The organism is Photobacterium frigidiphilum, from assembly GCF_003025615.1.
Taxonomy (GTDB): Bacteria; Pseudomonadota; Gammaproteobacteria; order Enterobacterales; family Vibrionaceae; genus Photobacterium; species Photobacterium frigidiphilum.
This window is the reverse complement of the sequence record NZ_PYMJ01000001.1, coordinates 346,028-403,698: the sequence shown is the minus strand read 5'-3', so window position 1 is coordinate 403,698 and position 57,671 is coordinate 346,028. Positions and strand designations below refer to the sequence as shown.

Below are 57,671 nucleotides of genomic sequence, written 5' to 3'. Positions count from 1 at the left end.
CTGATGGAGCATGAGTGGGCGGGTAATGTTCGTGAATTAGCCAATTTGGTTGAGCGTTTAATTATTCTTTATCCTGGTGAAATGGTTGATGTGAACCATTTACCGATGAAGTATCGCTATAGCCATATTCCCGATTTTCAACCGGAAGACAACTTCTTATCAACAGAAGAGCAAGAACAATCTGCATTGGCTGATATGTTTGCCTCTACGTATGTTGAAGAAGAGGATCCGGCGGGTTTGAATGACTTACCACCTGAAGGCTTAAATCTAAAAGAGATGTTAGCCGAGCTAGAAGTGGAAATGATTCGTCAAGCACTAGAAGCACAAGCGGGGGTGGTTTCTCGTGCCGCTGATATGCTGGGCATGCGTCGTACTACCTTGGTTGAAAAAATGCGGAAATACGGATTGAGTAAAGAAGACATTCGTTAATACCAACACCGCTTTTGATATATTACAAACAGCTCTTATTTGAAAAAATAAGGGCTGTTTGTGTATTATTATGACTTTCTCTTCGTACTTTTTGACTGTTCATTTTTATCACTGTCATTTTTTTGACCTTACACTTAATGCTTTATAGTTCATAACTGGCTGATATTATTTGTTATATTTTGGCACGAAAAATGCTTTATATGGTTTTTGTGCGCTATTATTCGGTGTAAAATGGACGAGATAGAATCCCCGCTGGGAACGCTGAGTCAACAAGTCAGTCGTTATAAACAAGTATTGGAAGTTATGCCTTCAGGTGTAATTTTGCTTGATCCTATGGGGTGTGTCTGTGAAGCCAATCCTGAAGCACACCGTTTACTTGGTGCACCGTTAGAAGGTGAGCGATGGTTTGCGGTTATTCAGCGTGCCTTTGCACCACAAGATGATGATGGTCATGAAGTATCATTACGCAGTGGGCGTAAAGTAAAGTTAGCTATTTCTGCTTCTGATGCTGGGCAATTGATTTTTATTACCGATATGACGGAAACCCGTCTTTTGCAATCACGTATCAGTGAAATGCAACGTTTATCATCGCTAGGAAAAATGGTTGCATCGTTAGCACATCAAGTCAGAACGCCATTATCGAGCGCCATGCTATATGCCGCTAACTTATCTAGCCCGAATTTACCCCCTCAAACACGCGATCGTTTTCAAACCAAGTTGGTTGATCGATTGCATGATTTGGAAAAACAAGTCAATGATATGCTGTTGTTCGCCAAAGGGGGCGATAACAAAGTCATAAGCCGCTTTAGCATCGAAAGTTTACTCAATGAATTAGAAAGCATGGTCGAAGCGCAAGTTCTGACAAACAAGGTTGATTTTAGCATTGATTGTGATGATGAAAGCGTGATGATCTTAGGCAACGAAAATGCACTGGCTAGTGCATTAAGTAATTTGATTACAAATGCGATTCAAATGTCAGAGTATGTTGAGACAAGCTGCAAAATTGCAATCACTTGTGAAGTACAAGGTGACAATATACGTTTATCTGTTTTCGATAATGGTCCCGGTATTGCGCCAGATATGCAGGCCAAAATTTTAGAACCCTTTTATACCACACGACAACAAGGTACAGGGCTTGGCCTCGCAGTTGTTCAAATGGTCGCGAATGCGCATGACGGTAAACTGTCATTGATATCAGAACTAGGGCAGGGCGCTTGCTTTAGTATCACGATGCCTTTAGCGCAAGAACAAATGCCTTTAGCACAAGATCAAATGCCGTTAGCGACAGAAGCGAGTACTGAAGCCGTAAAGCTAGCATCACAATGAATAATAAAAATAAGCGATAAGGGAATTTTGATGAATCAAAGCCGCGTATTAGTTGTCGAGGATGACAAAGGTCTTCGTGAAGCATTAGTTGATACATTAGCATTAGCGGGTTACCAATGGTTAGAAGCTGATAGTGCCGAGAAAGCGTTGCTTATCTTAAAATCTGAACCCGTTGATATTGTGGTTTCAGATGTACAAATGGCAGGCATGGACGGATTAGGCTTATTGCGTAATATTAAACAAAATTGGCCTAAAACACCGGTTTTGTTAATGACAGCTTACGCGAATATTGAAGATGCCGTCTCTGCCATGAAAGAAGGGGCTATTGATTACATGGCGAAGCCGTTTGCACCTGAAGTGTTACTTAATATGGTGAGCCGTTATGCTCCTACTCGCAGTGTCTCAAGCCAAGCTATTGTTGCTGATGAAAAAAGTCTAAAATTACTCGCTTTAGCCGAAAAAGTCGCCAAAACAGATGCCAATGTCATGGTGCTTGGGCCTAGTGGTTCAGGTAAAGAAGTCATGTCACGTTATATTCATGATCACTCTACCCGTAGTGATGGGCCTTTTGTTGCCATTAATTGTGCGGCAATTCCAGATAATATGCTGGAAGCAACATTATTTGGTTATGAAAAAGGGGCATTTACGGGGGCCATTCAAGCTTGTCCGGGTAAGTTTGAACAAGCACAAGGTGGGACAATTTTACTGGATGAAATCAGTGAAATGGATATGAGCTTACAAGCCAAATTATTACGCGTATTACAAGAACGGGAAGTTGAACGTTTAGGTAGCCGAAAAAGCATTAAGCTGAATGTTCGAGTACTTGCGACCAGTAATCGTGATCTCAAGCAATACGTTGCACAAGGGCATTTCCGAGAAGATCTGTATTACCGTTTAAATGTATTCCCATTAGTGTGGCCTGCATTGTCTGAGCGTACAGGTGACATAACCCCGTTAGCCCGCTTTTTTGTAGAACGCCATTGCATGAACCAAGGTTTACCAGTGCTGGTAATTAGCGCGAGTGCAGAAGCAAAACTACAGCAATATGATTGGCCAGGTAATGTAAGAGAGCTTGATAATGTTATTCAACGCGCACTGATTTTATGTGATAGCCGTAGCATTGAAAGTGAGCACATTTTGCTTGAAGGGTTAGATTGGCTCGATGCTGTTAGTTTACAAAATGCCGTTGAGTCAGAATTAAATACAGGTAGTAAACCTCTTATACCTGAAATTGAACCGTTACAAACTGTGTCTGCACGTGATGGACTAGGCAGTGAGCTACGCGAACAAGAATTTATTATTATTATCGAAACCATAAAAGCATGTGACGGCCGTCGAAAAGACGTTGCTGAACAGCTAGGAATCAGCCCGCGAACACTGCGCTATAAATTAGCCAAAATGCGCGATGCCGGAATAGAGATCCCACTCTGATTAATAAATAATTAGCTCTTAATACGATTATTGCTTAAAACAGGCGTTAAGCTTGCAGTTTTAGGGCTTAAGCGGTGATAATCGATACAAACGTCAATATGCTGACTTTGCGAGGAATAGAATGAACGTCAATGGACTACAAGCAGAGATGCAAGCGATGGGCTTGGAGGCTCAAAACACTTCTCGTCCAGCAACTGGGCAGCAAGTCAGTGCCGATTTTGGTGCTTTGTTTAACGATGCGGTTAAATCTGTGAATCAGTTACAAAGTCAATCGAGCGATTTAAGTACCCGTTTTGATCAAGGCGATCACAGTGTGTCGTTATCTGATGTCATGATTGCCCGTAATAAGTCGAGCGTGGCTTTTGAAGCGACGGTACAGGTACGCAACAAGATGGTTGAAGCGTACAAACAATTAATGAATATGCCCGTATAATGCAGGAAGTTAGTTAGTGTCGGAACAAAACCGCGAATTAGCTGTTGCAGGCAATGATGCATCAACTCAAATGGTCACAGACAATGATCTTGAATTGCAGAATCCTGATGCAGAAGAAAAAAGTGCCACACGCGTCGATAGTGTACTCGGAAACCTAGACTTATTACGTCAGGTTATTCTAGTGCTGTCTGTCTCTATTTGCGTAGCGTTAATCGTGATGATGGTGATGTGGATTAAAGAACCTGAGATGCGTCCTTTGGGTACTTATGATACGGCTGAACTTATTCCGATTCTTGACCATTTTGACCAAACAAAAGTTCAGTATGAATTAGATGGTAATACTATTCGCGTACCTGCAGATAATTTTTCTTCAATTCAATTAGGGCTCACCCGCGCAGGTTTGAACAACTCCGTTGCCGAAGGCGATGACATCTTATTGCAAGACATGGGTTTTGGTGTTTCTCAACGCCTAGAAGGCGAACGCCTAAAATTAAGTCGAGAGCGACAACTTGCGCGTGCAATTGAGCAAATTCGTCAAGTACGTAAAGCGCAGGTGCTATTGGCGCTGCCGAAGCAAAGTGTTTTTGTACGTCATAACCAAGAAGCGTCAGCCACGGTATTTTTAACGTTAGGTACCAATGGCTCTTTGAAGCAGCAAGAAGTTGATTCAATTGTTGATATGGTGGCCAGCGCAGTACCCAGTTTGAAACCCAACAGGGTAACAGTGACGGATCAACATGGTCGCTTACTTAGCTCTGGCACAGAAGACCCATCAGCGACTGCACAGCGAAAAGAATACGAATTAGAGCGTAAGCAAGAACAAGCGATGCGCGAAAAAATTGATATGATTTTAATCCCGATCCTTGGCTTTGGTAATTATACCTCGCAAGTTGATGTCACGATGGATTTCAGCGCCCAAGAAGAAACCCGCAAACGCTTTGACCCATCGACACCGTCAACCCGAAGTGAGTACACGGTTGAGAATTACAATAACGGTAATATTGTTGCCGGTATTCCGGGGGCTTTGAGCAATCAACCTCCTGCAGATGCATCTATCCCTCAAGACATTGCTGACATGCAATCGGGTCGAGGTTCTAGCGACGGTGCATCTCACCGTGAAGCAACCCGTAATTTTGAGCTTGATACTGTAATCAGTCATCGACGAGCTCAAACAGGTACGGTAAGCCGTCAAACGGTTTCAGTCGCGGTTGATTATAAAGCACTAACGAACCCTGAAACGGGTGAAGTAACACGAGTGCCAGTAAGCGAAGCTGAGTTGCTTAAAATTCGCCGTTTATTGATGGGTGGTGTCGGTTTTTCTGAAGCACGTGGCGATATGTTAGAAGTTATCGCAATGCCATTTGCTTTACCGGCACAAGAACTGATTGCTGAGTTACCTATTTGGGAAAACCCAAATTTCAATACATGGGTGCGTTGGTTAGCCGCGGCACTGGTTATTATCGTTATCGTGATTGTGTTGATTCGCCCTGCAATGAAAAAACTGTTATATCCGAATCAAGCCGCAGATGGTACACCATTAGATCAAAACGGTTTACCAATATTATCTGGTGATGAGATTGATCTTATTGGCTCTGAATTAGACAGTGTTGATGGCTTTGAATTAAGCAGCAGTAATTTAGATTTACCGAATTTGCATAAAGATGAAGATTTATTAAAAGCAGTCAGAGCTCTGGTTGCCAACGAGCCTGATTTAGCGGCTCAAGTTGTGAAAAATTGGGTGAATGAAGATGGCTAATGAAGTTGCTACAGCAGAAGAAAAAAAGTTTGATGCCAACTCGCTATCAGGTATTGAAAAAGCAGCCATTCTGTTATTAAGCCTAAGTGAACAAGATGCCGCGACTATAATTCGCCACCTAGAACCCAAGCAAGTGCAGCGGGTGGGTGGTTCGATGGCAAGCATGTCAGATTTAAGCCAAGATAAAGTGTCAGCAGTTCATCGACACTTTCTAGAAGATATTCAGAAGTACACCAGCATTGGTATGGGCAGCGAAGACTTTGTTCGTAATACATTAATTGCAGCGTTAGGTGAAGATAAAGCCAACAACTTGGTTGATCAAATCTTGATGGGCAGTGGCTCTCGTGGTCTAGATTCATTGAAATGGATGGATCCTCGTCAGGTTGCGAGCATCATTTTGAATGAACACCCGCAGATCCAAACCATTGTATTATCGTATTTAGAACCTGAGCAATCTGCTGAAATTTTGGCACAGTTTCCTGAGCGTGTACGACTCGACCTAATGATGCGTATTGCTAATTTAGAAGAAGTACAACCAGCCGCTCTACATGAATTGAATGACATCATGGAGAAACAGTTTGCTGGTCAAGCGGGTGCTCAAGCGGCGAAAATTGGCGGCATGAAGGCGGCGGCAGAAATCATGAACTACCTCGATAACAGTGTTGAAGGTATGCTGATGGATCAAATTCGTGAGAACGATGAAGATACCGCTACACAAATTCAAGATCTGATGTTCGTGTTCGAAAACCTTGCAGAAGTGGATGATCGTGGTATTCAGGTTATCTTACGTGATGTACCACAAGAGCTATTACAAAAAGCCCTTAAAGGTGCAGATGATATGCTGCGTGAGAAAATCTTACGTAATATGTCTAAACGTGCGGCTGAAATGCTACAAGATGATCTAGAAGCCATGGGACCAATCCGTGTTGCTGATGTCGAAATGGCACAAAAAGAAATTCTATCGGTAGCTCGTCGTTTAGCTGATGCTGGTGAAATTATGCTGACAGGTAACGGCGGTGCTGATGAGTTCTTATAATCCGTTTTTCGCAAATTTATAGCAGGGTGTTGTTATGAACGATGATCGTCGTCGTGGTTTCTTGCGTGTATCTGAGCATCAAGCAGAAGAGCTTGAGCGCTGGGCATACCCAGATTACAGCAAGACACAAGAAGCACCACGTGATAATGCCTTAAACTATGATCCTCTTTGGCAACCACAAGAGTTGGAAGAGGAAGAAGAACAGGGGCCACCGCCCCTTACGGCGGCCGATCTGGAAGATATTCGCCAGTCTGCGAGTGATGAAGGTTTTAATGAAGGCAAAGCCACAGGTCACACTGAAGGCTTCGATGTCGGTAAAATTGAAGGCCTTGAAGCAGGACATGCTGAAGGTATTGAACAGGGTTTAGCTCAAGGGTTAGAGCAGGGGCAGGCACAAATAACAGAGCATGTGTCGCACCTTACTCAATTAGTCGAGAAGTTAGCAAATCCACTGAAACAGCTTGATGCAGAAGTGGAAAGCCAAGTGCTACATTTAGTGACGAGCTTAACGCGTGAACTGATTCGAGTTGAAGTCCAAACCAACCCGCAAGTGATGTTGAACACCATACGTGAAGTGATTGCGACATTGCCTATTGCTGAACGCCAAACACGATTAAGTATTCATCCTGATGATCTTGAAAATGTTCGTCAAGCCTACGGTGATGAAAACCTTGTTGAACGTAAATGGACATTGATTGGCGAGCCATCGCTTAATCGCGGTGATCTACAAGTTCAATCAGGAGACTCAACTGTCGATTATTATATCGACGATCGTATTCGCCATTTGTTAGAACAATTTAGCGGTGTAAACAGTCAACGAGGCGAAGCGCTATAATGTCTTCCCCACTGGCTAACCGTCTTTCTCAATATCAAACTAAAGGCATTGCGTGCCGTCCTATTGCTTCTGGGCGACTTGTGCGTGTTGTTGGCCTTACGCTAGAAGCGATTGGCTGTCGTGCGCCTGTCGGTAGCCTATGCATCGTTGAAACCCTGAATGGTGATTTAGAAGCGGAAGTCGTTGGTTTTTCCGGTGAAATACTATACTTAATGCCCAGCGAACAATTGTTAGGTGTAATGCCTGGGGCTAAAGTGACCCCTGTATTGCATGATAATGGTTTACCTGTTGGCCCTGAATTACTCGGGCGTGTCATTGATGGTGTGGGCAATCCACTCGATGGGCTGGGTGAAATATTTACTGAAAAGCGTGCCTCATTTACATCACCCGCTATCAACCCTCTCTCACGTAAACCGATTAAAGAGCCGTTAGATGTCGGCATTAAAGCCATTAATGGTTTACTTTCTGTGGGTAAAGGGCAGCGAATTGGTTTATTTGCAGGTTCTGGTGTGGGTAAATCTGTCACGCTTGGCATGATGACCCGAGGAACAACAGCTCAGGTTGTCGTTGTTGGGCTGATCGGCGAGCGTGGTCGAGAAGTAAAAGAATTTATTGATGAAATTCTAGGGGAAGAAGGGCGTAAGCGTGCGGTGGTGATTGCAGCACCTGCGGATACATCACCGTTAATGCGTTTAAAAGGCTGTCAAACAGCATTGACTATAGCGGAGTATTTCCGTGATCAAGGCTTAGATGTGTTGTTACTCATGGATTCACTGACCCGTTTTGCCCAAGCACAGCGAGAGATCGCATTATCTGTTGGTGAACCACCTGCAACCAAGGGTTACCCACCATCTGTATTTGCAAAGCTTCCCGCTTTAGTTGAGCGTGCTGGTAACGGTTCTGGTGATCAAGGCTCTATTACCGCCTTTTTTACCGTATTAACCGAAGGGGATGATTTGCAAGATCCTATTGCTGATGCATCTCGCGCCATCCTTGATGGTCATATTGTGTTGTCTCGTGAAATGGCAGATGCGGGGCATTATCCTGCGATTGATGTTGAGCGTTCAGTCAGCCGTGTTATGCCTGCAATTGTTGACGATGAACATATGCTGATGTCGAAAGCAGTAAGGCAAATATTGTCTATTTGCCGTAAGAACCAAGACTTGGTATCAATTGGCGCTTACAAGCCGGGTACCGATCCTACTATCGATCAGGCATTTAGCTTTAAGCCGAAATTAGATGCGTACTTACAGCAAGAAATGAAAGAAGCTGTCCCGTATGCAATGTGTGTGAATATGCTGCGTTCGACCCTTGGTGGGTAAGCTCTATTGGTATGGTTAGTTGGATTGGTATAATGAGTTGGGATTATTATGTCAAATAACGCATTAAATTTGATTTTAGAGCACGCTAAAGAAGAGGAACATCAGGCTTCTCTTGCCTTAAATCAAGCACGTATTGAACGTCAGAATTACCTACAACAACTACAGCAAATTGAACAGTATCGATTAGATTATTGTAAACAACTATCGACCCGTGGTCAGGAAGGTTTAACGGCCAGTTCGTATGGGCATTTGCAAAAGTTTCTTACTCAGTTAGATGAAACGCTCGCGAAACAAAAAGAAGCCGGGCATCAGTTTGAATTTCAAATTGAACAATGCAGCGAGCACTGGAATGAAGTAAGAAAAAAGCGTCGTTCAATCGAATGGCTGCTTGAGAAAAAGCAAACAGAACGACAAAAAATGCTCGACCGACAAGAGCAGAAAATGATGGATGAGTTTTCAACCCTGCAATTTGCACGACGAAACTTATAAGTTTCATAATAAATATGGTACTTGGCGCAATTTTTGCATTTAATGGCTAACTGTTATTCTCATTATCTCGAGTGGCCATGAAATCGTCCAACTTATTGTCAGCAGATTTGGCATCACCTTCGAAGGTCGTTACCGCAGCGAGTTCTTCTAAAAGTGCTTCTGTAGCCAATAATACTGTTACTGAATCGTCATCAGTAGATAAATCGACTGATAAAAGCACTCAGGCAGATCGTTTTTCGAGTGAGTATAAAGCAGCAGTTAAGGGCGATAAAGAACCTTCAGCAGAGATGATGAAAAAGTCATCTAATGATGATTTAGTTGAAAAAAATCAAACGGTTGATCTTAAAAGTCAACCAGACGAAACACATACGTTAGAGGTTAAAGGTAGCAAAGACGTTTCTCTTGATAGCGAGAATACCGCCGCTTCCGATGTTGTTTCAGTTACGGATGTTTTAGTTACCGATGCTTCTGTTATTAATGGAACAGATCAAAAAGTAGCCGTTGATACAGAGTCAAAGCAGCAAGTAATGGCTGACGGGGAAGCGTTCCTTAACCAGTTATCGGTATCAAATAAGCAGTTATCAACGCCAAGTGAGCAAGATGGCAAGTTATTGCCACCGAAAACCTCTAATCTTGACGGTCAAAAAAATGGCAGTAATGTTGAGGGGGAGTTACCTGCTTCGGGTTTGCTAACTCAAAACACGATACTTCAGCAAAAAAACAATCCTAGTACAACCAAAGAACAGCTAACAGAAACACAGGAATCAGGCGGGTTAAGTGAGGGTGAGTTAGCAAAAGTGTTTGCATCATCCAGCGTTAATATTGACAGCCAAAAAAATGACGGCCCTGTTTTGTCATCACAAAATATGCTCGATAAACCAGATGTGGCGGATGATGCTAATATCGGTGTGGATGTATCGTCACCAGATAGTGGTCAACTTGTTATGGCAGGGGCATTGGTGATGCCAAGTAATGAGCAAGCAGTATCGGCAGTAAAAAAGGCTTCACCATCTGTACAAGCAGATATAACATCATCAATTCCTTGGTCGACATCTGCATCAATACTATCCTCAGCAGCAACAGTGTCAACTGGGGCGGCAGCATCACCGCTTGTCGCTAGTCCAACAGAGGCTGTAGCGAGTCATTCAATGATGGGCGTTGGTATTGGCATCGCAGGTGCAGCAGCGTTGATAACGAATAGCGACAATACTGATGGCACTCAAACGAAAGAGATAAATAGTGCTGTTGCCAATGCAGGGTTAGCAACAGGTATGGACAGTGCGTTAAATAATACGACGCCAAATACAGATAATAAAGCGAGTGATTTTTCTCAGCAACTCAGTAGCCTGAGCGGGCAGCAAAGTGGTTTGAATATGCAGGCAAAAAGTGAAGCATTAGCTCAAGCACAATCACCGCTACAATTATCTAAAGAACAAGCTGGTGATCAGGTCTCTGAACGTATCAATATGATGATGTCGAAAAACTTAAAGCATGTTGATATTCGGCTTGATCCACCTGAACTTGGAAAATTACAAATTAGATTGTCACTTAACCAAGATCAGGCATCTGTTCAGTTTACCGTTGGTAACCAGCAAACTCGCGATTTAGTTGAGCATTCAATGCCAAGGTTGCGAGAAATGCTGCATCAACAAGGCTTGCAGCTAGCACAAAGCTCTGTGCAGCAGGATACATCTCGTCAGGCATTTTCAGGGCAGTCTGGCCAACAAAATCAGAATGATTCGGGTGCACAGCAATCTGGCAATCATTCAGGTAATGGCTCTCATGCTGGTGGTAATAATCACGACGATAACGTTATGTCGGGAGGCGAAACTGTCGATATGTATGTGAAACCTGCTGATGATCGTGTCGACTATTATGCTTAATGCGTTAGAATCGCAGCCTAGATAATAAATTGGATATTGAGTGCAGTTAAAACTGAATTTTTGTATTAGATATAAAACAATGAATTAAAGCGGATTACAAAGAAAGGATAGTAAAACGAATGGCTGATGGTGTTGAAAATACGGGAAGTAAAAAAAAGCTTTTTATTCTGATTGCATTGGCTGTAACGCTTTTGATTGGCGCAGGGGTCGCTGCATGGCTTTTAATGGGTGATGAAACATCAGAACCCGAGATGGCGACAACATCAGCAAATCAACAAGTTTCGACAGTCGTAGAGCCTGCGTACTATGTCATCATGCCGCAACCCTTTATTTTTAATGTCGTGGGTGATAAGCGTGATCGTGTCGTGCAAGTAAAAGTTCAGCTAATGGTGCGTGGTAACAATAATGAAGCTCTCGCACAGCAACATATTCCGTTGATTGAAAGTACATTATTGCAATCATTTGGTGCCGCAACTGTAGAACAGTTACGCACACCAAGTGGGCGTGTTGATTTACGTAAGCAGGCATTATTTGCTATTCAATCTTCGATGGAAAAAATCTCTGGCCAGCAAGTAGTCGATCGTGTGCTATTTACTGGCTTCGTAATGCAGTAGGTTAAATGTGAGTGACTTATTAACTCAAGATGAAATCGACGCCCTTTTACATGGTGTCGACGACGTAGAAGATGAAGATGAACAGTCCTTAAGTGAGACGGGGATATCATCGTTCGACTTTTCATCACAGGACCGTATTGTCCGTGGTCGAATGCCTACGCTGGAATTGATCAATGAACGTTTTGCTCGCCACATGCGGATCAGCTTGTTTAACATGCTGCGTAAAACCGCAGAGGTGTCGATTAACGGCGTGCAAATGATTAAGTTTGGTGAATACCAAAATACATTGTATGTACCTACCAGTTTAAACATGGTGCGATTCCGCCCTTTAAAAGGCACGGCTTTGATAACCATGGAAGCACGTTTAGTCTTTATTTTAGTCGAAAACTTTTTTGGCGGGGACGGTCGCTTTCACGCCAAGATTGAAGGCCGTGAATTTACGCCAACAGAACGTCGAATTGTACAAATGCTATTGAAATTAGTGTTTGAAGATTACCGTGAAGCGTGGTCTCCCGTTATGGGCGTTGAATTTGAATATCTAGATTCAGAAGTTAACCCGACCATGGCAAACATCGTTAGCCCAACAGAAGTCATTGTTGTGAGTTCTTTCCATATTGAAGTGGATGGTGGTGGTGGTGATTTCCATGTTGTTATGCCGTATTCAATGGTAGAGCCGATCCGCGAGCTACTAGATGCTGGTGTTCAAAGTGACAAAATGGACAAAGATGTCCGTTGGAGTATGGCGCTGCGTGAGGAGATCATGGATGTACCTGTGAATCTTCGTGCTAAATTATTGGATGTCGATTTATCGTTACGCGATTTAATGGAATTACAAGCTGGCGACATTATCCCTATTGATGTACCAGAGTCGGCAACAGTATTTGTTGAAGATCTGCCGACTTATCGCGCCAAAATGGGTAAATCGGGTGATAACATCGCCTTAAAGATTACGCAAAAACTCAAGCGACCAGATATGGTAAAAACGGATTTAGCGTTTCTAGACCGTGATGAACTCGGCGCTGCATTACTCAATATTAATGAATCAGACAATTAACAATCATAGGTAATATTATGTCTCAGAATGATCAACAAATGGCTGACGATTGGGCTGCGGCACTTGCTGAGCAAACTGTCGATGGTGCACAACCCGCACCTTTAGAAGAGCTTGTTGATGAAAGTACGCCGATTTCGGATGATGAGCGTCGTAAACTTGATACGATCATGGATATTCCGGTCACTATTTCAATGGAAGTAGGGCGAACTCAAATTAGTATTCGTAACCTGCTGCAATTGAACCAAGGTTCCGTTGTTGAACTTGACCGCATTGCTGGTGAGCCATTGGATGTTATGGTGAACGGCACATTGATAGCGCATGGTGAAGTTGTTGTCGTGAATGATAAGTTCGGTATTCGTCTTACCGACGTAATTAGCCAGACAGAGCGCATTAAGAAATTACGTTAAGGTTTGTTATGAGATCCCCTTTTTTAGCATTGATTAGCTTTTGCTTGGTCGTTTTTACTACGCCTGCATTGGCTGCCTCTCTGGCTCCCGAGATGAATATAGCCACGACATTAGCCTCATTAGTGTTAGTGGTTATTTTTATTATTTTTTTAGCTTGGTTACTAAAACGCATGAAGTTGCCTGGAATTCAAGGGGCTGATGGGGCACTTAAAGTCCTGAAGCAGTTACCTATAGGACAACGTGAACGTATTGTTTTATTACAAGTTGGTGAGGAGCAATTATTGGTTGGTGTTACTCAGCACAATATTTCTTTGTTGACGAAGTTAGAACAGCCTTTGGCTATGGATGCACAGCCGAGTGGTGATTTTGCGAACCACTTAAGTAAATTATTAAAGACCAATGATAAAAAATAACCTTATTGCTGTTGTTCTAGCGGCTTTTGCTTTCTTTGTCAGTTTACCTGTAATGGCAGAAATTGATGCAATGGTACTGCCTGCGACGTCAGCCAGTGAAAGCGTAACCGTGAGTAGCATGCAAAACGACCAAGGCGCAGCGAGCTTTATTCAATCTGCAAGTCGTGGTGGTATTCCTGCTTTTTCTGTCACCACTAATCCTGATGGTGGCGAAGATTATTCGGTAACGTTGCAGATCCTCGGTTTAATGACGGCATTGGGTTTTCTACCTGCCATTGTTATTTTGATGACCTCATTTACACGTATTGTGGTGGTGTTATCTATTCTTCGACAAGCAATGGGTTTACAACAGACGCCATCGAATCAGGTTATTATTGGTATTGCACTATTTATGACATTCTTTGTGATGTCGCCAGTCATCGATAAAGTAAATGCTGATGCTGTTCAGCCCTATATCAATGAAGAAATTACCGCTGCGCAGGCATTTGAAACAGCCCAAGTGCCGTTACGCCAATTTATGCTCAAACAAACACGTGTTAAAGACTTAGAAAGTTTCGTTAATATGTCAGGCTCGACAGCAACTGCACCCGAAGATGTGCCGATTACGGTATTGATTCCTGCGTTTATAACGTCTGAATTGAAAACGGCATTTCAGATTGGATTTATGCTGTTTTTGCCTTTCTTGATCATTGACCTTGTTGTTGCTTCTGTCTTGATGGCAATGGGTATGATGATGCTGTCACCGATGATCGTATCGTTACCCTTTAAGTTAATGTTGTTTGTTCTGGTTGATGGCTGGAACCTTATCTTGACCACGTTAGCGGGAAGTTTTGGTACTTAGTTGTTAGATGTTTATTACTACATCTGGTTTCTTATTGAGTATCGAATCGAAAAGGAAGTGTTATGACACCTGAAGCGTTTGTCGAAATATTTCAAGAAGCTTTGTTTATGGTACTTATCATGGTGTGTGCCATTGTTGTACCTGGGTTATTAATTGGTCTAGTCGTTGCGGTTTTCCAAGCGGCCACCTCGATCAATGAACAAACATTAAGTTTCTTGCCCCGATTAATTGTGACCTTATTAGCGTTGATGTTTTTTGGACATATGATGACAGGAATGCTGATGGATTATTTTTTTCGCATCATAGATCGTATCCCCCAGATTTTATATTAGCGTTGCTTATGATTTTTTTGGATCACGCATAACCTATGACTTACCCGTCAGCACTTATACTCGATTGGCTTGCTAATTATTTTTGGCCCTTTACGCGCATTTCGTCGATGATGATGACAATGACGTTTTTTGGTGCCCGTTTTGTCTCGCCTAAAATTCGTTTGTATCTTGGTTTAACCGTTACTTTTGCGGTCATGCCAGCATTACCCGCAGTGCCAGCTAACATTGAATTATTGTCTTTGCAGGGTTTTTTAATCACGGCTCAACAAATTGTTATTGGTGTATCCATTGGGTTAGTGACGCAATTTGTGACACAAACCTTTGTCTTGGTTGGGCAAATATTGGGTATGCAGTCTAGTTTAGGTTTTGCATCCATGGTTGATCCGGCTAATGGCCAGAATACGCCTGTGCTTGGTCAGCTTTATCTATTTCTTGCAATCATGCTGTTCTTGGCAACAGATGGTCACCTTGAAATGCTAAATGTTATCGTACTGAGTTTTAAAACATTGCCGATAGGGCAAGAAATGTTTCGCCCTGATGATTATTACCAATTGGCGGGTTGGTTTGGTCATATGTTTAAAGGTGCACTTAACATGGCATTAGCCGGTGTTATTGCTTTGTTGACGGTAAACTTGTCGTTTGGCGTAATGACGCGAGCTGCACCGCAGTTAAATATCTTTGCATTGGGCTTTTCATTTGCATTGCTACTGGGTTTACTAATCAGTTGGTACTTGGTTATGGGTATGTTGCCTCAGTATCAACATACTTGGGATTTCGGTTTTCAGCAGATTTGTAGCCTGATTAGGGTGGATTGCTGATGGCTGAGTCTGATGGGCAGGAACGTACCGAAGACGCCACGGCCAGAAAGCTCGAGCAAGCTCGAGAAAAAGGGCAAGTGGCACGTTCCAAAGAATTAGCGTCTGTTGCTGTATTAGTAATGGGTGCTGTTTCGCTTATATGGTACGGCGAAGGGCTGGGTAAAGCATTAGCTGAAATAATGACACAAATGTTTTCGCTTAGTCGTGAAGAAATTTACGATCTAAATCGGTTATTCTCAATAATGCTCACTGCAATATGGAGTGTTGTTTTTCCGCTTGGTTTGGTATTGATCGTTCTATTTACAGCGGCGCTGATTGGTGCGGCTGGTTTAGGCGGTGTGAGTTTTTCTGTTGAGGCGGCAATGCCAAAATTGTCAAAGATGAATCCGATGAGTGGATTTAAACGCATGTTTGGCATGCAAAGTTGGGTTGAACTCATTAAATCAATTCTGAAGGTTTTGTTGGTTGCGGGTGTTGCAGCTTACTTAATGTATTCAAGCTTGAACGATTTCTTCTTATTAAGTCTAGAAGTTTATCCGTCTAATATATTTCATGCACTTGATATTTTGATGCAATTTATTTTATTGATTTGTTGTTCACTGTTGGTGATTGTGGCAATTGATGTGCCATATCAAATTTGGCAGCACAATGAACAATTAAAAATGACCAAGCAAGAAGTGAAAGATGAATACAAAGATACTGAAGGTAAGCCTGAAGTCAAAGGGCGTATTCGTATGCTTCAACGTGAGATGGCACAACGGCGAATGATGGCTGATGTGCCTCAAGCAGATGTTATTATTACCAACCCAGAGCACTTTTCGGTTGCGCTACGTTATGACCCTAAACTCGATTCAGCCCCTATTGTTATCGCCAAAGGTGTAGATCATACTGCATTGAAAATCCGAGAAATTGCGAATAAGCATAATATCGATATTGTGCCCGCCCCACCGTTGGCACGTGCTATCTATCATACCACTGAGTTAGAGCAGCATATTCCTGATGGGTTATTTGTTGCAGTTGCTCAGGTGTTAGCATATATATTCCAATTGAAGCAATATCGAAAAGGGCGAGGGCAGCGGCCTAAGTTGGCTAAAGAAGCAATGACAATCCCGACGGATCTACGCCACTAAAGGTGGAGGAGGGATATCTTGACTATGAACCTAGCTGGATATTTTGATTATATAATGTTCACTTTAGGGCCTTTTTAATTTATGCGGTAACTTAAAATGTTATAAATAATGGCAATAATCACAAAATACACTCCTTTTATAATCGCTTATACAAATATCTGTTAATCTCCATTGGCGTCAAAAAAATGACCATCATATGGGCATGATTCTTGCTTGGGTAGTTATTCTTTCTGGTCGCTCGAATACATTAATCTGAGCCACTATTGTCATGTGCGCCGTGTTGAAAAATTAAGATTTCATGAAACTATCGCTACCATTTTTGGATAAATTACCGTTATCCCGGTTACAGTCTTTGCCTGCAGTAGGCGCACCAGTCATGGTATTGGCAACATTGGCAATGATTATCTTGCCGATGCCTCCAATGCTATTGGATATGGCATTTTCTTTTAATATCGCGCTATCGCTGGTGGTGTTACTGGTTACGATTTATACCCGTCGTCCACTTGATTTTGCTGCATTTCCAACGGTGCTTTTAATTGCCACGTTATTGCGATTAGCCCTTAACGTTGCCTCGACCCGAGTTGTTTTACTCTATGGCCATGAAGGTCCTGATGCGGCAGGGCAAGTGATTGATGCCTTTGGCTCAGTTGTGATAGGCGGAAACTACGCAGTTGGTTTGGTCGTCTTTCTTATTTTGATGATCATTAACTTCATGGTTGTAACGAAAGGTGCAGGGCGTATCTCAGAAGTGAGCGCGCGTTTTACCTTGGATGCTTTACCCGGTAAACAGATGGCGATAGATGCCGATTTGAATGCAGGGCTAATCGATCAAGATCAAGCACGTACTCGCCGTTTTGAAGTAACAAAAGAAGCGGATTTTTACGGTTCTATGGATGGTGCGTCGAAATTTGTAAAAGGTGATGCGATTGCGGGTATCTTGATTCTTTGCATCAATATTATTGGTGGATTGATCATTGGTATGGTGCAACATGACTTGCCATTTGGTGAAGCTATTCAAATATATAGCTTACTGACCATTGGTGATGGGTTGGTTGCTCAGATACCGTCACTGTTACTGTCGATTGGTGCGGCAATGATGGTGACCCGTCAAAATACTGACGAAGACATGGGGGAGCAGCTGTATTTTCAGTTGTTCAATAATCCTCAGTCGTTGATTGTGACGGGCGGTATTTTATTTGTAATGGGTATAGTACCCGGTATGCCGCATATACCATTTTTGTTATTAGCGGCCATGATCGGTGGTTTCGCCTACTGGCGAATTAAGAAAGAAAAACGTGATGCGCTTATCGAAAAAGAAGCACCGTCAACAGAACTGGCATTGCAACCTTCGCAGAAAGAGCTCTCATGGGATGATGTTCAACCTGTCGATATTGTTGGGCTTGAAGTGGGTTATCGTTTAATCCCTATGGTCGATAAAGAGCAAGGCGGAGAGTTACTTGATCGCGTGAAAGGGGTGCGTAAAAAGCTATCACAAGATTTTGGATTTCTTATTCCTCCCGTACACATTCGCGATAATTTGGAGTTGCCCCCGAATAGCTATCGTATCAGCTTGATGGGCGTAGCTTGTGGCGAAGCCAATATTCACCCCAATATGGAATTAGCGATTAACCCAGGGCAGGTGTTTGGTACGATTGATGGTGAGAAAACCACCGATCCTGCTTTTGGATTAGAAGCGGTATGGATAATGGAATCACAGCGCGAGCATGCGCAAGCATTAGGCTATACCGTTGTGGATTCTGCAACGGTATTAGCAACACATTTAAGTCAAATATTGACCAATAGTGCATCACAGTTACTCGGACATGAAGAAGTACAAAACTTACTAGAGATGCTAGGTCAATCAACACCGAAACTGGTTGATGGTTTTGTGCCGGATCAGTTGCCGTTAGGTGCGGTGGTTAAAGTGATGCAAAACTTGCTGAACGAGGCAATTCCTGTCCGCGATATTCGAACAATTATTCAGACATTGTCGGAGTATTCATCAAAGAGTCAAGATCCTGACATTCTGACTGCGGCAGTTAGAATTGGACTAAAACGTTTAATCGTACAAGAAATCAATGGTATAGAGATTGAGCTGCCTGTGATTACATTGGTTCCAGAGTTGGAACAAATTTTGCATAAAACAATGCAATCTGCTGGTGGTGAATCGTCAGGTATTGAACCTGGTTTAGCTGAGCGACTTCAACGTTCATTGACTGAGGCAACGCAACAGCAAGAGTTGAAAGGGGAGCCTGCAGTATTACTGACATCTGGTGTCTTACGTTCAACACTTGCAAAGTTTGTTAAAAATACAATACCAAGCTTGCGCGTGCTGTCTTATCAAGAAGTGCCTGATGAGAAGCAAATACGTATCGTGAATGCAGTCGGTAATTAATCGCTATTTGTGAAGAGCCTTATTGGCTACTTGCTTTGGTCTGTTAATTGGATTTGATGGAAATCTCGACTTCGGTTAAAGCGTGATTTGACGGGAATATAAGAGTGAAAATAAAACGATTTTTTGCCAAAGACATGCGAACAGCGCTCAGTGAAGTAAAAGAAGAGCTAGGTGCTGATGCGGTAATCATGTCCAATAAAAAAGTGACCGGCGGAGTCGAAATTGTTGCTGCCGTTGATACAGATATTGCGAATGAACCACCAAAAGCATCTCAAAACACACGTGATGCTTTGGCTAATCGTCTTGGTCAAGCAAAGCGAAAGCTGGCTGAAGACCAAGTACAGATAAAGCAATCAGCAGCAAGTCGTTTTGCCAGTGTATTGCAAAACTATACTGGCGATAAGCCAAAAGATAGCTCGCCAGAAGCTGACTCGTTATCGGCATTACTGAACCGTCAGTCCAAACAGCACGGTGAGCCTTCAGAACGTCATAGCTACAATCGTTCAAACAGCGATAATCGCGGTGGACGTTCGCCATCGGCGTTACAGGCACATAATAAGCAGCCTCCTCAAAGGGAGTCTCATGCTCAAGGGAAGGGAAACTATCGGAATATGGGCGATGGACATCGTGCAGGTTCTGATCGTTTCAGTGGCGAGCATAATGATAATCGTCAATCAGGATTCTCTGCTCGTGGTATGAATTCCGCTCAACAATCTAAGGCTAATCCATTAGATTTTGGTGATTATCGTCGTCCGTACCCTGCGCGCAATGAACAGCCACAAAATGAACCGCGACAGCGCGAGCAAGCATCAGAGTTTGGCCGTGGACGTGATAGCCGAGCTGAATCCTCTTTTAGCCATAATAGCTCTCATCTTAATCAGTCGCGTTTAGACCCATCGCGTTATGATGCGAAATCGCCACGTTCAAACGATGAAATGGAGACGATGCGTTCAGAAATGTCATCGATCCGCAGTTTGCTTGAGCATCAGCTGTCTGGCTTGATGTGGCAAGAAGTCGAACGACGTGAACCTATGCGCGCAATGATGATAAAGCGATTAGAAAAAATGGGCTTATCATCAGAACTTGCCGACCAATTTGCGAGTTATATTCCAGAAGATGTACCCGCCCATGAAGCATGGCCAGCATTACTGGATTTATTAGCAGATCAAATTATTACGACCAGCGATTGTATTTTAGAAACCGGTGGTGTGGTCGCTTTATTAGGACCAACAGGCGTCGGTAAAACAACCACCATTGCCAAGCTTGCTGCAAGAGCGGCGATGGATTTCGGTGCAGATGAAATTGCACTGGTTACAACCGATACATACCGTATTGGAGCACATGAACAATTGGCTACTTATGGGCGAATTCTGGGATGTCCGGTAAGAGTTGCTAAAGATGCTGAAGAACTTGCCGATATACTTCATCAGTTAAGACATCGACGTTTAGTATTGCTTGATACTGCGGGTATGGGGCAACGAGATATTCGTCTATCAGAGCAGCTTGATACTTTAATGCAAAACAGTGGCGCACATATTCGCAGCTTCCTTGTTTTGCCTTCAACGGCTCAGCGTCGAGTATTACAAGAAACCATTGAACATTTCCGTCGGATACCACTTTCAGGGTGTGTACTGACAAAGCTGGATGAATCATTAAGTTTAGGTGAGGTAATGTGCGTGACAATACAAAATGCATTACCTATTGCTTACTTAGCCGATGGTCAGCGTGTCCCCGAAGACATTAAAGTTGCAACAGGTAACTACCTTGTCTCACGCGCTAATGAATTATTAGAACAAGAAATTAGTCAGCAATCTCATTTCTGGAGTAGTGATAGTTCAGAGAACAAGGCGGCGGATTATTATGATTGAGAACATGATGCAGGATCAAGCAAGCGGCTTGCGCCGTATGACAAAATTATCATCAACGAAAGTGATTACGGTGACTGGCGGTAAAGGTGGCGTGGGTAAAACTAACGTGACGTTAAGCATGGCTATTTCAATGGCTCGCCAAGGTAAAAAAGTGATGGTGCTCGATGCCGATTTAGGGTTGGCAAACGTTGATGTGATGTTAGGTCTACGTTCTGGGCGAAACTTATCGCATGTACTTGCTGGGCAGTGTGACTTGCAAGATGTGATTCTTGAAGGTCCGTACGGTGTTAAAATTATTCCCGGTTCATCAGGCACACAAAAAATGGCGGAGTTATCTCCGGCACAACATGCAGGCTTGATTCGTGCTTTTGGTAACTTGCAAGATGACATTGATGTGTTACTTGTTGATACTGCCGCTGGTATCTCGGATATGGTGTTAAGTTTTGCTCGCGCAGCACAAGATGTATTGGTGGTCGTGTGTGACGAACCAACCTCGATTACTGACGCGTATGCACTCATCAAAGTATTAAGCCGTGAATACGATGTTCAGCGCTTTAAAATTGTCGCCAACATGGTGCGAAGCTACCGTGAAGGGCGAGATTTATTCACTAAGTTGACGCGAGTCACTGAACGTTTTTTAGATGCAAACCTTGAACTTGTTGCTTGTGTGCCTCTAGATGATCGCGTTCGCCAAGCGGTTAAACGGCAGAAGATTGTTGTTGATGCCTTCCCGCGCAGTCCGGCAGCGTTAGCATTAACGTCATTATCGAACAAAGCGTTGACCTGGCCTGTTCCACATAATCCGGGTGGTCATTTAGAATTTTTTGTTGAAAGATTACTGGTGAAGCCAACTTCTTCAGAGGTGCCAAGAGGTGAATAAAGCGCTTGCTTATGGGCAATATAAGGAAAGCCCGCAAGCATTTATCGAGCGCTATTCGTCGCTGGTTAAACGCATTGCGTACCACCTGATGGGAAGGCTTCCGTCTAGCGTACAAGTCGAAGACTTGATTCAATCAGGTATGATTGGTTTGCTAGAAGCACAGCAAAATTATGATCCAACCAAAGGGGCGAGTTTTGAAACCTTTGCGGGTATTCGTATTCGAGGAGCCATGCTAGATGATATTCGTCGTGGTGATTGGGTTCCTCGATCTGTGTATAAGAATAACCGACGCATTACCGAGGCCATGGCACAGCTTGAAAATAAGCTAGGTCGCGACCCAACAGATACAGAAATTGCCGAACATCTCGAAATGACGCTTGATCAGTACCATCAAGCATTAAATGATGTTAATTGTGGGCGTCTTGTTGGCATGGATGATCTTGGTGTGTCAGAAGATGCAGTGACAACCGAGGCGTCACGAGAAGAAAATCTTCCCTTTCAGGGTGTTGTAGATGATAATTTCCGCCAATCTTTGGCTGATGCCATTAAAACGCTCCCTGAAAGAGAGGCTTTGGTTCTATCACTCTATTATGACGAAGAACTTAATCTTAAAGAGATCGGAGTCGTTGTTGGGGTGAGTGAGTCCCGAATTTGCCAGATTCATAGTCAGGCTATGCAACGTTTGCGCTCTAAGCTAACCGCTTGGGCTGCTTAATACTGTTTAGTATTACTAAATAAAACCTAGATAAAAAACACTGTGACCTCAGTGGAGGCAACTTTGAACAAAAATATAAAAATCTTAATTGTTGATGACTTTTCGACAATGCGACGAATCGTTAAAAACTTATTACGTGATCTGGGTTTTAATAATACCCATGAGGCTGATGATGGCTTAACGGCATTACCAATGTTGAAAAAAGGCGATTTTGATTTTGTCGTTACAGATTGGAACATGCCAGGTATGCAAGGTATCGATTTACTTAAACACATCCGTGTTGATGAAAAATTGAAGCATCTACCTGTTCTTATGATCACGGCAGAAGCAAAGCGTGAACAAATCATAGAAGCGGCACAAGCTGGTGTGAATGGATACATTGTTAAACCATTTACAGCAGCAACGCTAAAAACGAAGTTGGATAAAGTATTCGAGCGGATGCAATAATCACTTTTGATTGAGCGTAAAAGGCAAGGGTAATAATAATAATGATTTCACTCGAACAGGCAAAACAGCTTGTTAGCTTACTGGAAGATGGTAAGCAAGCTGAAGCCAACTTACTTGTGCAGACTGTCGTTTCTGATTCACAGGAACCGATGTTTGCAGAGGTGGGTAAAATAACCCGGCAATTACATGATTCGCTCGCAAACTTTCGCCTTGATCCTCGTATTAATGATTTAGCTAAAACTGAAATACCTGATGCCCGCGATCGTCTTTCTTATGTGATAGATAAAACGGAAGCGGCAGCGAACAAAACGATGGATGCGGTCGAAAGTGCTTTACCTATCGCTGATAAACTTCACGAGACATTGCTTCACGTTCACCCCCAGTGGAAGTGCTTAATGGCAGGCAAAATTGAACTCTCAGAGTTCAAAACAATGTGCCACGACATTGATCATCTATTGGTACAGGTTGAAGGTGATAGCGGTGAACTTCGCAATCAACTGACAGAAATAATGATGGCACAGGACTTTCAAGACCTTACCGGACAAATTATTCGTCGTGTGATTGAGTTAGTACATGAAGTTGAAGATCGATTGGTTGATATTCTTAAAGCGTTTGGCATGGAACAAGACGATAGAGCAGAAACCCTCACGGTAGCGGCGCTGACCCCTGAAGGTCCAATTGTTAATGCAGAAGAGCGTGAAGATGTTATGTCTACGCAAGATGATGTTGACGATTTGCTATCAAGTCTTGGATTTTAGGGGAAAAATATGAGCTTTGATTTAGACGAAGATATCCTACAGGACTTTTTAATTGAAGCTGGGGAAATTTTAGAGTTGCTTTCGGAGCAGCTCGTTGAGCTAGAGCGTAATCCTGATGATTCAGATTTACTGAATGCTATTTTCCGTGGATTTCACACAGTAAAAGGCGGTGCTGGTTTTCTTTCTTTAGCTGAACTCGTTGATGCGTGCCACGGTGCGGAAAACGTGTTCGACTTATTGCGAACTGGTAAACGAAAGATAACACCTGAACTGATGGATGTTATTCTTGAAGCGTTAGATGCCATCAACATCATGTTTGGGCAAGTTCAAGAGAGTAAGCCATTAGACCCAGCAAAGCCGAGTCTACTTGAAGCGATGCACCGTTTCAGTCAGGCGCCCACTGCGGAAGAACTGACTCAGCCAATTGTTGCTGCTGAACCAGCTCCTGTTGTCGAAACACCCGTGTTATCACCTGTAACGCCACCAGTCTCTCAGAGTAATACATCTGCTATGGCTGGTGATTCAGTCGATGATATGACACAAGACGAATTTGATCGGCTGCTTGATGAACTTCACGGCCAAGGTATGAGCCCAACCGCTAGCCTTGATGTGCCAGACTCAGCACCAGCTGCTGGCATTAGTGTGATTTCTCAAATTCAAGCAGAAAGCGGTGATATCACTGATGATGAATTTGAACGTTTACTGGATGAACTGCATGGTGTTGGGAACAGCCCTGTATTGAATCAAACTACGATGCCAGAATCGACGGCCAAGCCGATTCCCGTTGCAGTAGCTCCAATAGAGGTAGGTGCTAGCGATGATGATTTAATGTCAGATGATGAATTTGAACGTCTGTTAGATGAATTACATGGTAGTGGTAAAGGTCCGTCAGAAGAAGAATTAGAAGCTGCGACTAAATCTATTGAAACAATGATAGCTGAAAGTAATACGCCAGCTGTTACTCAACCATTATCTATTATGCCTACTGCACAGGTAGTTGCTGAAGCGGTGATTTCTCAGCCAGTTGCTGAACGTAAATCTCAGCAAGTTATGCCTGAAAAAGTAAAACCGAAAGCCCAAGCAGATTCAACTGTGCGTGTAGAAACCTCAACGCTTGATAACATTATGAATATGGTGGGTGAGCTTGTTTTGGTTAGAAACCGTTTAGTCAGTTTAGGGCTAAACAATAATGACGAAGACATGTCAAAAGCGGTAGCTAACCTTGATGTAGTCACGGCTGATCTACAAGGTGCGGTAATGAAAACCCGCATGCAACCAATCAAGAAAGTCTTTGGTCGATTCCCACGCGTCGTACGAGATTTAGCACGTACCTTAAAGAAAGACATCGTGTTGGAAATGCGTGGTGAAGACACCGATCTTGATAAAAATTTGGTTGAAGCACTAGCGGATCCATTGGTTCACTTGGTGCGAAACTCTGTCGATCATGGTATCGAAATGCCAGATGTTCGTGCAAAAACAGGTAAGCCTCTTGTCGGTACTGTCTTACTATCAGCGTCTCAAGAAGGTGATCACATATTGCTGACCATTGAAGATGATGGTGGTGGTATGGATGCTGACAGATTACGTGCAATTGCAGTCGAACGTGGTGTGATGGATGCCGATTCAGCCTCTCGAATATCAGATAACGAAGCCTATAACCTGATCTTTGCACCGGGGTTCTCGACCAAAAAAGAGATTTCAGATATCTCGGGTCGTGGTGTGGGTATGGACGTTGTTAAAACAGCGATTAACCAATTAAATGGTTCAATTTATATTGATTCCGCCTTAGGAAAAGGCACCCGAATTGATATTAAAGTTCCATTGACTCTAGCCATACTTCCGACCTTGATGGTTGGCGTTTCTGAACAGCCTTTTGCATTGCCTTTAGCGAGTGTGAATGAGATCTTCCATTTAGATCTGCGTAAAACGAATAAAGTCGATGGGCAATTAACCATCATTGTGCGTGATAAAGCGATTCCACTGTTTTACCTCCAAGATTGGTTGTCGGGTAGTAGAGCAGCGATGAAGAGCGATCGTGTACATGGCCATGTTGTTATCGTGCAGATTGGTCACCAGCGTGTAGGCTTTGTGGTCGATACGTTAATTGGTCAAGAAGAAGTCGTGATAAAGCCTCTTGATGATTTACTTCAAGGTACGCCAGGTATGGCAGGTGCAACCATTACAAGTGATGGTCATATTGCACTTATTCTTGATGTGCCCAATTTATTAAAGCATTACGCTGGCAACTAATTAATCTGATCACTCATTATTATAATGTTAGGGGCAAGGCAATGCCCCTAACCATTAAGATCAGGTAGATACGGGATTATAACTACATGACAGTTAAAGTTTTGGTGGTGGACGATTCCAGTTTTTTCCGTCGCCGAGTAAGTGAAATTATTAATGCAGATCCTCGTTTAGAGGTAATCGGCAATGCGGTTAATGGCAAAGAAGCTGTTGAATTAGTACAGAAACTGCAACCAGACGTTATTACCATGGACATTGAAATGCCTGTAATGGATGGCATTACAGCGGTTCGGGAAATAATGAAGGTACTGCCTACGCCTATTCTAATGTTTTCATCGCTAACCCAGGAAGGGGCAAAGGCGACACTGGATGCATTAGATGCGGGTGCTTTAGACTTCTTGCCTAAGAAATTTGAAGATATTGCACGCAATCGCGATGAAGCAATTAGTCTGTTGCAAAAGCGTGTCGGCGAGTTAGCACGTAAACGCATGTTTATGCGCCGCCCGCTAAGAACGACACCCGCTGTTGCGCCTGTTAGCCGACATTCAGCACCTGTCAATGCGGCATTAACTCGCGAAGCTGCTTTAACTACAGCAGCGCGAACAACAACGGCTCGCGTAACGCCGACTTCGACGACTCGACAAACGATGCACTCTGCCGTAGCCGCGAAGCCAATGGCGCGCTTTAAAGCATCGGGTAAGAAATACCAATTGATGGCAATAGGTACGTCGACGGGAGGGCCTGTTGCATTGCAAAAAATATTAACGCAATTGCCTGCAAACTTTCCGTATCCAATTGTGTTAGTTCAACACATGCCAGCAACGTTTACTGCTGCATTTGCTGCTCGTTTGAATAATCTGAGCAAAATTAGTGTGAAAGAAGCAGAAGACGGCGATACATTGCGTGCTGGTGTCGCTTATTTAGCACCAGGTGGCAAGCAAATGATGCTTGAAGGTAGACCTGGTTCTGCCCGCCTTCGCATATTGGATGGCGGCGATCGCATGAACTATAAACCGTGTGTGGATGTGACATTTGGCTCTGCGGCTAAAGTTTATAGCGATAAAGTATTGTCGATGATCCTTACTGGTATGGGGGCTGATGGGCGTGAAGGTGCGCGAATGTTAAAAACGCATGGTTCAACCGTTTGGGCACAAGATGAAGAAAGTTGTGTGGTTTACGGTATGCCGCAAGCTGTTGCAAAAGCCGGTATCTCAACGGAAGATTTACCATTAGAACGTTTTGCTGAACGTATTTTAGTGGAAGTTGGACTGTAAGGAGTCGGCTTTGAAAATCTGGAGCATTGCTAATCAAAAGGGTGGTGTCGGTAAAACGACCACGACAGTCACTCTTGCTGGTTTATTAAGTGAGCGGCAAAAACGTGTGTTATTAGTCGACACCGATCCGCATGCTTCGTTGACAACATATTTAAAGTTTGATTCGGACTCTTTGCCTGCAAGTCTTTTCGATTTATTTCAGTTGCCTGAGGTGACTCGAAGCGCAGTACAGCCTTTGATTCTTAATACAGCGTTTGAAAATATTGATATTATTCCGGCTCACATGTCTCTGGCGACCTTAGATCGCGTAATGGGAAGTCGTGGTGGTATGGGGTTAGTGCTTAAAAAAGCCTTGAATAGCCTAATCGACGATTATGATTATGTCTTGATTGATTGCCCTCCGGTATTAGGGGTAATGATGGTGAATGCATTAGCGGCCAGTGATCGTATTTTGATCCCCGTTCAAACCGAATTTCTAGCCATGAAAGGGCTTGAACGTATGATGCGAACACTACAGATTATGCAAAAGTCACGTCCATCAGGTTTTAAGGTAAGCATTGTGCCCACGATGTACGACAAACGTACACGCGCCTCATTGCAGACATTACAAGAATTAAAAATGCGCTTTCCTGATCAAATATGGGCATCAGCAGTACCGATAGATACGAAGTTTCGTGATGCAAGTATGAAGCATATGCCACCGTCACTGTTTGCGCGTAATTGTCGTGGTGTTTTTGCGTATAAAACATTATTAAATTATTTAGAGCGGTTGGATCAAGATGAACGATAAAAGTCGTTTATCCAGTGAACAAGCGCTGGATGATTATTTTAATGATTTACTGGTAGAGTCTTCTGTTGTTGAAGATGACGTCGTCTCTGATGAAACTAGTATTCCGTTTGATTTTGAGCAACTGGCTGAATCGAGAGATAACGATACTGGTACTCAATTAGAGTCAGCATCTTCTGCTTTAGCTGAGCAACCTATTTTAGTCGATGTAGAACGCAGGTCGAAAAAAACACATCAAGGGCTAGACTGGACATCTGCATCAAAACCAGAGCCAGTGCTCACAGTAAGAGCACAACCTGCAAGTCTTAGTGAACAGGTATTACTTGAATCACCTCGCGCTTTTGAAAAAGAGGCATCGTGTGACGAACATTTTGCAGAATTGGATAGTGTTCAGCGATTGTTGAGTCAAATGACATCGATATCGACAGACTCTGATACTGATACTGATACTGATACTGAGACTGAGACTGAGACTGAGACTGAGGTTGAGGTTGAGGTTGAAACTGAGGTTGAAATAGAAACAGAGCGTGTCAGTACCGCAGAGATCGACGCAGAATCACTGACGGTGACACAACAAGATACGCAATGTGCTACCTCTGATGATATTGACATCGTCACAAGTGAATTAATATCTGAAAAAACTGAAACTGAAACTGAAACTGAAACTGATACAGATATTGCTGTTCAAGTGGAAGCTGGTGGCGAGCAACCACCAGAGCAATGGCATCAGTTAGATAAAGAAAAAGATTTTCAAGCGTTATTTTTTGAAGTCTGTGGTGTTACCTTTGCGGTGGCATTGACTGAGCTTGGTGGTATCCATCAAATGATGGACTTAAACCGTCTAATGGGGCGGCCAGCTTGGTATCTTGGCTTGCTTACCAGCAAAGAGCAGCAATTCGATGTGGTTGATACTGCTCGCTGGGTGATGGCAGACAAACTGCAAAATGACGATTATAAAGATGATTTTAGTTATATCGTGATGTTAGGTGACAGTAAATGGGGTTTGGCTTGTGATAAGCTCCATGGAACTGAAGTACTGACTTCACAAAGTGTTCGGTGGAGGGAGAAGGCGGGAAAACGCCCTTGGCTTGCCGGTATGGTTAAAGAAAAAATGTGTGCTCTAATTCATGTTAATGCTCTCATCTCGATGTTAAATGAGGGGTTAGATGTTAAAAGTATTGTATGAGCGTGAGACTAAAAGGAAACAGTATGTCGCAGGTTAGCGTAGCCGAGATCCAAAAAGAAGACGGCACCGATCAAGTTTTACAATGGGTTACTTTCCAGTTGGAATCAGAAACCTATGGTATTAATGTAATGCAGGTACGTGAAGTATTACGTTATTCAGAAATTGCGCCTGTACCCGGTGCACCTGATTATGTGATAGGTATTATTAATTTACGTGGTAATGTTGTCACAGTGATCGACACGCGTTCTCGCTTTGGTTTAATGCCGGGTGAAATTTCTGATAATACCCGTATTGTGATTATTGAAGCTGACAAGCAAGTGATTGGTATTTTAGTCGATAGTGTAGCGGAAGTTGTTTATCTACGTAGCTCTGAAATTGATAGCACGCCGAGTGTTGGTACGGAAGAGAGCTCGAAATTCATTCAAGGCGTAAGTAACCGTGACGGAGAGCTACTTATTCTCGTTGATCTGAATAAATTATTATCAGATGACGAATGGGACGAGATGGCCTACTTATAATGCTTAGCCAGATTATGCCTTGGCTACCTGTTGCGTTTTCGCTGGTTACAATTATTTTTACGATTGTTATGGTGCGCAGAGAACGCGCAGCTCGCCAAGCGTTAGAAATGAAATTTTCAGCGATTGAAGTTGTGCTAAAAAATGCCCGTCAACAGCAAGAAAGCTTTTCTAAACAATTTAACGAATTGCGCGCTGGTACGATGGGTATGAGCCAAAAGATGGCAGATATGGCACAGCAGCTTGAAGATCTTTCAGATCGACAAGGTGAGATGGCGATGCAAGATCCTGAAGGTAAGCTCTATAGCCGAGCCAGTAAAATGGTTGAGTTGGGTGCTGACGTTAATGAGCTCATGCAAGAGTGTGATTTACCTAAAGCGGAAGCAGAATTATTGCTTCGACTTCAGCAGAAAATGACACCGCCAAGGCGTAGATAATCGCATCTAATTACTCATTGATAATGAACGTTAATGTGATATGAATAATTAAAACCTCTCCCTCTTGGGAGGGGTTTTTTCGTTTATAGCGATATGGTATTGGTATAAGTGCAGAATTCAAGTAAGAAACAGATGAGTCGCGGAATTATTATTTTTAGGACTTTCTTGCTTTGTGTCCAAATAAATTGATTTTACGCTAATATTTTAATAGGACTTTATTACGGTTCTGAACGATCTAGCTAGTTTATAAATATAAAAATGATGCATTAGTATTCGGTAGTGACTTCCTTAATTTGCAACTTCTGTAGGTAAGTGTAAAGGAATGTTTCTTGTTGGTTTAACATTTGAATTCGTGAATGCAGTTGTTATTCAAATTACATGTTGCAGTAACGTTAATCGATTGAGATTTGACAAAAAAAACGTATAAGATTGCACCTTTTTAGGTTGCTGTTGTCTATCTTTATTGGCGTTTTTTACGATAGGGGTCGTTGTGGTGTGAAAGATGCGTACCCACATCACATTTACTTAGGTTTATCCGAAATCTATGCAACGTAGCGTCTAACAAAAATGAAGGCCGATGTGGTAATATGCGAGATTAATTGTGTCACTTAGGATGCATCATTTCATATGCTGTCAGTAGAAGAGCTAAGTTGTGTTCGCGATGAGCGTGTACTGTTTGATAATTTGAGTTTTACGATTTCTTCTGGAGAGCTAATCCAAGTAGAAGGCCACAACGGTGCCGGTAAAACCACATTATTAAGAATTATTGCTGGTTTAGGGCGTGCTGATAGTGGGCAGGTATGCTGGAAAAGTGAAGGTATTGAGTCTGCTCGTGAAGATTATTATCAAGACTTGTTGTTTTTAGGACACCAAACAGGTGTGAAGCGAGAGCTGACAGCTTACGAAAATTTAGCATTCTTTCAAGCCATGCATAATGAAAGTATTGACCAAGACATGAGTGGAAAGCCCCCCGTGCTTGGTGATGAAAGCTTATGGCAAGCGTTAGCACAAGTTGGTCTTGCTGGGCGTGAAGATGTACTTGCTGGGCAATTATCTGCGGGGCAACAACGGCGTGTTGCACTCGCAAGATTATGGATTAGCAACCATAAATTATGGATTCTTGATGAACCTCTTACTGCCATTGATAAGCAAGGTGTAAAAGTGTTAGAAAGCCTGTTCCTTTCTCATGTAGAACGAGGGGGTATTGTTTTGCTGACAACACACCAAGATATGTTTGCAGACAGCAACCATTTACGAAAAATCAAGCTAGGGCAGTAACAAGGATGATAAAAGCTATTACTCAAGTGGTGCGACGTGAATTACTCATCGCGTTTCGACGTCAAGCTGACGTTTTTAATCCACTGTGGTTCTTCATCATCGTGATTACGTTATTTCCGTTAAGCGTTGGTCCAGAGCCGAATTTATTAGCGCGTATTGCGCCTGGCATAGTATGGGTTGCAGCGTTACTGGCTGCATTGTTGTCACTAGAGCGTTTATTTCGTGATGATTTTGTCGACGGTTCGCTAGAGCAAATGTTACTAATGCCGACACCTTTACCAGCATTAGCGTTAGCGAAAATGATCGCACATTGGTTGTTAACGGGTGTGCCGTTGTTGATTATTAGCCCGCTGTTAGCGATTTTATTGTCGTTAGACTGGGTAACTTGGAAAGCGGTCGTACTGACATTACTTATCGGTACCCCTACATTGAGCTTTTTAGGTGCCATCGGTGTAGCACTAACAGTTGGTTTGAGAAAAGGTGGCGTTTTACTGAGCCTGCTTATCTTGCCGTTGTATATACCTGTGCTTATCTTTGCAACCTCAGCGATTGAAGCGGCAAGTTTAGGTATGGCATATAATGGGCAACTCGCGTTAATGGGGGCAATGTTGGTGGGTTCGGCAACCTTATCGCCTTTCGCTGTGGCGGCATCTTTACGTATAAGTGTGAATTAACGAATATTGAATTTATGAGGGAGAACCATTTATTGAGCAAAGACAATGAATGGTGAATCAGAAGTGTAAATAGCCAAACAGAGGTATTTATCTTTTAATCTCTAGCATGAAAGATGCATTTAGATTTGCAACGTACTTACAACTATAAACTGAATAGAGTGGACTTATGTGGAAGTGGTTACATCCCTACGCTAAAGCTGAAAATTGCTACCGCTTATGCGGCAAGCTATTACCATGGTTTTCTATTATTGCCTTTTCCTCTCTGATTGTAGGATCTATATGGGGGTTAATGTTCGCACCTACAGATTATCAGCAAGGTGATAGTTTCCGTATCATCTATTTGCATGTACCTGCCGCAATGTTGTCGATGGGGGCATATTTATCAATGGCCATTGCTGCATTTATTGGTCTGGTATGGCAAGTGAAAATGTCTGATATGGCTGCTGCAGCCATGGCACCTATTGGCGCTGTTTTTACCTTTATAGCCTTACTAACTGGCGCTATCTGGGGCAAGCCTATGTGGGGTGCTTGGTGGGTATGGGATGCGCGTTTAACATCAGAACTCATTCTTCTTTTCTTATATCTTGGTGTTATTGCACTTTATAGTGCGTTTGATGATCAAAAAACAGCGGCAAAAGCAGCGGGTATTTTAGCGATTGTTGGTGTGATTAACCTACCAATTATTCACTACTCGGTTGAGTGGTGGAATACGCTGCATCAAGGTGCAACGATTAGCAAATTTGAAAAGCCATCAATGGATTCCAGCATGCTCTGGCCTTTACTGATCAATGTGATTGGTTTCGGATGTTTCTTTGGTGCTGTGACGTTAGTACGTCTCCGTAATGAAATTATTGCCCGTGAAAGTCATCGACCTTGGGTACGTAACTTAGTGAAGTGAGGCCAAGATGCATTTTGAATCATTCAGTGACTTTTTAGCGATGGGAGGGTATGCATCTTATGTATGGGGTGCATACGGAATTTCGACTATCGCATTACTATGGGTTTTATTGTCGAGCCTAAATAGAAGAAAGCGCCTACTGGCGGATATACATAATAAAATGGCTCGAGAGCAACGAATTGAAGAAGCTAAAAAATTGGAGAACACACTATGAATCCGAGACGTAAAAAGCGCCTGACGTTAGCTGTAGCGCTTGTCTTTGGCCTCGGCGCAACAATTGGTCTAATGCTATACGCATTAAGCCAAAATATGGATTTGTTTTATACACCAACAGAGTTAGTGCAGGGCAAGCCAGATGGTACGAAGCCAGAGATCGGTCAACGCTTACGAATTGGCGGCATGGTGGTTGAAGGGTCTGTAAAGCGTGACCCACAATCATTAATCGTTAGATTTGATGTTGCTGATGTTGGTCCTGCTGTCACGATTACCTATAACGGTATTCTGCCTGATCTATTCCGCGAAGGGCAGGGCATTGTTGCTCAAGGTGTGTTGGTTAATCCTACAACGATTGAAGCGCATGAAGTGTTAGCAAAACACGATGAAGAGTATATGCCACCAGAAATTGCTGAAGCGATGAAGAAGACGCATGAACCTCTTCAATATTCAGATGAACAAAAACAAGGTAGTGTTCAATGATTCCTGAAATAGGGCAATTTGCCCTTATTGTTGCGTTGGGGCTATCAGCTTTGGCCAGCATCTATCCATTGTATGGTGCCTCTATTGGTAATCAGCCAATGATGCGTATGGCACGACCGTTGTCATACGGCGCTTTCGGCATGCTGGTATTGTCGTTTTTTGCCTTGTGTTGGTCTTTCTATACAAACGATTTTACGGTGACGTATGTCGCGAGTAATTCAAACAGCTTATTGCCTTGGTATTACCGAGTTACGGCCGTATGGGGTGGGCACGAAGGTTCCCTTCTATTATGGGTATTGATTCAAGCTGGTTGGGCTGCAGCTGTTGCGCGCTTTAGCCGCGATATGCCTCTTGAATCTGTGGCGCGTGTTTTGGCTGTTATGGGAATGATTTCAGTGGGTTTCCTTCTGTTTATCATTGTTACCTCTAACCCATTCTTACGTCTACTGCCTTATTTCCCTGTAGATGGTCGCGATCTTAATCCTCTTCTACAAGACCCAGGTTTGATTATTCACCCGCCTATGCTTTACATGGGATACGTGGGTTTCTCTGTTGCATTCTCTTTTGCGATTGCTTCATTAATGACTGGTCGTCTTGATACTGCATGGGCTCGTTGGTCTCGCCCTTGGACAATTGCAGCATGGTCATTTTTAACAGTAGGTATCGCACTAGGTTCGTGGTGGGCTTACTATGAACTTGGCTGGGGTGGCTGGTGGTTCTGGGATCCAGTAGAAAATGCTTCTTTCATGCCTTGGTTGGCAGGTACTGCGTTAATGCATTCATTAGCGGTTACCGAGAAACGTGGCACGTTTAAAGCGTGGACCGTTTTATTAGCTATTTCAGCTTTTTCTTTAAGCTTGTTAGGTACGTTCTTAGTTCGTTCAGGTGTTTTAGTCTCGGTTCACGCATTTGCGTCTGATCCGGCTCGTGGCATGTTTATTCTAGGCTTCTTGATCGTTGTTATTGGTGGTTCATTACTACTGTACGCATTACGCGGTGGCAAAATTAAATCACGCGGTAGTTACAGTTTGTTCTCCCGCGAAAATTTACTGCTTTCCAACAACATTTTGTTAATAGCAGCATTGTTAGTGGTACTTATCGGTACATTACTACCATTAGTGCACAAGCAAATTGGTTTAGGTTCCGTCTCGATTGGTGTGCCTTTCTTCAATACCTTGTTTACATGGTTAATGATTCCGTTTGCCTTTCTTTTAGGTATCGGTCCGTTGGTTCGTTGGAAGCGTGACGAAGTCGCTAATGTACGTAAACCAATGCTGATTTCTGGTGCAATAACGTTACCTTTAGCCTTTGCATGTATTGCTATTTTTACTGATTCATTAGAACCAATGGCTGTACTTGGTTTAACAATGTCTATTTGGATCGTCACAATGCACGGCTTTGAGTTATATCAACGTGCAACACACCGTCATAGCTTTATGACCGGCTTAGGTAAGTTGGGTCGTAGTCACTGGGCAATGATATTGGGCCATATGGGTCTAGCGGTATCGGTTATCGGTATAACACTCGTATCGAATTACGATCTAGAGCGTGATGTTCGTTTAGCACCAGGTGAAACAACGCAAGTTCAAGGTTACGATTTCTACTTTGACGGCTTACGTGATGCTGATGGGCCAAATTACGATGGTTACATTGCAGACTTTACTGTTACGCGTAATGGTAAGTCGGTAACGACATTGCATGCTGAGAAACGCTTCTACAGTACTGCTGGGTCAATGATGACTGAAGCGGCTATTGATAGTGGTGTTACCCGCGACCTGTATGTTGCGATGGGTGAAAAACTGGATGATCACGCTTGGGCTGTGCGTATTTACTACAAACCGTTTATTAATTGGATCTGGTTTGGTGCCGCATTAATGGGGCTTGGTGGTGCAATTGCAATTAGTGATAAACGCTACCGTTTTCGTAAAAAAGCAAGTGAGAAAACAGGGTCAACAATTAAGCAAGCAGAGGTAACTAATGAATAAGAAAATTTTATTTATACCTTTGGCGTTGTTTTTAGCATTAGCTGTTATTTTCATGATTCAACTTACACGTAATGCGGGTGGCGACGATCCGACAAAACTAGAATCTGTGCTAGTGGGTAAACCTGTACCAAACTTTAAACTAGAAGACTTGGTCGAAGCGGGTAAACTTTACGAGCAAGACATTTTTAAAGGTGAGCCACTACTGTTGAATGTATGGGCAACGTGGTGTCCTACCTGTTATGCCGAGCATAAATACCTTAATGAGTTAGCAGGCCAAGGGGTTAAAATTATTGGCTTGAACTACAAAGACGAACGTCTAAAAGCAGTTCAATGGCTTAATGAGTTAGGTAACCCTTACATTCATAGTTTGTTCGATGGTAACGGTATGTTAGGAATGGATTTAGGTGTATATGGTGCACCAGAAACATTCCTTATCGATGCTAAAGGTATTGTTCGTTATCGTCATGTTGGTGATGTAAACCCACGAAACTGGGCTGAAACATTAGAACCAATGTTTAAAGCACTTCAAGAGGAAGCGAAAGGATGATGAAACGTGTGATTGCCATGTTTTTTGCTTTTGGCTTAATCGTTACTTCAGCACTACCCGCTTTAGCATCTATTGATGTTTATAAGTTTAACAGTGCTAAAGAAGAGAAAACGTTTCAAGATCTGACAGCAACTCTTCGTTGCCCTAAGTGCCAGAACAATACGATTGCCGATTCTAACGCGACATTGGCGCAAGATATGCGTCAAAAAGTGTTTGAAATGTTAGAAGAAGGCAAGAGTAAACAAGAAGTTATTGACTACATGATTGCGCGTTACGGTAACTTCGTAACATATGATCCACCGTTGATGGCTTCTACCTTAGTTCTGTGGATGGGACCTTTCTTATTCATCCTTGTTGGTTTCACTGTGTTAGTTGTTCGCTCTCGTAAGACTGAAGATGCGAAGAGTAAAATTAAGCTGGCTGCAGATGAAGAAGTACGTCTCAAAGAATTATTAAATGAGATGGAGCAGCAAGAAAAAGCGGATCAACACCCTCAGAATAAAAACGGTAAGGTGAAATCATGACACTGTTTTGGATTGTAACAGTTATTTTGGTTTTAATTGCAGGCGCTATTTTTGTTATTCCTATGTACAAAGGGAAAGAACAAGACGATGTAGCTAGCCGTGATGAACTGAATAAAGCTTTCTTTAAAGATCGTATTAGCGAACTAGAGGAAGAAAACAGTGAAGGCTTGGTCGTTAATCAAGATGAGCTGGTTTCTGAACTGCAACAGTCATTACTTGATGATGTACCTATGCAGGCGAAACAACAAGCCGTTGGAATTAGCCCATTAATGGTGCTTCCTGGTCTGATTTTGCTTGTGGGTATCTGTTACGGCATGTACTTAAGCGTGGGCAGCTTGAATAAAGTTGAAGCTTGGCAAGAGACGGTATCGCGTTTACCTGACCTGTCAAAGCGTTTAATGGATGATCAAAATGCAGAACCGTTAAGTGATCAAGAAATGGATGACTTAACACTAGCTTTGCGTACTCGTTTACACGATACCCCAAATGATGCGACTGGTTGGCTATTACTGGGGCGTATTGGCATGGCGAACCGTGATGCTGAAACGTCACAAGGTGCAATGCTTCGTGCTTATAAGCTTGATCCTGGCAACCCTGAAATTAAGGTAGGTTACGCGCAAACGCTTATGTTGGTTGGTGATCCTAACCAAGGTGACTTTGCTCGTCAGATACTGCGTTCAGTCGTGCAGCGCGATCCAAGTGATGTTCGTGCATTGTCATTACTTGCCTTTGATGCTTTTGAGCGAAATGAGTACCAGCAGGCAGTGTCATATTGGACCATGATGAAAAATGTCATAGGGGAGAATGATCCGCGCGCAAATATGTTGACTCGTAGTATTGAGCGAGCACAAGCACGTATTGATAAAGTGAGTACGGTAGATGTTTCAGGTGGTAGTGTAACTGATAAAGTGAGTGCGGTTGATGTTCCAGCTGATAGTGTAACGGTTAATGTTGCGCTCGATCCTGCTGTATTATTACCGGCACAAGGTTTCCTTATTCTTTCAGTTCATTCTGCTGATGGTGCACCTATGCCGATTGCAGCTCGTCGTATGCCGCTTTCATCTCAGTTCCCTATAACGGTAACGCTAGATGATAAAGACAGTATGATTCCAGAGCGTAAGATGTCGTCTTTATCTGAAATGATTGTGAAAGCACGAATTGATTCAGATGGAAATGTGATGACAAAGCAAGGCGATTGGTACGGACAAAGTGATGTATTATCGTTAGGTACTTCTACTATTGTGACAATAAATAAACAATATCAATAACATTACTGGCACAAATGAAGCAGGCTGGATATCATTATCCAGCCTGCTTTTTTATATCAATGAGTAACCACTTGACTAAGAATATTATTTTTTCTGTTTTGCTTACAGCTAGCCTAGTCGGTTGTGCTGATACGCCTGAGAATCAGGAAAAAGAAACAGTACCAACAAATGTTGCAGAACAGATTAATGCTGAAGAATTCGAATCGGTAAATGATGTGTATGACCCATTAGAAGGGTTCAACCGTGTAATGTGGGATTTAAATTATGATTATCTTGACCCATATTTAGCACGACCTATTTCCCTGGCATATGTTGATTACACGCCCAATCCTGTTCGGTTAGGTATTGCTAACTTTTTCGCAAACCTTGATGAACCTGCGAGCATGGTAAATAGCTTTATTATGCAAAACCCTGAAGATGCGGTTGCTCATTTCAACCGTTTTTGGATTAATACTGTGTTTGGTATTGCAGGCTTGATCGATATTGCTTCTGCCGCGGATATTCCTCCCCCTAGCAGTCGCGCTTTTGGTGACTCATTAGGTTACTACGGTGTTGGTAATGGGCCGTATTTTATGGTGCCGTTTTATGGCCCCGTTACCTTACGTGAAGGTGTTGGTGATGCTGCCGATGGTCTTTATTTACCACTAAGTTTACTCACGTTTTGGCAGAGTTTAGGTAAGTGGGCATTTGAAGGCATGGAAGATCGTGCAGCGTTAGTTAAGCAAGAGTCGTTACTAGAAGATTCTCCTGATCCTTATGTATTTACTCGTGATGCTTATATCCAGCATAAAAACTTCAGAGCGACTGGTGGCGAAACTCCCGTTGATGAAGCTGAAAATGAAGAACAGTTTGATGATTATTTAGATGAAATAGACGATTACTAAATGTAAGTGCCCAGAGTTTTAGTATCTAAAAGCAGAGATATTGATGGGTTAAAAAAAGCGACCAAATCGGTCGCTTTTTTATAAATCACTTTAAAGTTAATGCTTGCTGATTTTTAGAAGCGGTAGCTTGCTTGTACACCCACTAGCCATATGTTACCAGTGGTTTCACCTTTAAATTGTCCAAGGCTTGGATCCACTTCGTTCATTGGTGCATCTTTGGCAAAGATGTACGTGAAGCCTGCATCAAGTGTTAGGTTTTGTGACCAGTTGTAGCCAGCACCCATACTCAGCCATAGGCGGTCAGTTTCTGGAATCGTTTGTGTACGGTGCTCATCACTTACTGCTGATGTATCGTAAGCAATACCTGAGCGCAGCACGAGCTTGTTCGTGTATTGGTAAGTTGTACCCACAGCTAAGCGGTAGTTGTCTTCCCAGTTTTCTTCTTTAATCAGGTCAGGATCATTACCGTATAGCGATGGGATTTTAGCTTCCAACTTGTCGAAGCTGCTCCAATCTGTCCAGTTAAAACTAGCGTGTACCGCAATCTTATTCGTTAATTGGTGAAAGCTCGCAATTTCTGCTGTTGCAGGTAAAGTTAATGCCATGCTACCCGCGTAACTTGCGCTTGGCTTTTTACCTTTTTTTAGTGCTTCGAGGTCGTAAATAGCCCCAGAAGCACTACCTGTTAAGTTCAACTCAACTTCAGAACGGTAGTTGAAACCAATGCGGTTATTTTTATTGATTTGCCATGCGGCACCCGCCTGCCAACCCCACGCTGTATCATCACCTTCCATGTACTTCAGGTCTGCGCCTTTAGGTACTGTAACTCCTGGAGCAAGTGGCATGTCAGAAGATGCAGCTGCACCAAAGTGACCCTCTCCCATAACGTAACGGATACCACCACCAACACTAAACTGCTCATTGATTTTGTAAGCAATGTTTGGGTTAATTTCAATCGACATTACTTTCGCTTGGTTACCAAATTGCGTAGCAAGATAATCACCTGCCAATTCAGTTTCCATACCGTAGTTAGTACCGAACGCTAAACCTAAAAATACCTTGTCGTTAAGTTGGTGAGATAGGTAGAAGTTAGGAATAACGGCTGAGTTTGCAATATTGCTGGCTTTGGTTTGTGTGCCATTTACTTCGCCTTCAACATCGATATTTGGATCGACATAAATAGCTCCAATAGAGAACTGTGTACCCTCAAGGTAAGTCAGCATTGCTGGGTTGCGAAATTGTGCTCCAGCATTGTCTGCCATTGCAGCTTCACCAGCAAACGCACGGCCTAAGCCTGTTGCTGAATATTCTGCAAGTTGAAAACCAGCCGCCATTGTATTGGCACTCATGCCCAGTATTAACGCTGCTGCTAAAGATAATGTTATTTTATTCTTATTCATTGTTCTGCTTTGTTCGCTGAATTCTAATACCGCGAATAATACTACTTAGAGTAAATACTTCATTTCTTTATTCGTTATAGCGCACTAATTGGACATTTATGCTGATTAATCGAAAGTTAGTGGTGATAATGCGATGAAATTAGCATCAATGATTTTTTAATAATGATAATTGAGCGTACACGTGTGTATGTAAAAGCGTGTTTCAGCGTTCAACTGTACTCTGAAAGTGAGAGGTGATTGATTGTTATTTGGTAGGAATATGCCTTTAGTGCCTATAAACAAGGCGTTAAATTGATAATAAAAAAGGGAGCCTAAGGCTCCCTTAATAATATAGTCAGTTATATGTTCGCTGGAATTAGAACGAACGGCTGTACTGAATACCGTATAGCAATGCGTTTGCACGAGTCGTTGCCGAAATAGTTGTTCCGACTGGTGATACTTCATTTACATCAACGTCTTTACCCATTAGGTAGGTTAGACCGAAATCAATGTTAGATTTTGCATCTAGGTGGTAAGTAAAGCCACCTGAGAACCATTGACGATCGGAATCTGGTACAGAAATCGATGTTTTTTGATCTTGTGCGCTGGTGTCATACATATAACCAGTACGTAAAGTCCAATCGTTATTTAGGTAGTAAGTGCCACCTAACGCATAGTGCCAGCCGTCTTTCCATTCGTAAGTGTTAAGAACATCACCACCAGTGGTTTCTAGTTTGTCGAATGAGCTCCAACCAATCCATTGTACGCTATAGTGGACTGCAAATTTGTCGTTTAATTTGTGGAAACCAGAGAACTCTGCCATATCAGGTAGTGGCATTTTTAATTTGTCGTTACTGATATCTGGGTTGCCGCTTGTTGAGCCTGCAAAGGACATGTCACCTTCAGTTTCTAGTTCTGGGCTATAGCGGTAAGATAAACCAAAGCGGTTGCGGTCATCTAGCTCAAATACCGTACCTACGTTCCAACCCACACCAACACCGTCAGCATCAACATCAAGTAGATTTATTTTCTGTTCAGCTGTTGGTGGACCAACTTTAACAGAGCGCTTCAATTTTCCTGAACCATAGACAACATCTAATCCACCACCAACACTCCATTGTTGGTTGATACGGTATGAAGCGCTTAATGCAAAGTTTACACTCTTAACATCAGTTAACCCACCAAATTCATTGGCAGCATAGTCATCACTAAATTCAGTTTTTGTACCAAAATTAGAGTAAATTCCAGCACCTACTGCCCATTGGTCATTTATTGGGTGAATATAATAAATATTCGGAACTAAAGTTGAATCACCAACAGACTGATCATCCAGTGAACCTGAATTTGCAGAGCGGGGATTTGAATACTGGGCATTTTTAATATTAATGTCCGTATCAATAACGTTAAGACCTAACGAGATTGCAGGCGCATCGAATAAAGACATTGCCGCGGCGTTACGTGACATTACTGATGCGTTATCAGCAATAACGGCGTCACCAGCAAATGCGCGACCAAGGCCAGTTGCTGATTGTGCGTTAAGTTGGAAACCAGCAGAAAGAGCTTGCTGAGATGTTAGTGTGATTGCTGCAGCAATCATCGTTTTAGTAAACAGACGCTTCTTGTTCATATTTATTATTATTCCTAATCATTTACACTGCATGTCTATCTATATTGATAGATCGCGGATGATTGTAAGAGTGTTAGCCTATCTATCAAATCTGACCAGTTGTTAGTTTGTTGATTGTTATAGATAAGTTAATGCTTGACGAGGGGGATTGTACATAAATTGAGTGGAATGGTGGATGAGCAATCGCCAAATATGCAACAGGTGTAACATAAATACTTGTGCTATGACTGATGGGAATAAAAAAGCCATCATTATTTTAACTAATGATGGCTTTTAAGCAGTATAAGGTTTGAAGTTACATTTGGCTGACTAGATGGTTAAATTTGCCAGTATAAATCCGATTCGATGCTTTTAATAATAGGCATAACGTCTTGCCCTTTTTCACCGACCACAATTAAGCTCGCATTTTTAATCGGCATTACAATGCCATCCATTTGCTTGTCGTTAAATGCTGTCATGGTTTTGCTTACTTCAGGTACGATGAAAACCGTGACTTTACCTTGTGGTGTCTCCATCACCATGTGCAACGCATTTTTGTCACCAAACCCGCAGTGGTTTACATAGGAAACATGTCCGGGTAAATCACTTAAGCTTGGACCAAAGGGTAACAATTTCGCGTTCACTTGCTGCAAGCTAACAGATTCATCAACAGTATTAACAAAAGGCGCTTCGGTGTGGATATGTTGTAGCGCAATCTGCCCAATGCCCGCAGCTTGTGCAGAAGGCAGTGCAAAGTGATTAAACTGACCGATCATTATACCGACAGCTAACGCAACGGATGCCGCAATAGCCATATGGAAACGATTACTTTTGGGTTTTTCGTTAGGTTGCCCAGATTGATGAAATAGAATGCGATCGGCTAAGTCATCGGGCACATCGACCTTCATGGCTTTTTCTAGCTGGGCATCTAATTGCAATAGCTCATCGTATAACTTTCGATTGACTATCGATTCATTTCTGGCTGCCGACAAATCTGGGCTGTTATCGTTTGGATCAGCCAGAATTCGACGACGGAATTCAAGATCGTCCATTATGGTGATCCCTCCGCTCAGATTGCTTTTCTATTTGGTCTTTTAACTGATTTCTCGCGCGAAATAAACGTGTCATCACCGTGTTCCGGTTTAACCCCAATATTTCTGCAATTTCATCACCATTAAAACCGGCCATTACTTGTAAAACGAGAGGCTCTCGATATTCAGGTGCGAGCTTCATAATTTGACGGTGCAACATCTGTTGTTCCATTTCCATTTCTGTTCCCTGTTGATGGGTATCAGCAATGGCATAGTCATCAATGTTGACAAGATCGAGTTGTTTTCGCTCAAAACGCCGTGCATTTTCTCGGCGTAAAATTGTAATCAACCATGATTTTGCTGCTTTGTCATCTTGCAGGCTATCTAAAGAACGCCAAGCCCTCAAGCATGTTTCTTGCACCAGATCCTCTGCTATATGGGGATCATGGCATAGCCAATATGCATAACGGTATAAGTCTCGATGCCACGCCCTGACAAGGGCTTCATAACGTCTTTGTTTATTCATATCTACAGAGACCGTGGCATCTGGCGTTTTCTTACGGAAAAATTGTTTAATCATGAATTTGCCCGTTAATTTGGTGTCGACATCACGATTATTGTTCGTTTTTTTCATCGGATGCACGAATAAATGAATAATCAGCCATAAAATTGATCTGGTTCAAACTCTGACTTCAGCGGGAAGCTATAGTAGTCCCTGTCATCTGATGATGAGTACGAATGTAGTTTCTGTGGAACAGTATTACATTCTGTGTTTATCGTCTGTTGAGCAAGATGACAACTTCCTTTTGAAGGCTGACTTTACTTTCTCTTATCAGGTTTATCCTGATTTGCAATTGGCTTTATGTTAATTGACTTAATACTTAGATTAGATGGTTTTTAACTGTCTATGCGATAGTGACCATACCTTAGGGTATGGTTTTTTTTTGTCTAAAGAAAAGTATAGGATGTTAAGTTGTACCAGCTTGATTTAGTTCCCCCCCAAGCCATTCCTGCACAGTATATCGGCTTTCTTCGTACTGACTTATCTCTTTGTTATCTCTTTGTCTTAACTAATATTCATATCTTATATGTTTTTAGGGGGGTGATTTGGATTTTATCTTATAAATGATCCATATTTAGTGTCTCTACTCCACAAAAATAAAACATTCGTTTGATATTAATAACAATTTGATTACAATTATTGTGGTCTGACCTCTAAATCGAACATGCAGTGTTCTGCATGCCAATACTGGCAGTTTTAAACTGGCAACTAACATTAATAAGGAGTAGCGATGACACGTCTCCAAAACCTCACCACTCGTCAGGGTGAGCGCATCGCCGTTGTAAGTGGATTACGTACCCCGTTTGCTCGTCAGGCTACTGCCTTTAATGGCGTGCCTGCACTCGACATGGGGAAAATGGTTGTCAATGAGATGCTCCAAGAGCTCGATTTTGACCCTAAATTAATTGAACAAGTTGTCTTTGGCCAGGTGGTTCAAATGCCTGAAGCGCCGAATATTGCACGAGAAATAGTGCTGGGAACGGGTATGCACATCGGTACTGATGCTTATAGTGTTACTCGCGCCTGTGCAACTAGCTTTCAAGCGGCAGCGAATGTGGCGGAAAGTATCATTTCTGGCACTATTGACATTGGTATTGCTGGCGGGGCTGATTCATCTTCAGTATTGCCGATTGGCGTATCAAAGAAGCTAGCCGCAACATTATTAGCGCTGAGTAAAGCGCGAACAATGAGCAAGCGTTTAAAACTGCTTAGTACATTAAGCGTTAAAGATCTTATGCCTGTACCACCCGCTGTTGCTGAATATTCAACGGGTATTAGCATGGGGCAAACTGCTGAACAAATGGCAAAAAGCCATGGTATTACTCGCCAAGAACAAGATGCATTGGCGTACCGTTCACACACTTTAGCGGCTAAAGCGTGGAAAGATGGTTTAATTCGTGGCGAAGTGATGACAGCTTTTCCTGAACCGTACGGGCAGTGGATTGATAAAGATAATAACATTCGTGAAGATTCAACCTTAGAATCCTATGCCAAGTTACGTCCGGCGTTTGATCGTAAATTTGGCACTGTGACAGCGGCAAACAGTACGCCATTAACCGATGGTGCTGCGGCTATTTTGTTAATGCGTGAAGGTCGAGCAAAAGAGCTGGGTCTTAAACCATTAGGTTACATTCGTTCTTATGCATTTTCAGCGATTGGTGTTGAGCAAGATATGCTGATGGGGCCATCTTATGCGACGCCAATGGCACTAGATCGTGCTGGTATCAGTTTGTCAGATCTTACATTGATTGATATGCATGAAGCTTTTGCGGCCCAAACGCTAGCGAATGTGAAAATGTTCGGATCAAAGAAATTTGCCGAAGAAAAACTGGGTCGTAGCCAAGCGATTGGTGAAATTGATATGGATAAATTCAACGTGCTTGGCGGATCATTAGCATATGGCCACCCATTTGCTGCAACAGGTGCACGAATGATTACGCAAACACTGCGAGAGCTTCAACGTCGTGGCGGTGGTTTTGCATTGAATACCGCTTGTGCTGCTGGTGGGCTAGGTGCAGCAATGATTTTGGAGGCAGAATAATGACACAGCATGAATCTTCAAACTCTCAACCTTCCGCTTTCTCGTTAACGTTTGGCGATAACGGCGTTGCTTGGTTAAAAATTGATGTACCCAACGAAAGAATGAACACGTTACAGTCAGCATTTGTAGATCAAGTAACAGATGTTCTTACACAGTTGAAAGCAAAGAAAGACGTCAAAGGCATGGTGGTGTATTCCGGCAAGCCTGATAACTTTATCGCTGGTGCTGATATTCGGATGTTGGCTGCATGCCAAACGGCAGACGAAGCACAGCAATTAGCCGCAAAAGGGCAAGAGCTGTTTGGTCAATTAGAAGCATTACCGTTTCATGTCGTCGCTGCCATTCATGGTCCATGTTTAGGCGGTGGCTTAGAGCTCGCTTTAGCCTGTCATAGCCGAGTATGTAGTGATGATGATAAAACACGCTTAGGTCTACCAGAAGTACAATTAGGTTTGCTGCCTGGCTCTGGTGGCACGCAGCGTTTACCGCGCTTAATTGGCGTGGCTAATGCGTTAGATATGATTCTAACGGGCAAGCAGCTACGTGCAAAGAAAGCGAAAAGCCTGGGTCTTGTCGAAGAAGCGGTACCATTAAGTATCTTGCTTGATATCGCTGAAAAACAAGCTCTGAAAGGTAAGCCCAAACGCAAGGGCTCATTCCAAGAGTGGGCTATGGGAGGTAATGCACTGGGTCGTTCTGTTGTTTTCGATCAAGCGGCGAAAAAAACATATGAAAAAACCCGTGGTAATTACCCCGCCACAGACGCCATATTAGACGTAATCAAATATGGTCTGCAACATGGTATGAAGAAAGGCTTAGAGCAAGAAGCCAAGTGCTTTGGTGAACTGGTGATGACGTCTGAATCTGCCGCATTACGCAGCATATTCTTCGCTACAACAGCCATGAAAAAAGAATCAGGTTCTGATGCCGAGCCTGCAACAATCAAGAAGGTGGGTGTGCTGGGTGGTGGTTTGATGGGGGGTGGTATCAGCCATGTAACGGCAACGAAAGCCGGCTATCCTGTTCGAATTAAAGATATATCAAACGATGGTATTAAAAATGCCCTTGTTTATAACTTCAAGTTACTCGACAAGCAGCGTAAACGCCGAATCATTAGTAAGGCTGAACTACAAAATCAAATGTTCAGTATTACGGGTGGTACAACATTTACTGGGTTTACGAATGTCGATGTGGTGATAGAAGCCGTTTTTGAAGACATTAATCTAAAGCACCAAATGGTAAAAGACATTGAGCAGCAAACATCGGATGATACGATTTTTGCGAGTAATACATCGTCATTACCGATCCATCAAATCGCAGCTGCAGCAGAGCGTCCTGAAAATGTGGTTGGCTTACACTATTTCAGCCCGGTAGAAAAAATGCCGTTGGTTGAAGTTATTCCACATCAAGGCACTGAAAATGGTAGTGCGACCTCTGAGCAGACCATCGCTACAGTCGTCGCTTTAGCGAAGAAGCAGGGTAAAACGCCGATAGTTGTCGCTGATAAAGCGGGTTTTTATGTCAACCGTATTCTAGCGCCATACATGAATGAAGCCGCTGCTGTGCTATTAAGTGGTGAGCCAATCGAACATATCGATCGTTCATTATTGGATTTTGGTTTCCCTGTAGGGCCAATAACCTTGCTCGATGAAGTCGGTGTCGATATTGGTGCGAAGATCAGCCCGATATTATTGGCTGAATTAGGCGAACGATTTAAAGCGCCGGATGTATTCGATCTATTACTGAGTGATGGTCGTAAGGGGCGCAAGAGCGGTAAAGGGTTCTACCTATACAATACGAAGAAGAAAGAAGTTGATAAGAGTGTTTATAAACTGCTTTCTTTAGAGCCAGCGCAAAAAGCAGCGGGGCAAGATATTGCGCTTCGTTGTACGCTAATGATGTTGAATGAAGCGGCACGATGCCTTGATGAAGGTGTTATTAAATCAGCTCGAGATGGTGATATTGGCGCAATCTTCGGCATCGGTTTCCCACCATTCCTTGGCGGTCCATTCCGTTATATGGATACGTTAGGGGCTAAAAGGGTGGTAGAAATGCTGAAGGATCATACTGACAAATACGGTGGACGTTTTACGCCGTGTGATAAGTTGGTTGCAATGGCAAATGAAGAGCAATATTTCTATTCATAGCATCTGTATTGTCTGAATATGCGCCACTTTGTTATTTAAAATGTGGATGTAAAAGGTCTGCCTTGTTTCTTATAACGGCAGACCTTTTTTATAAGTGCTTATACCCTTCTATATACGTATTAATTATTGCATAAATACCGTAATGAAGGCTGTAAAAGTAGGCTAACTTTAACGTGCGTTTTGCTGGAACTCAGTTATTGATTCAATGGGTTGACCTACATCCAACGGTTCAAGGTTTTGATGTGCTTGGCCTTGGTAATGCATCACTAAACGGTTTGCGGTACGTGGTTTTACAATCTCGACGATAAATCGGACCATATCGGCACGGTTTAGGTTCTTGAGTGCTTCAATCACTTTTTTACGCTGGCTAAATGTTTCGTCCTTATTACCAATACTGACCCAAAAACGCTGAGCACGGCTGCGAAGGTTAGTATCAGGTTCTGAAATTTGTGCGATTAATCCTTGTTTACTCGCTTGCCATTGTTCTTCATTGAGCTCTAATAATACGAGCGAGAAGGCATTGGTAAAATCGTCGATAGCTTCAGATAACAGCAATGGCCCAGCAACCGGGGACTGGATATATAAAATTAATCCGGGGTGGCGATTTAGGGGTAAATTGGCTGTACCGACCATATAGCCTAACTGCTGTTTCGTTCTTAATTCATGAAAAAAGGTGGTCGACATTAGATGATTGGCTAACGTGTATACCGCTATTTTTCGTGGGGAAACTTCGCGCGATTGGTAATACATTAAAATAGCAGAATCGGCATGCTTGCCATTGATCTCGTAATTTAAAGTACCTGATTTATTAAGTTGAACCAATGGTCGCTGAGACTCACCATAAAGCTGATCGGTAACACGGAATGCATCTTTGAGTATTTCAGCTAATTGTAGCGTGTCTTCTTTTAACCAGTTTCCGTAAACGAAGGTATCAATGTGCAGCTCTGCAAACATTGATTCAACAAAAACTGGAAGCTCATCAACATCGATAGACTCAAGCGCTTCAATCAATACCGGGTAAGGCGGATTGTTGGGCTGAAGTAAGCCTGTAAGCTCATTAAAAAGCTGCGAGATAGGCTTATCTTCTGCCGCATTACGCCAGTTACGTAACATTTGTGCTTTGATATTATTAAAACGCTTTTCATCGAATGTACGGCTGGCAAAACATTCCAATATTAACTTCATTAATAAGGGTTGTTTTTCACTGAAACCAGACAGTTGCAGTGTTACACCACCTTGATGTGCGTATAAATTATATGACATACCAGCAATTTCAGCGGGGTAGGCTTTTTCGTTTATCGCCTCGAGTAGCATCTCTACACATAAGCGTGTTTTGACAATGTTACGAGGAGAGTTAACTGCGTGAGGGCTATCGATAGCAACGTAAATAACCCCTTTCGGTACACGAAAATCATGCTCTTGCTTATACCAAAGACGGAAACCGGGTAAGTCTTGAATTAATTGTGGCGGTAATTCTGATTCAGGTGCGAGTTCATGAGGGGTAAGGCGCTCACAAAGATACGGGTTTTTCTCTGACAAAAGATGCTCAGGGTCGAGAGTAACATTCGTCCAGTTAGCTAATTGTTTGTCAGTGAACGGTGTTACGGAGTAGGGCGTGGCATACCATTGTGCCGTTTGATCGTAATGTTGACCTTGGGCTGCTAACACTAATCGCATATTTTCTGGGCGTAAGTAGGCAAGTAGATCGCGAATTAATGGTTCATTATAGCCAGCCATCATGTAATCACCGTAGATGACATCATCCGGTGCATAATGCAGTAAGTTCATGACTAAATAGCTTACCGTATCAAGTGGGCGACTTTTTTCTTGATAACGGAATGCCAATTCTAAAACCGATTTTTTTTCTTCATAACGCCACTCTTCCATGCCTTGTTGTTGTATTAATGCAATGTATTGGAAGACAGACTTAACAATATCATCGGTATGCTCAAGACCTTTGAGTGTTAAGTTTAAGCTGATGGTAAATTCGCGAAAATTACTGCCATTGACACCACCACCGGCAGATAAAGTATTAATCAATTCTCGACTTTTTAAGACGGACATCAAGCTGCCAGTGCCTTCATTACCCAACATATGGGCGATGTATGACAATGGTTTTTGCTGATAGTAGGCATCGACTGATGGCATGGTAAAAGATAGTGTTAGTTTACGAATATCTTTTATTGGCTCAATCTGAATAAATTGTTTTGCTTCTTTTTCGGTTACAAGTGGTACCGGTATATCAGGCTTGGCTAATCCCGTGTTATTGATATGGCTGAAAAAGTCGTGAGCATATGCTTCTAACTCATCTAGCGACTGGGAGCCTAACAGCACTAAACCCATTCGGTTTGCTGAATAATGCGTTTGATAAAAATGTAATAGATCATCTCGGATCGACGTATTATTTCGATCATCCAGCGTGGTTAAGTCACCCACAGAAAACTTAGTGAAAGGGTGGCTGGGGTTAATGGTTTCTTTATGTACTTGATAAAGGCGTCGTACGTCATCGTTTAGTTTTAATTTGTATTCAGAATCAACAGCTTGACGTTCTTTGTCGACGGCTTCTTCATTAAATAATGGCGCGGTGAAAAATTGACCAAAGCGATCTAATCCTTCTTCAAACGCATGGGGACTAACTTCAAAGAAAAATGTCGTATTTTCTGTGCCAGTCCAAGCATTATTGCTGCCGCCACTCCGGTTTATGAATGTTTGAAATTCACCGATACGGGGGTACTTTTCGGTCCCTAAAAACAGCATGTGCTCAAGAAAATGTGCCATCCCTTGTCTATCATCAGGATCATCAAAGTGACCTATCTGAACAGATAACGCTGCTGCTGAGCGTGGTGCATCTGCATCGTGCACTAAAAGTACCTTGAGCTCATTAGCTAAGGTCAAATAGCGGTACTGCTTATGGTCGTTGGGGCTAATGTGCACAGGAAGAACCTTTTTCAAAGGGAATGAAGTAATTATGACCCTCATACAGCAAGCTGGCAAATTGGAAATACGTCTAATTATCTTATTTATCTATATGTTAAATCAGCTGAATCGATAAAAAGTGATGAAATAAAAGGCATGCGTGTTAGAGCAGTGATCAATCTGATCCAATTATTGAGTATAGAAAAGAAAGAAAGTAAATGGTCAGATAATTGCGTAGGAAAAATTGATAATAACAAGGCAGGAATTGCAGTAACTAGTGGTTCTAATTACCAAGTTTCTAACGCCGTTATAAGTAATTTTAACCAGCGAGGATGATCAGATACTTGTCTAGACTGGTATTACTATGGTGGCAGTAGTCAATATAGGGAGTGATCCCACTGTCACGGAATGACAATAGAATTGCTCGAATGGCTATGCTGAGTTAGTTGAAATTGCTAGCATAGCGTCAGATATTCATAATTGGATAAGAAGATACATGCGAATTTTTATCATGCGGCACGGTGAAGCTCAAAACTTTGCCCCGAGTGACGCTGAACGCCCTTTAACTACACGAGGCGAGCAGCAATCTAAGCAGGTAGCGAGCCAGTTAGCAACGCATTTAGAAGGCAACCTCGATCTGGTTTGGGTTAGCCCATACCTGCGCGCGCAGCAAACGTGGCAAGTTATGACCGCCGAGTTACCCGAAGCGAAGAAAGTGGTAACGGCTGATAACATTACGCCTTATGGTGACTCAGAAGATGTTGCTGCTTATCTTAAAGCGTTGATTGCAATTGAACGACCTGAAACCGTGATGTTGATATCTCATCTTCCTCTTGTCGGATACCTAACGGCAGATATCGTTGCGGGTATACAACCTCCCATGTTTAGAACGTCAGCGATTGCCGCTATTGACTACGATCCTGATACCGAGGTGGCTGAATTTTTATGGCAAGATGTGCCTGTATAAATAACAGATAAGAAGTTAATATTATAAGGCGCTGATTCTAATGAGGAATTGGCGCTTTTTACGTGTGTTATCGCAATTATGCAGTCCCATTTCATGATATGGCTAAATGGAACACTTCTTGCTGTAGCTAATCATAAGTGCATTGTTTTGCCGCTTTCTTGAGCCCATTCAATGAACACTACTTTTATACCCAATTTGAAATAGAAGAAACGGTAATGTTGAAAACAAAAATATTAGCAGTTGTTAGTGCTGCACTACTTGTCGGTTGTGTTCAGGGTGGTCCTCAAAAACCAACGATTAATGCGAATGGTGCCATTAAATGGGCGAATGGTATTAGTGAAGAGATGCGCATTTCTACGTCGGGTAGTACGCTGACTTTTGCGTCACCGGGTGGGTTAATGGTTGCGGGTTCAATTACTATATTTTCACGTATCGATAGTGCACGTAATGGCTCTTGTGAGCATTATTACAGTGAATCATCAGTGAAAACGCGGATGCAGATTTGTGAGAGTGGTGAAGTAACGCTGATTCAAGAGGGTCAGGTTATTAATGTAGGCTCATTAGCGAGATATACGTATTAATAAGCGTTATTTTTTGGTGCGATAACGCCCAGACAACAACACTCGAATCGATAGCTGTTCAGTCTGGGGGTTAATTGTGTATTGAATGTATATAGCCTGCACTTAGCGTTCAGGTATATCAATTAAGACTAACAATGCACCGTTGCCACCAAACTCTAAAGGCGCTTGGTGAAATGCCATTACATCTGGGTGTTGTGCCAACCACAAGGGTGCTTTCTTTTTAAGTATATGCTTACCAATGCCGTGCATTACACAGGCACAAGATACACTCTCTTTAATGCAAGCAGCTAGCATCGCGGCTAACTCGCGTTTTGCTTCTTGTTGTGTCATACCGTGCATATCTAAATACATATCTGGTACATAGATACCACGTCGTAACTTTTTCACTTCATATTTAGACACACCAGTACGCGCATATTGGGTAGGGCCATGCTCATTTAGGTGCGGTTCAAACTCATCAGAGAAATAAAACTCGTGGTTTTGGGTTTCTTTGCTCGAGACCTTGGCTTTATCAACCTTTGAGTTCTGTTGGCGCCGCGTGATTATGGTATCATGCGTGAACTTTTTTACGCCTTTTACCGCATCTTGGAAGAGTGACAACTCATCTTCTAAGTTAGGATTTTTTTTACTCATAATGAAATTCCAACATCTGTATGGCGGTATTGTAGCGTTTTTCGGAGGCTATTTTGGATAAGATTTTTGTCGACGAAGCTGTCAATGAACTTCACACTTTGCAAGACATGCTACGTTGGACTGTCAGCCGTTTCAATGCTGCTGGTCTTTTTTATGGTCATGGTACAGATAATGCGTGGGATGAAGCTGTTCAGCTTGTACTTCCAACACTGTATTTACCACTTGATATTCCGTCAGAAGTGCGTTTTTCACGCCTGACGAGCAGTGAGCGTTTACGTGTAGTTGAACGTGTTATTCGTCGTATTAATGACCGTACACCAGTGTCATACATGACAAACAAAGCGTACTTCTGTGGTTTAGAGTTTTTCGTTGATGAACGTGTACTTGTACCGCGCTCACCGATTGCTGAACTGATTGAAACGCAATTTGAACCGTTTTTACAACAAGCACCAACACGAATCATGGATTTGTGTACAGGTAGTGGTTGTATTGGTATTGCTTGTGCACACGCATTCCCTGATGCAGAAGTGGATCTGGTTGATATTTCAATCGATGCACTGGCAGTAGCAGAGCAAAATATTCACGACCATGGTTTAGAGCAGCAGGTTATTCCGCTACGCTCTGATCTATTACGTGATGTACCTAAAGATAAATACGATCTGATTGTAACCAATCCTCCTTATGTTGATCAGGAAGATATGGACAATCTACCCGAAGAATTCCGCCATGAGCCAGAGCTTGGTTTAGCGGCAGGTACGGATGGTTTGAAACTGGTTCGTCGTATTCTTGCCAATGCACCAGATTACCTGAAAGACGATGGTATTCTGATCTGCGAAGTGGGTAACTCTATGGTTCACATGGAGCAGGAATATCCAAACATTCCATTTACTTGGATTGAGTTTGCTAATGGTGGCCATGGTGTATTCATGATGACACGCCAACAGTTACTAGACTGTAAAGATGAGTTCTCTCTGTACCGCGATTAATCGTGTAAGAGTGATTACGTCTGAATGGTAGTCGAATTAAAAAACCGGAGTCTATGCTCCGGTTTTTTGTATCTATTTGTAAATTAAAACGTTTTCATTCATTCCGACGACATTAAGCTTGCCCTTTAGCTTGCTTTACCACCAGATCTGCCATGATAGCTTCTTTATTCGTTAAGTAATCTTCTAAACCTGCACGGCGCAGGTCGCAAGACGGGCAATTGCCACAACCATCACCAATAATACCGTTATAACAGGTTAAGGTTTTCTCGCGAACAAAGTCTAATTGCTTGTATTGATCGGCTAATGCCCATGTTTCAGCTTTGTTTAGCCACATCAGTGGTGTTTCGATCTTTAATGCGCGATCCATGCCCAAAACCAATGATTGATTCAGGGATTTCACAAATTCATCGCGGCAATCAGGGTAACCAGAAAAATCGGTTTCACATACACCAGTGATAACGGCTTCAGCGCCAATCTGATATGCATAAATGCCAGATAACGTTAGAAATAAAATGTTTCTGCCCGGTACAAATGAATTAGGCAACCCGTTTGCTTGCAGTTCATGTGAAACGTCAATGTTGTCGCGAGTTAAAGAGCTAATGGCCAGTTCATTGAGCAAACCAACATCCATCACTTTATGGGCGGTGATACCCAACTCTTTCGTTATCGATTGTGCCACTTCAATTTCCAGCTTATGACGCTGACCATAATCAAAAGTGATGCAATGCACTTCGTCGTAGTTCTCAATGGCTTGGATCAGACAAGTTGTGGAATCTTGTCCACCACTGAATACGACAACAGCTTTACGCATGGGAATGTGTCCTTATTTGTAGCCTTACCGAAAAACAGTCGGTATCGACTCAATAATATGTAGATGAGCGGCTATCGTACCCTAGGGCGTGTTGATGTTTCAAGATTCGGCTAGAATTTGAAACGTCAACACGCCCTAGAGTGGGTACGGAAAAAAGTGCAAATAAATTGCTAATTTACAATGTGCCTGTTTGTTCAAATGCTGCTAATTGGGCTAGGTAAGGTGATATATCACCGATGTTTTCTTGTACCCATTCAGCGTTAAAATAAGTATCTAGGTAGCGTTCACCGCTGTCGCAAAGCAATGTGACGATAGACCCTGTTTCGCCACGGGTTTTCATTTCACTCGCGAGTTGCAATACGCCAAAGAGGTTGGTACCAGTTGATGCGCCCGCTTTACGCCCCAGTAATTTTTCAAGCCAATGCACAGTGGCAACACTGGCGGCATCAGGAATTGTGCGCATTTCGTCGATAACATCAGGAATAAAGCTAGGCTCTACGCGTGGACGACCAATGCCTTCAATACGGCTTCCAACCGTACCGGTTAAATGAAGATCTCGGGTTTTGAAATAGGTGTGGAATACCGAGTTTTCAGGGTCGACAACACATAATTTAGTGTCGTGCATTTGGTAGCGAATATAGCGGCCAATAGTGGCAGATGTACCACCCGTACCGGGGCTCATTACGATCCACGTGGGGATAGGGTGCTCTTCTAATTGCATTTGCTCAAAAATACTGTTTGCGATGTTGTTATTGCCACGCCAGTCAGTGGCACGCTCTGCAAAGGTAAATTGATCCATATAATGGCCATTTAGATCTTTTGCCAGACGACGCGATTCTTCATAGATGGCATTGGGGCTATCGACAAAATGTGCACGACCCCCATAAAATTTAATTTGTTCAATCTTCTTGCAAGCCGTTTTACGAGGAACAACAGCAATAAAGGGCAAACCCAGTAAGCGTGCAAAATAGGCTTCAGATACCGCAGTGCTACCTGATGATGATTCTATAATCGTGGTGTCTTCATTAATCCAGCCATTACATAACGCATATAAGAACAATGAACGTGCCAAGCGGTGTTTAAGACTGCCTGTTGGGTGAGTGCTTTCATCTTTGAGATAAATATCGATGCCTTCTAAACAAGCGATATCAAGCTTGATCAGATGCGTATCAGCAGATCGTTGGTAGTCGGCTTCAATTTTGCGAATGGCGCTATTTATCCATTGAGGATTTCGGCTTTTAGGCTGCAATTTGTTATTCATTTTATATCCTTAAATATTTGATTAGGCTGATTTAATTATTCATTTTGTGACCCAGTATTATTCTTATTTATTCTGTTAGAATTATAGTACTGCACTTGAGAGGAAAAGCTTTGCTTTGTTTGTTGTAAAACGCGCATAATGGAGAAATATATTCTCTATTTTGGGCCTTAAGGGAAAGTGATGAACAATTTAGATAACGTTGACAAAACATTGCTTCGGTTGTTGCAGCAAAATGGCACAATGGCCTTAGCTGATTTAGCAGAAGCGGTAAACCTAACAACAACACCTTGCTGGAAACGCCTTAAGCGATTGGAAGAAAGTGGAATACTCCGTAAGCGTGTTGCTTTACTTGATCCTATCAAGCTGGGGTTATCATTTACTGCATTCGTGCAGATCAAAACCAGTAATCACTCTAAAGAGTGGTATCACTGTTTTGTCGAGACTGTGTCTGAATTTCCAGAAGTAATGGAGTTCTATCGCATGGCTGGCGAATATGATTACATGATGAAGGTACAAGTTGCTGATATGGCAGCATTTGATAACTTTTACAAAAAGTTGGTTAACAGCATAGAAGGGTTAACCAATGTGACGTCTACGTTTGCAATGGAGCCTCTGAAGTATACCACCGCATTGCCTTTATAAACTATTGTCTTTATAAGCTATGGCGGTTTATAAACCTCTGGCTATAAATCTGGTGTTTCAGCGTGTTGTCGATTTATTGCACATGCTTTTAGATCCTGCTTGTAACGCAGGCAGGATTAACCTCTGTTTTTAGTTTGACCACTATATTGTGGTTGAATTCCCCTCTAACATCTTGAAAATAGGTGTTATCAGTTTGTTTTTTATTTCACTTTATATCTATTACTTACCTTGCATTTAGTTAAGGGCTAAATGATTGAAGGTGATGTTTATGTATCCATTTAAAGTGGGTAAAGCATAGCCATTTAGGGAGGCTATATGCAGGTTTTTTGGCAACTCCGTTGGTTTTTTCGACAGGAATGGCGCCGTTATAGTGGTGCTATTTTTATTCTGTGTTTAGTGTCTGCCTTTGAGTTGCTTCCTCCTCGTGCAATTGGCTGGATTGTGGACGGCGTCGTATCGGGTGATATGAGTTCGTCGACGATGTTCATGTGGCTGGGGGGCATTGTAGTGCTCTGGACCCTAGTTTATGTGCTGCGCATTATCTGGCGAGTGTGGTTGTTTGGTGCTGCGGCAAAGTTAGGCACCGTCTTACGCAACAGGCTTTATCGTCATTTTTCATCTCATTCCCCCGTTTTTTTTGAACGTTATAAAACCGGTGATTTAATGGCACGTTCAACTAATGATGTGAATGCCGTAGTCATGACGGCAGGTGAAGGTGTGTTAACTGCTGCAGATTCATTGATCATGGGGTTAGCCGTTATTCTGGTAATGACAACGCAGTTAAGCTGGGAACTCACCATTCTTGCTCTGTTACCTATGCCGATTATGGCGTTTATCGTCTTTGGTTTTGGTCGACAATTACATACACGTTTCTCTGAATCACAAGCTGCATTTTCTGATCTTACCGATAAAACTCAAGAGTCATTGAACGGTGTCAGAATGATCAGGGCGTTTGGCTTAGAGCAGCGACAACAGCAGGAGTTTGACGCGGTTGTAGACGCTGTCGGGCAAAAAAACTTGGCTGTAGAGCAGGTCGATGCCAAATTTGATCCCGTGATTCAGCTAACGATTGGCATGTCTTTTTTCCTCAGTATTGCGGGTGGCGGTTATATGGTGTCGCAAGGTCGGCTGACGTTGGGGGATCTTACCGCGTTTACGCTTTACCAAGGGTTAATGATCTGGCCAATGTTAGCACTGGCATGGGTGTTTAATATTCTAGAACGAGGTTCGGCAGCCTTAAAGCGTTTGCAGCACATCTTTGATCAACAGCCGAGCATTGTGAGTGGTGAAAACACC

55 protein-coding genes (2 of these 55 running past the window's edge) are annotated in these 57,671 nt (G+C 42.7%); 47 read left to right on the top strand and 8 right to left on the bottom strand.

The window, feature by feature from the left end; genetic code table 11:
* The 40 genes from C9J12_RS01765 to C9J12_RS01570 form a co-directional block, all read left to right on the top strand.
* On the top strand, nucleotides 1-429 hold the 3' portion of the coding sequence (locus C9J12_RS01765; RefSeq protein ID WP_107241130.1) for a sigma-54 dependent transcriptional regulator. It extends 1,029 nt beyond the left edge of the window; only the last 429 of its 1,458 coding nucleotides appear in the window; the start codon falls outside the window, past its left edge; it ends in the stop codon at nucleotides 427-429.
* A gap of 231 nt (nucleotides 430-660) precedes the next feature.
* The gene (locus C9J12_RS01760) at nucleotides 661-1,755 is read left to right on the top strand and encodes a sensor histidine kinase (protein ID WP_107241129.1); all 1,095 of its coding nucleotides are present in this window, start codon (nucleotides 661-663) and stop codon (nucleotides 1,753-1,755) included.
* A gap of 30 nt (nucleotides 1,756-1,785) precedes the next feature.
* The gene (locus tag C9J12_RS01755; protein WP_107241128.1) at nucleotides 1,786-3,186 is read left to right on the top strand and encodes a sigma-54-dependent transcriptional regulator; all 1,401 of its coding nucleotides are present in this window, start codon (nucleotides 1,786-1,788) and stop codon (nucleotides 3,184-3,186) included.
* Between the two features lie 121 nt (nucleotides 3,187-3,307).
* The gene (gene fliE, locus C9J12_RS01750) at nucleotides 3,308-3,619 is read left to right on the top strand and encodes a flagellar hook-basal body complex protein FliE (RefSeq protein ID WP_011217670.1); all 312 of its coding nucleotides are present in this window, start codon (nucleotides 3,308-3,310) and stop codon (nucleotides 3,617-3,619) included.
* Nucleotides 3,620-3,635: 16 nt separating this feature from the next.
* Entirely contained in the window at nucleotides 3,636-5,375 is a 1,740-nt protein-coding gene (gene fliF / locus C9J12_RS01745) for a flagellar basal-body MS-ring/collar protein FliF (protein ID WP_107241127.1), read from the top strand.
* Nucleotides 5,368-6,411: a flagellar motor switch protein FliG gene (gene fliG / locus C9J12_RS01740; protein ID WP_107241126.1), complete on the top strand. Its 1,044-nt coding sequence runs from the start codon at nucleotides 5,368-5,370 to the stop codon at nucleotides 6,409-6,411. The genes fliF and fliG overlap by 8 nt, the downstream gene beginning before the upstream one ends.
* A 34-nt stretch (nucleotides 6,412-6,445) precedes the next feature.
* On the top strand, nucleotides 6,446-7,246 hold the full coding sequence (gene fliH, locus C9J12_RS01735; RefSeq protein WP_107241125.1) for a flagellar assembly protein FliH: 801 nt from the start codon (nucleotides 6,446-6,448) through the stop codon (nucleotides 7,244-7,246).
* Nucleotides 7,246-8,568 carry a flagellar protein export ATPase FliI gene (fliI, locus tag C9J12_RS01730; RefSeq protein ID WP_107241124.1) on the top strand — a complete coding sequence of 441 codons (1,323 nt, stop codon included), beginning with the start codon at nucleotides 7,246-7,248 and terminating at the stop codon, nucleotides 8,566-8,568. The genes fliH and fliI overlap by 1 nt, the downstream gene beginning before the upstream one ends.
* A 48-nt stretch (nucleotides 8,569-8,616) precedes the next feature.
* Nucleotides 8,617-9,057, top strand: coding sequence for a flagellar export protein FliJ (gene fliJ, locus C9J12_RS01725; protein WP_006230972.1), 441 nt, complete (start codon nucleotides 8,617-8,619; stop codon nucleotides 9,055-9,057).
* Between the two features lie 77 nt (nucleotides 9,058-9,134).
* Nucleotides 9,135-10,940: a flagellar hook-length control protein FliK gene (locus C9J12_RS01720; RefSeq protein ID WP_227876248.1), complete on the top strand. Its 1,806-nt coding sequence runs from the start codon at nucleotides 9,135-9,137 to the stop codon at nucleotides 10,938-10,940.
* Between the two features lie 119 nt (nucleotides 10,941-11,059).
* Nucleotides 11,060-11,554, top strand: coding sequence for a flagellar basal body-associated protein FliL (gene fliL / locus C9J12_RS01715; RefSeq protein ID WP_107241122.1), 495 nt, complete (start codon nucleotides 11,060-11,062; stop codon nucleotides 11,552-11,554).
* Nucleotides 11,555-11,561: 7 nt separating this feature from the next.
* Nucleotides 11,562-12,608, top strand: a complete 1,047-nt coding sequence (gene fliM / locus C9J12_RS01710; RefSeq protein ID WP_107241121.1) for a flagellar motor switch protein FliM — start codon at nucleotides 11,562-11,564, stop codon at nucleotides 12,606-12,608.
* A gap of 17 nt (nucleotides 12,609-12,625) precedes the next feature.
* Nucleotides 12,626-13,015: a flagellar motor switch protein FliN gene (fliN, locus tag C9J12_RS01705; RefSeq protein ID WP_011217678.1), complete on the top strand. Its 390-nt coding sequence runs from the start codon at nucleotides 12,626-12,628 to the stop codon at nucleotides 13,013-13,015.
* Between the two features lie 8 nt (nucleotides 13,016-13,023).
* A complete protein-coding gene (gene fliO / locus C9J12_RS01700) occupies nucleotides 13,024-13,428 on the top strand; it encodes a flagellar biosynthetic protein FliO (protein WP_107241120.1) in 405 nt (134 codons plus the stop codon).
* On the top strand, nucleotides 13,415-14,269 hold the full coding sequence (fliP, locus tag C9J12_RS01695) for a flagellar type III secretion system pore protein FliP (RefSeq protein WP_107241119.1): 855 nt from the start codon (nucleotides 13,415-13,417) through the stop codon (nucleotides 14,267-14,269). The genes fliO and fliP overlap by 14 nt, the downstream gene beginning before the upstream one ends.
* Before the next feature lie 62 nt (nucleotides 14,270-14,331).
* The gene (fliQ, locus tag C9J12_RS01690; protein WP_006230979.1) at nucleotides 14,332-14,601 is read left to right on the top strand and encodes a flagellar biosynthesis protein FliQ; all 270 of its coding nucleotides are present in this window, start codon (nucleotides 14,332-14,334) and stop codon (nucleotides 14,599-14,601) included.
* Nucleotides 14,602-14,636: 35 nt separating this feature from the next.
* Complete coding sequence (fliR, locus tag C9J12_RS01685; protein WP_107241118.1) at nucleotides 14,637-15,419, top strand: flagellar biosynthetic protein FliR; 783 nt, start codon at nucleotides 14,637-14,639, stop codon at nucleotides 15,417-15,419.
* Complete coding sequence (gene flhB / locus C9J12_RS01680) at nucleotides 15,419-16,549, top strand: flagellar biosynthesis protein FlhB (protein WP_107241117.1); 1,131 nt, start codon at nucleotides 15,419-15,421, stop codon at nucleotides 16,547-16,549. Before fliR ends, flhB begins: the two co-directional genes overlap by 1 nt.
* Before the next feature lie 298 nt (nucleotides 16,550-16,847).
* A complete protein-coding gene (gene flhA, locus C9J12_RS01675) occupies nucleotides 16,848-18,944 on the top strand; it encodes a flagellar biosynthesis protein FlhA (protein WP_107241116.1) in 2,097 nt (698 codons plus the stop codon).
* A 104-nt stretch (nucleotides 18,945-19,048) separates the two neighbouring features.
* The gene (flhF, locus tag C9J12_RS01670) at nucleotides 19,049-20,812 is read left to right on the top strand and encodes a flagellar biosynthesis protein FlhF (RefSeq protein WP_107241115.1); all 1,764 of its coding nucleotides are present in this window, start codon (nucleotides 19,049-19,051) and stop codon (nucleotides 20,810-20,812) included.
* Nucleotides 20,805-21,692, top strand: a complete 888-nt coding sequence (locus C9J12_RS01665) for a MinD/ParA family protein (RefSeq protein WP_107241114.1) — start codon at nucleotides 20,805-20,807, stop codon at nucleotides 21,690-21,692. The genes flhF and C9J12_RS01665 overlap by 8 nt, the downstream gene beginning before the upstream one ends.
* Nucleotides 21,685-22,407, top strand: a complete 723-nt coding sequence (locus C9J12_RS01660) for an RNA polymerase sigma factor FliA (RefSeq protein WP_107241113.1) — start codon at nucleotides 21,685-21,687, stop codon at nucleotides 22,405-22,407. The genes C9J12_RS01665 and C9J12_RS01660 overlap by 8 nt, the downstream gene beginning before the upstream one ends.
* Before the next feature lie 63 nt (nucleotides 22,408-22,470).
* The gene (gene cheY / locus C9J12_RS01655; RefSeq protein ID WP_006230986.1) at nucleotides 22,471-22,854 is read left to right on the top strand and encodes a chemotaxis response regulator CheY; all 384 of its coding nucleotides are present in this window, start codon (nucleotides 22,471-22,473) and stop codon (nucleotides 22,852-22,854) included.
* 41 nt (nucleotides 22,855-22,895) lie between these two features.
* On the top strand, nucleotides 22,896-23,612 hold the full coding sequence (locus tag C9J12_RS01650) for a protein phosphatase CheZ (protein WP_107241112.1): 717 nt from the start codon (nucleotides 22,896-22,898) through the stop codon (nucleotides 23,610-23,612).
* 9 nt (nucleotides 23,613-23,621) lie between these two features.
* The gene (locus C9J12_RS01645) at nucleotides 23,622-25,862 is read left to right on the top strand and encodes a chemotaxis protein CheA (protein ID WP_107241111.1); all 2,241 of its coding nucleotides are present in this window, start codon (nucleotides 23,622-23,624) and stop codon (nucleotides 25,860-25,862) included.
* An 86-nt stretch (nucleotides 25,863-25,948) separates the two neighbouring features.
* Nucleotides 25,949-27,133, top strand: coding sequence for a protein-glutamate methylesterase/protein-glutamine glutaminase (locus C9J12_RS01640; protein WP_107241110.1), 1,185 nt, complete (start codon nucleotides 25,949-25,951; stop codon nucleotides 27,131-27,133).
* Nucleotides 27,134-27,143: 10 nt separating this feature from the next.
* On the top strand, nucleotides 27,144-27,923 hold the full coding sequence (locus tag C9J12_RS01635; protein ID WP_107241109.1) for a ParA family protein: 780 nt from the start codon (nucleotides 27,144-27,146) through the stop codon (nucleotides 27,921-27,923).
* Nucleotides 27,913-29,106, top strand: coding sequence for a chemotaxis protein CheW (locus C9J12_RS01630; protein WP_107241108.1), 1,194 nt, complete (start codon nucleotides 27,913-27,915; stop codon nucleotides 29,104-29,106). The genes C9J12_RS01635 and C9J12_RS01630 overlap by 11 nt, the downstream gene beginning before the upstream one ends.
* A 23-nt stretch (nucleotides 29,107-29,129) precedes the next feature.
* Nucleotides 29,130-29,624 (top strand): chemotaxis protein CheW, encoded by a 495-nt coding sequence (locus C9J12_RS01625; protein WP_006230992.1) that lies wholly within the window; start codon nucleotides 29,130-29,132, stop codon nucleotides 29,622-29,624.
* Complete coding sequence (locus C9J12_RS01620) at nucleotides 29,624-30,058, top strand: DUF2802 domain-containing protein (protein ID WP_107241107.1); 435 nt, start codon at nucleotides 29,624-29,626, stop codon at nucleotides 30,056-30,058. The genes C9J12_RS01625 and C9J12_RS01620 overlap by 1 nt, the downstream gene beginning before the upstream one ends.
* A 627-nt stretch (nucleotides 30,059-30,685) precedes the next feature.
* A complete protein-coding gene (ccmA, locus tag C9J12_RS01615) occupies nucleotides 30,686-31,336 on the top strand; it encodes a cytochrome c biogenesis heme-transporting ATPase CcmA (protein WP_107241106.1) in 651 nt (216 codons plus the stop codon).
* 5 nt (nucleotides 31,337-31,341) lie between these two features.
* Nucleotides 31,342-32,010 carry a heme exporter protein CcmB gene (ccmB, locus tag C9J12_RS01610; RefSeq protein ID WP_107241105.1) on the top strand — a complete coding sequence of 223 codons (669 nt, stop codon included), beginning with the start codon at nucleotides 31,342-31,344 and terminating at the stop codon, nucleotides 32,008-32,010.
* Nucleotides 32,011-32,176: 166 nt separating this feature from the next.
* On the top strand, nucleotides 32,177-32,908 hold the full coding sequence (locus C9J12_RS01605; RefSeq protein WP_107241104.1) for a heme ABC transporter permease: 732 nt from the start codon (nucleotides 32,177-32,179) through the stop codon (nucleotides 32,906-32,908).
* 7 nt (nucleotides 32,909-32,915) lie between these two features.
* Entirely contained in the window at nucleotides 32,916-33,122 is a 207-nt protein-coding gene (gene ccmD / locus C9J12_RS01600; RefSeq protein WP_107241103.1) for a heme exporter protein CcmD, read from the top strand.
* Nucleotides 33,119-33,604: a cytochrome c maturation protein CcmE gene (gene ccmE, locus C9J12_RS01595; RefSeq protein WP_107241102.1), complete on the top strand. Its 486-nt coding sequence runs from the start codon at nucleotides 33,119-33,121 to the stop codon at nucleotides 33,602-33,604. Before ccmD ends, ccmE begins: the two co-directional genes overlap by 4 nt.
* Entirely contained in the window at nucleotides 33,601-35,589 is a 1,989-nt protein-coding gene (locus C9J12_RS01590) for a heme lyase CcmF/NrfE family subunit (protein ID WP_107241101.1), read from the top strand. Before ccmE ends, C9J12_RS01590 begins: the two co-directional genes overlap by 4 nt.
* Complete coding sequence (locus tag C9J12_RS01585; RefSeq protein ID WP_041393942.1) at nucleotides 35,582-36,136, top strand: DsbE family thiol:disulfide interchange protein; 555 nt, start codon at nucleotides 35,582-35,584, stop codon at nucleotides 36,134-36,136. Before C9J12_RS01590 ends, C9J12_RS01585 begins: the two co-directional genes overlap by 8 nt.
* Complete coding sequence (locus tag C9J12_RS01580) at nucleotides 36,133-36,660, top strand: cytochrome c-type biogenesis protein (RefSeq protein ID WP_107241100.1); 528 nt, start codon at nucleotides 36,133-36,135, stop codon at nucleotides 36,658-36,660. Before C9J12_RS01585 ends, C9J12_RS01580 begins: the two co-directional genes overlap by 4 nt.
* On the top strand, nucleotides 36,657-37,928 hold the full coding sequence (gene ccmI, locus C9J12_RS01575) for a c-type cytochrome biogenesis protein CcmI (protein ID WP_107241099.1): 1,272 nt from the start codon (nucleotides 36,657-36,659) through the stop codon (nucleotides 37,926-37,928). The genes C9J12_RS01580 and ccmI overlap by 4 nt, the downstream gene beginning before the upstream one ends.
* A 71-nt stretch (nucleotides 37,929-37,999) precedes the next feature.
* Nucleotides 38,000-38,812: an MlaA family lipoprotein gene (locus tag C9J12_RS01570; RefSeq protein ID WP_407675667.1), complete on the top strand. Its 813-nt coding sequence runs from the start codon at nucleotides 38,000-38,002 to the stop codon at nucleotides 38,810-38,812.
* Nucleotides 38,813-38,925: 113 nt separating this feature from the next.
* Here C9J12_RS01570 and C9J12_RS01565 read toward each other — a convergent pair whose 3' ends face one another.
* From C9J12_RS01565 to C9J12_RS01550, 4 genes are all read right to left on the bottom strand, one after another.
* A complete protein-coding gene (locus C9J12_RS01565; RefSeq protein WP_107241097.1) occupies nucleotides 38,926-40,212 on the bottom strand; it encodes an outer membrane protein transport protein in 1,287 nt (428 codons plus the stop codon).
* Nucleotides 40,213-40,567: 355 nt separating this feature from the next.
* Complete coding sequence (locus C9J12_RS01560) at nucleotides 40,568-41,818, bottom strand: outer membrane protein transport protein (protein ID WP_107241096.1); 1,251 nt, start codon at nucleotides 41,816-41,818, stop codon at nucleotides 40,568-40,570.
* A gap of 317 nt (nucleotides 41,819-42,135) precedes the next feature.
* Nucleotides 42,136-42,849 carry a DUF3379 domain-containing protein gene (locus tag C9J12_RS01555; protein WP_107241095.1) on the bottom strand — a complete coding sequence of 238 codons (714 nt, stop codon included), beginning with the start codon at nucleotides 42,847-42,849 and terminating at the stop codon, nucleotides 42,136-42,138.
* Nucleotides 42,836-43,408, bottom strand: a complete 573-nt coding sequence (locus tag C9J12_RS01550; protein ID WP_041394664.1) for a sigma-70 family RNA polymerase sigma factor — start codon at nucleotides 43,406-43,408, stop codon at nucleotides 42,836-42,838. Before C9J12_RS01550 ends, C9J12_RS01555 begins: the two co-directional genes overlap by 14 nt.
* Nucleotides 43,409-44,120: 712 nt before the next feature.
* Here C9J12_RS01550 and fadI point away from each other — a divergent pair.
* The gene (fadI, locus tag C9J12_RS01545; protein ID WP_107241094.1) at nucleotides 44,121-45,431 is read left to right on the top strand and encodes an acetyl-CoA C-acyltransferase FadI; all 1,311 of its coding nucleotides are present in this window, start codon (nucleotides 44,121-44,123) and stop codon (nucleotides 45,429-45,431) included.
* Entirely contained in the window at nucleotides 45,431-47,578 is a 2,148-nt protein-coding gene (gene fadJ, locus C9J12_RS01540) for a fatty acid oxidation complex subunit alpha FadJ (protein WP_107241093.1), read from the top strand. The genes fadI and fadJ overlap by 1 nt, the downstream gene beginning before the upstream one ends.
* A 168-nt stretch (nucleotides 47,579-47,746) precedes the next feature.
* Here fadJ and C9J12_RS01535 read toward each other — a convergent pair whose 3' ends face one another.
* Nucleotides 47,747-50,512 carry an insulinase family protein gene (locus tag C9J12_RS01535; RefSeq protein WP_107241092.1) on the bottom strand — a complete coding sequence of 922 codons (2,766 nt, stop codon included), beginning with the start codon at nucleotides 50,510-50,512 and terminating at the stop codon, nucleotides 47,747-47,749.
* 478 nt (nucleotides 50,513-50,990) lie between these two features.
* On the opposite strand from C9J12_RS01535, the gene sixA reads away from it, so the two are divergent.
* Both sixA and C9J12_RS01520 read left to right on the top strand, forming a co-directional pair.
* Entirely contained in the window at nucleotides 50,991-51,461 is a 471-nt protein-coding gene (gene sixA, locus C9J12_RS01525) for a phosphohistidine phosphatase SixA (RefSeq protein WP_107241090.1), read from the top strand.
* Nucleotides 51,462-51,676: 215 nt separating this feature from the next.
* Nucleotides 51,677-52,042, top strand: a complete 366-nt coding sequence (locus C9J12_RS01520; RefSeq protein ID WP_227876247.1) for a hypothetical protein — start codon at nucleotides 51,677-51,679, stop codon at nucleotides 52,040-52,042.
* A 102-nt stretch (nucleotides 52,043-52,144) separates the two neighbouring features.
* Here C9J12_RS01520 and smrB read toward each other — a convergent pair whose 3' ends face one another.
* Nucleotides 52,145-52,675, bottom strand: coding sequence for an endonuclease SmrB (smrB, locus tag C9J12_RS01515; RefSeq protein ID WP_011217711.1), 531 nt, complete (start codon nucleotides 52,673-52,675; stop codon nucleotides 52,145-52,147).
* A 53-nt stretch (nucleotides 52,676-52,728) separates the two neighbouring features.
* On the opposite strand from smrB, the gene prmB reads away from it, so the two are divergent.
* Nucleotides 52,729-53,661 (top strand): 50S ribosomal protein L3 N(5)-glutamine methyltransferase, encoded by a 933-nt coding sequence (gene prmB, locus C9J12_RS01510; RefSeq protein WP_107241089.1) that lies wholly within the window; start codon nucleotides 52,729-52,731, stop codon nucleotides 53,659-53,661.
* Between the two features lie 112 nt (nucleotides 53,662-53,773).
* Here the strand turns inward: prmB and queC are convergent, their stop codons facing one another.
* Both queC and C9J12_RS01500 read right to left on the bottom strand, forming a co-directional pair.
* Nucleotides 53,774-54,472 (bottom strand): 7-cyano-7-deazaguanine synthase QueC, encoded by a 699-nt coding sequence (gene queC / locus C9J12_RS01505; RefSeq protein WP_107241088.1) that lies wholly within the window; start codon nucleotides 54,470-54,472, stop codon nucleotides 53,774-53,776.
* A gap of 175 nt (nucleotides 54,473-54,647) precedes the next feature.
* Nucleotides 54,648-55,733, bottom strand: coding sequence for a PLP-dependent cysteine synthase family protein (locus C9J12_RS01500; protein ID WP_107241087.1), 1,086 nt, complete (start codon nucleotides 55,731-55,733; stop codon nucleotides 54,648-54,650).
* Nucleotides 55,734-55,913: 180 nt separating this feature from the next.
* Here C9J12_RS01500 and C9J12_RS01495 point away from each other — a divergent pair, with 180 nt between their 5' ends.
* Nucleotides 55,914-56,375, top strand: a complete 462-nt coding sequence (locus C9J12_RS01495; protein ID WP_011217715.1) for an Lrp/AsnC family transcriptional regulator — start codon at nucleotides 55,914-55,916, stop codon at nucleotides 56,373-56,375.
* Nucleotides 56,376-56,690: 315 nt separating this feature from the next.
* Nucleotides 56,691-57,671, top strand: the 5' portion of a protein-coding gene (locus C9J12_RS01490; RefSeq protein ID WP_107241086.1) for an ABC transporter transmembrane domain-containing protein. The gene runs 762 nt beyond the window's last position; the window shows 981 of its 1,743 coding nt (coding positions 1-981); its start codon is at nucleotides 56,691-56,693; its stop codon lies off the right edge, out of view.

What these genes read in the sequence shown, in the direction of transcription:
- C9J12_RS01760 (WP_107241129.1), top strand. Translation starts at nt 661, where the DNA reads ATGGACGAGATAGAATCCCCGCTGGGAACGCTGAGTCAACAAGTCAGT.
- C9J12_RS01755 (WP_107241128.1), top strand. Translation starts at nt 1,786, where the DNA reads ATGAATCAAAGCCGCGTATTAGTTGTCGAGGATGACAAAGGTCTTCGT.
- fliE (WP_011217670.1), top strand. Translation starts at nt 3,308, where the DNA reads ATGAACGTCAATGGACTACAAGCAGAGATGCAAGCGATGGGCTTGGAG.
- fliG (WP_107241126.1), top strand. Translation starts at nt 5,368, where the DNA reads ATGGCTAATGAAGTTGCTACAGCAGAAGAAAAAAAGTTTGATGCCAAC.
- fliH (WP_107241125.1), top strand. Translation starts at nt 6,446, where the DNA reads ATGAACGATGATCGTCGTCGTGGTTTCTTGCGTGTATCTGAGCATCAA.
- fliI (WP_107241124.1), top strand. Translation starts at nt 7,246, where the DNA reads ATGTCTTCCCCACTGGCTAACCGTCTTTCTCAATATCAAACTAAAGGC.
- fliJ (WP_006230972.1), top strand. Translation starts at nt 8,617, where the DNA reads ATGTCAAATAACGCATTAAATTTGATTTTAGAGCACGCTAAAGAAGAG.
- C9J12_RS01720 (WP_227876248.1), top strand. Translation starts at nt 9,135, where the DNA reads ATGAAATCGTCCAACTTATTGTCAGCAGATTTGGCATCACCTTCGAAG.
- fliL (WP_107241122.1), top strand. Translation starts at nt 11,060, where the DNA reads ATGGCTGATGGTGTTGAAAATACGGGAAGTAAAAAAAAGCTTTTTATT.
- fliN (WP_011217678.1), top strand. Translation starts at nt 12,626, where the DNA reads ATGTCTCAGAATGATCAACAAATGGCTGACGATTGGGCTGCGGCACTT.
- fliO (WP_107241120.1), top strand. Translation starts at nt 13,024, where the DNA reads ATGAGATCCCCTTTTTTAGCATTGATTAGCTTTTGCTTGGTCGTTTTT.
- fliP (WP_107241119.1), top strand. Translation starts at nt 13,415, where the DNA reads ATGATAAAAAATAACCTTATTGCTGTTGTTCTAGCGGCTTTTGCTTTC.
- fliQ (WP_006230979.1), top strand. Translation starts at nt 14,332, where the DNA reads ATGACACCTGAAGCGTTTGTCGAAATATTTCAAGAAGCTTTGTTTATG.
- fliR (WP_107241118.1), top strand. Translation starts at nt 14,637, where the DNA reads ATGACTTACCCGTCAGCACTTATACTCGATTGGCTTGCTAATTATTTT.
- flhB (WP_107241117.1), top strand. Translation starts at nt 15,419, where the DNA reads ATGGCTGAGTCTGATGGGCAGGAACGTACCGAAGACGCCACGGCCAGA.
- flhA (WP_107241116.1), top strand. Translation starts at nt 16,848, where the DNA reads ATGAAACTATCGCTACCATTTTTGGATAAATTACCGTTATCCCGGTTA.
- C9J12_RS01665 (WP_107241114.1), top strand. Translation starts at nt 20,805, where the DNA reads ATGATTGAGAACATGATGCAGGATCAAGCAAGCGGCTTGCGCCGTATG.
- C9J12_RS01650 (WP_107241112.1), top strand. Translation starts at nt 22,896, where the DNA reads ATGATTTCACTCGAACAGGCAAAACAGCTTGTTAGCTTACTGGAAGAT.
- C9J12_RS01645 (WP_107241111.1), top strand. Translation starts at nt 23,622, where the DNA reads ATGAGCTTTGATTTAGACGAAGATATCCTACAGGACTTTTTAATTGAA.
- C9J12_RS01640 (WP_107241110.1), top strand. Translation starts at nt 25,949, where the DNA reads ATGACAGTTAAAGTTTTGGTGGTGGACGATTCCAGTTTTTTCCGTCGC.
- C9J12_RS01630 (WP_107241108.1), top strand. Translation starts at nt 27,913, where the DNA reads ATGAACGATAAAAGTCGTTTATCCAGTGAACAAGCGCTGGATGATTAT.
- C9J12_RS01625 (WP_006230992.1), top strand. Translation starts at nt 29,130, where the DNA reads ATGTCGCAGGTTAGCGTAGCCGAGATCCAAAAAGAAGACGGCACCGAT.
- C9J12_RS01620 (WP_107241107.1), top strand. Translation starts at nt 29,624, where the DNA reads ATGCTTAGCCAGATTATGCCTTGGCTACCTGTTGCGTTTTCGCTGGTT.
- ccmA (WP_107241106.1), top strand. Translation starts at nt 30,686, where the DNA reads ATGCTGTCAGTAGAAGAGCTAAGTTGTGTTCGCGATGAGCGTGTACTG.
- ccmB (WP_107241105.1), top strand. Translation starts at nt 31,342, where the DNA reads ATGATAAAAGCTATTACTCAAGTGGTGCGACGTGAATTACTCATCGCG.
- C9J12_RS01605 (WP_107241104.1), top strand. Translation starts at nt 32,177, where the DNA reads ATGTGGAAGTGGTTACATCCCTACGCTAAAGCTGAAAATTGCTACCGC.
- ccmD (WP_107241103.1), top strand. Translation starts at nt 32,916, where the DNA reads ATGCATTTTGAATCATTCAGTGACTTTTTAGCGATGGGAGGGTATGCA.
- ccmE (WP_107241102.1), top strand. Translation starts at nt 33,119, where the DNA reads ATGAATCCGAGACGTAAAAAGCGCCTGACGTTAGCTGTAGCGCTTGTC.
- C9J12_RS01590 (WP_107241101.1), top strand. Translation starts at nt 33,601, where the DNA reads ATGATTCCTGAAATAGGGCAATTTGCCCTTATTGTTGCGTTGGGGCTA.
- C9J12_RS01585 (WP_041393942.1), top strand. Translation starts at nt 35,582, where the DNA reads ATGAATAAGAAAATTTTATTTATACCTTTGGCGTTGTTTTTAGCATTA.
- C9J12_RS01580 (WP_107241100.1), top strand. Translation starts at nt 36,133, where the DNA reads ATGATGAAACGTGTGATTGCCATGTTTTTTGCTTTTGGCTTAATCGTT.
- ccmI (WP_107241099.1), top strand. Translation starts at nt 36,657, where the DNA reads ATGACACTGTTTTGGATTGTAACAGTTATTTTGGTTTTAATTGCAGGC.
- C9J12_RS01565 (WP_107241097.1), bottom strand. Translation starts at nt 40,212, where the DNA reads ATGAATAAGAATAAAATAACATTATCTTTAGCAGCAGCGTTAATACTG.
- C9J12_RS01560 (WP_107241096.1), bottom strand. Translation starts at nt 41,818, where the DNA reads ATGAACAAGAAGCGTCTGTTTACTAAAACGATGATTGCTGCAGCAATC.
- C9J12_RS01555 (WP_107241095.1), bottom strand. Translation starts at nt 42,849, where the DNA reads ATGGACGATCTTGAATTCCGTCGTCGAATTCTGGCTGATCCAAACGAT.
- C9J12_RS01550 (WP_041394664.1), bottom strand. Translation starts at nt 43,408, where the DNA reads ATGATTAAACAATTTTTCCGTAAGAAAACGCCAGATGCCACGGTCTCT.
- fadI (WP_107241094.1), top strand. Translation starts at nt 44,121, where the DNA reads ATGACACGTCTCCAAAACCTCACCACTCGTCAGGGTGAGCGCATCGCC.
- fadJ (WP_107241093.1), top strand. Translation starts at nt 45,431, where the DNA reads ATGACACAGCATGAATCTTCAAACTCTCAACCTTCCGCTTTCTCGTTA.
- sixA (WP_107241090.1), top strand. Translation starts at nt 50,991, where the DNA reads ATGCGAATTTTTATCATGCGGCACGGTGAAGCTCAAAACTTTGCCCCG.
- C9J12_RS01520 (WP_227876247.1), top strand. Translation starts at nt 51,677, where the DNA reads ATGTTGAAAACAAAAATATTAGCAGTTGTTAGTGCTGCACTACTTGTC.
- smrB (WP_011217711.1), bottom strand. Translation starts at nt 52,675, where the DNA reads ATGAGTAAAAAAAATCCTAACTTAGAAGATGAGTTGTCACTCTTCCAA.
- queC (WP_107241088.1), bottom strand. Translation starts at nt 54,472, where the DNA reads ATGCGTAAAGCTGTTGTCGTATTCAGTGGTGGACAAGATTCCACAACT.
- C9J12_RS01500 (WP_107241087.1), bottom strand. Translation starts at nt 55,733, where the DNA reads ATGAATAACAAATTGCAGCCTAAAAGCCGAAATCCTCAATGGATAAAT.
- C9J12_RS01495 (WP_011217715.1), top strand. Translation starts at nt 55,914, where the DNA reads ATGAACAATTTAGATAACGTTGACAAAACATTGCTTCGGTTGTTGCAG.